The organism is Kluyvera genomosp. 2 (genome assembly GCF_036759865.1).
In the GTDB taxonomy this organism is placed as follows: Bacteria; Pseudomonadota; Gammaproteobacteria; order Enterobacterales; family Enterobacteriaceae; genus Kluyvera; species Kluyvera ascorbata_B.
Window position 1 is genome coordinate 169972 of the sequence record NZ_JAPKIA010000007.1, and the last position, 56732, is coordinate 226703.

The 56732-nt window shown below is 56.3% G+C and carries 53 protein-coding genes, 1 pseudogene and 1 riboswitch (1 of these 55 running past the window's edge); of the genes and pseudogenes, 31 read left to right on the plus strand and 23 right to left on the minus strand.

The annotated features are described in order from the left end of the window. Together V6942_RS09600 and V6942_RS09605 are read right to left on the minus strand one after the other, a co-directional pair. A protein-coding gene (locus V6942_RS09600) for a virulence factor SrfB (protein WP_182967755.1) crosses the window boundary here: on the minus strand, positions 1 to 863 show its start. The gene continues 2119 nt to the left of window position 1, outside the view; only the first 863 of its 2982 coding nucleotides appear in the window; the start codon lies at positions 861 to 863; the stop codon falls past the left edge of the window. Positions 864 to 866: 3 nt separating this feature from the next. Continuing rightward, complete coding sequence (locus V6942_RS09605; protein ID WP_333501164.1) at positions 867 to 2210, minus strand: SrfA family protein; 1344 nt, start codon at positions 2208 to 2210, stop codon at positions 867 to 869. Between the two features lie 258 nt (positions 2211 to 2468). Between V6942_RS09605 and V6942_RS09610 the strand changes: the two are divergent. Further along, positions 2469 to 4056, plus strand: a pseudogene (locus tag V6942_RS09610) (ABC transporter substrate-binding protein). 9 nt (positions 4057 to 4065) lie between these two features. After that, on the plus strand, positions 4066 to 4299 hold the full coding sequence (locus V6942_RS09615; RefSeq protein ID WP_106926912.1) for a DUF2526 family protein: 234 nt from the start codon (positions 4066 to 4068) through the stop codon (positions 4297 to 4299). Between the two features lie 50 nt (positions 4300 to 4349). On the opposite strand, the gene V6942_RS09620 is transcribed toward V6942_RS09615, so the two are convergent. Then, the gene (locus V6942_RS09620) at positions 4350 to 4799 is read right to left on the minus strand and encodes a DMT family transporter (protein WP_333501165.1); all 450 of its coding nucleotides are present in this window, start codon (positions 4797 to 4799) and stop codon (positions 4350 to 4352) included. Next, the gene (locus tag V6942_RS09625) at positions 4796 to 5314 is read right to left on the minus strand and encodes an N-acetyltransferase family protein (RefSeq protein ID WP_333501166.1); all 519 of its coding nucleotides are present in this window, start codon (positions 5312 to 5314) and stop codon (positions 4796 to 4798) included. Before V6942_RS09625 ends, V6942_RS09620 begins: the two co-directional genes overlap by 4 nt. A gap of 38 nt (positions 5315 to 5352) precedes the next feature. On the opposite strand from V6942_RS09625, the gene V6942_RS09630 reads away from it, so the two are divergent. Beyond that, positions 5353 to 5928 (plus strand): helix-turn-helix domain-containing protein, encoded by a 576-nt coding sequence (locus V6942_RS09630; RefSeq protein WP_106926918.1) that lies wholly within the window; start codon positions 5353 to 5355, stop codon positions 5926 to 5928. A gap of 174 nt (positions 5929 to 6102) precedes the next feature. After that, entirely contained in the window at positions 6103 to 6762 is a 660-nt protein-coding gene (locus V6942_RS09635) for a GntR family transcriptional regulator (protein WP_106926920.1), read from the plus strand. Positions 6763 to 6813: 51 nt separating this feature from the next. Here the strand turns inward: V6942_RS09635 and pqqU are convergent, their stop codons facing one another. After that, positions 6814 to 8925 (minus strand): TonB-dependent receptor PqqU, encoded by a 2112-nt coding sequence (pqqU, locus tag V6942_RS09640; protein ID WP_333501167.1) that lies wholly within the window; start codon positions 8923 to 8925, stop codon positions 6814 to 6816. Positions 8926 to 9181: 256 nt separating this feature from the next. Between pqqU and V6942_RS09645 the strand changes: the two genes are divergently transcribed. Together V6942_RS09645 and V6942_RS09650 are read left to right on the plus strand one after the other, a co-directional pair. Then, positions 9182 to 10246, plus strand: a complete 1065-nt coding sequence (locus V6942_RS09645; protein ID WP_333501168.1) for a YncE family protein — start codon at positions 9182 to 9184, stop codon at positions 10244 to 10246. Positions 10247 to 10389: 143 nt separating this feature from the next. Further along, positions 10390 to 10611, plus strand: a complete 222-nt coding sequence (locus V6942_RS09650; protein ID WP_106926926.1) for a YgdI/YgdR family lipoprotein — start codon at positions 10390 to 10392, stop codon at positions 10609 to 10611. A gap of 10 nt (positions 10612 to 10621) precedes the next feature. On the opposite strand, the gene feaR is transcribed toward V6942_RS09650, so the two are convergent. Further along, a complete protein-coding gene (feaR, locus tag V6942_RS09655; protein ID WP_106926928.1) occupies positions 10622 to 11530 on the minus strand; it encodes a transcriptional regulator FeaR in 909 nt (302 codons plus the stop codon). A 233-nt stretch (positions 11531 to 11763) separates the two neighbouring features. Here feaR and V6942_RS09660 point away from each other — a divergent pair, with 233 nt between their 5' ends. Both V6942_RS09660 and V6942_RS09665 read left to right on the plus strand, forming a co-directional pair. Beyond that, entirely contained in the window at positions 11764 to 13263 is a 1500-nt protein-coding gene (locus V6942_RS09660) for an aldehyde dehydrogenase family protein (protein WP_333501169.1), read from the plus strand. Positions 13264 to 13469: 206 nt separating this feature from the next. Continuing rightward, complete coding sequence (locus V6942_RS09665; RefSeq protein ID WP_182967765.1) at positions 13470 to 13886, plus strand: hypothetical protein; 417 nt, start codon at positions 13470 to 13472, stop codon at positions 13884 to 13886. 66 nt (positions 13887 to 13952) lie between these two features. Here the strand turns inward: V6942_RS09665 and V6942_RS09670 are convergent, their stop codons facing one another. The 3 genes from V6942_RS09670 to V6942_RS09680 all read right to left on the minus strand — a co-directional run bounded on the left by V6942_RS09670 (position 13953) and on the right by V6942_RS09680 (position 16246). Continuing rightward, a complete protein-coding gene (locus tag V6942_RS09670; RefSeq protein ID WP_333501170.1) occupies positions 13953 to 14705 on the minus strand; it encodes a hypothetical protein in 753 nt (250 codons plus the stop codon). Positions 14706 to 14824: 119 nt separating this feature from the next. Beyond that, on the minus strand, positions 14825 to 15307 hold the full coding sequence (locus V6942_RS09675; RefSeq protein ID WP_333501171.1) for a glutathione peroxidase: 483 nt from the start codon (positions 15305 to 15307) through the stop codon (positions 14825 to 14827). A gap of 27 nt (positions 15308 to 15334) precedes the next feature. After that, a complete protein-coding gene (locus V6942_RS09680; RefSeq protein ID WP_106926935.1) occupies positions 15335 to 16246 on the minus strand; it encodes a LysR family transcriptional regulator in 912 nt (303 codons plus the stop codon). A gap of 139 nt (positions 16247 to 16385) precedes the next feature. On the opposite strand from V6942_RS09680, the gene V6942_RS09685 reads away from it, so the two are divergent. The 3 genes from V6942_RS09685 (at position 16386) to V6942_RS09695 (ending at position 18210) form a co-directional block, all read left to right on the plus strand. Continuing rightward, positions 16386 to 16694, plus strand: coding sequence for a superoxide dismutase (locus V6942_RS09685; protein WP_333501172.1), 309 nt, complete (start codon positions 16386 to 16388; stop codon positions 16692 to 16694). A 193-nt stretch (positions 16695 to 16887) separates the two neighbouring features. After that, positions 16888 to 17478 (plus strand): NAD(P)H-dependent oxidoreductase, encoded by a 591-nt coding sequence (locus V6942_RS09690; protein WP_333501173.1) that lies wholly within the window; start codon positions 16888 to 16890, stop codon positions 17476 to 17478. A gap of 69 nt (positions 17479 to 17547) precedes the next feature. Continuing rightward, complete coding sequence (locus V6942_RS09695; protein ID WP_333501174.1) at positions 17548 to 18210, plus strand: putative quinol monooxygenase; 663 nt, start codon at positions 17548 to 17550, stop codon at positions 18208 to 18210. A gap of 53 nt (positions 18211 to 18263) precedes the next feature. Here the strand turns inward: V6942_RS09695 and V6942_RS09700 are convergent, their stop codons facing one another. The 5 genes from V6942_RS09700 to paaZ form a co-directional block, all read right to left on the minus strand. Then, the gene (locus tag V6942_RS09700) at positions 18264 to 20210 is read right to left on the minus strand and encodes a putative bifunctional diguanylate cyclase/phosphodiesterase (protein WP_333501175.1); all 1947 of its coding nucleotides are present in this window, start codon (positions 20208 to 20210) and stop codon (positions 18264 to 18266) included. A 17-nt stretch (positions 20211 to 20227) separates the two neighbouring features. Next, entirely contained in the window at positions 20228 to 20722 is a 495-nt protein-coding gene (locus V6942_RS09705; RefSeq protein ID WP_106926944.1) for a molybdopterin-dependent oxidoreductase, read from the minus strand. Positions 20723 to 21211: 489 nt separating this feature from the next. After that, positions 21212 to 21787: a hypothetical protein gene (locus V6942_RS09710; RefSeq protein WP_182967773.1), complete on the minus strand. Its 576-nt coding sequence runs from the start codon at positions 21785 to 21787 to the stop codon at positions 21212 to 21214. Positions 21788 to 22250: 463 nt separating this feature from the next. Beyond that, positions 22251 to 24518: a primary-amine oxidase gene (gene tynA / locus V6942_RS09715; protein ID WP_333501176.1), complete on the minus strand. Its 2268-nt coding sequence runs from the start codon at positions 24516 to 24518 to the stop codon at positions 22251 to 22253. 218 nt (positions 24519 to 24736) lie between these two features. Beyond that, the gene (gene paaZ / locus V6942_RS09720) at positions 24737 to 26782 is read right to left on the minus strand and encodes a phenylacetic acid degradation bifunctional protein PaaZ (RefSeq protein WP_182930552.1); all 2046 of its coding nucleotides are present in this window, start codon (positions 26780 to 26782) and stop codon (positions 24737 to 24739) included. Between the two features lie 286 nt (positions 26783 to 27068). Here paaZ and paaA point away from each other — a divergent pair, with 286 nt between their 5' ends. The 13 genes from paaA to paaY all read left to right on the plus strand — a co-directional run bounded on the left by paaA (position 27069) and on the right by paaY (position 38285). Further along, positions 27069 to 27998 carry a 1,2-phenylacetyl-CoA epoxidase subunit PaaA gene (gene paaA, locus V6942_RS09725; RefSeq protein ID WP_236645166.1) on the plus strand — a complete coding sequence of 310 codons (930 nt, stop codon included), beginning with the start codon at positions 27069 to 27071 and terminating at the stop codon, positions 27996 to 27998. Between the two features lie 10 nt (positions 27999 to 28008). Beyond that, complete coding sequence (gene paaB / locus V6942_RS09730) at positions 28009 to 28296, plus strand: 1,2-phenylacetyl-CoA epoxidase subunit PaaB (protein WP_003030843.1); 288 nt, start codon at positions 28009 to 28011, stop codon at positions 28294 to 28296. Positions 28297 to 28303: 7 nt separating this feature from the next. After that, the gene (gene paaC / locus V6942_RS09735; protein ID WP_049016306.1) at positions 28304 to 29059 is read left to right on the plus strand and encodes a 1,2-phenylacetyl-CoA epoxidase subunit PaaC; all 756 of its coding nucleotides are present in this window, start codon (positions 28304 to 28306) and stop codon (positions 29057 to 29059) included. 12 nt (positions 29060 to 29071) lie between these two features. Next, entirely contained in the window at positions 29072 to 29572 is a 501-nt protein-coding gene (gene paaD / locus V6942_RS09740; protein ID WP_071696741.1) for a 1,2-phenylacetyl-CoA epoxidase subunit PaaD, read from the plus strand. A 7-nt stretch (positions 29573 to 29579) separates the two neighbouring features. Then, the gene (gene paaE / locus V6942_RS09745; protein ID WP_333501177.1) at positions 29580 to 30650 is read left to right on the plus strand and encodes a 1,2-phenylacetyl-CoA epoxidase subunit PaaE; all 1071 of its coding nucleotides are present in this window, start codon (positions 29580 to 29582) and stop codon (positions 30648 to 30650) included. Next, positions 30647 to 31414, plus strand: coding sequence for a 2,3-dehydroadipyl-CoA hydratase PaaF (paaF, locus tag V6942_RS09750; protein ID WP_137347954.1), 768 nt, complete (start codon positions 30647 to 30649; stop codon positions 31412 to 31414). The genes paaE and paaF overlap by 4 nt, the downstream gene beginning before the upstream one ends. A 2-nt stretch (positions 31415 to 31416) precedes the next feature. Further along, complete coding sequence (gene paaG / locus V6942_RS09755) at positions 31417 to 32205, plus strand: 2-(1,2-epoxy-1,2-dihydrophenyl)acetyl-CoA isomerase PaaG (protein WP_333501178.1); 789 nt, start codon at positions 31417 to 31419, stop codon at positions 32203 to 32205. A gap of 3 nt (positions 32206 to 32208) precedes the next feature. Then, complete coding sequence (locus V6942_RS09760; RefSeq protein WP_333501179.1) at positions 32209 to 33627, plus strand: 3-hydroxyacyl-CoA dehydrogenase; 1419 nt, start codon at positions 32209 to 32211, stop codon at positions 33625 to 33627. Beyond that, entirely contained in the window at positions 33620 to 34042 is a 423-nt protein-coding gene (gene paaI / locus V6942_RS09765; RefSeq protein ID WP_071696746.1) for a hydroxyphenylacetyl-CoA thioesterase PaaI, read from the plus strand. The genes V6942_RS09760 and paaI overlap by 8 nt, the downstream gene beginning before the upstream one ends. Then, complete coding sequence (pcaF, locus tag V6942_RS09770; protein ID WP_333501180.1) at positions 34042 to 35247, plus strand: 3-oxoadipyl-CoA thiolase; 1206 nt, start codon at positions 34042 to 34044, stop codon at positions 35245 to 35247. Before paaI ends, pcaF begins: the two co-directional genes overlap by 1 nt. Before the next feature lie 28 nt (positions 35248 to 35275). Further along, positions 35276 to 36592 (plus strand): phenylacetate--CoA ligase PaaK, encoded by a 1317-nt coding sequence (gene paaK / locus V6942_RS09775; protein ID WP_182967785.1) that lies wholly within the window; start codon positions 35276 to 35278, stop codon positions 36590 to 36592. A gap of 158 nt (positions 36593 to 36750) precedes the next feature. After that, on the plus strand, positions 36751 to 37677 hold the full coding sequence (gene paaX / locus V6942_RS09780; protein WP_333501181.1) for a phenylacetic acid degradation operon negative regulatory protein PaaX: 927 nt from the start codon (positions 36751 to 36753) through the stop codon (positions 37675 to 37677). A gap of 11 nt (positions 37678 to 37688) precedes the next feature. Continuing rightward, positions 37689 to 38285, plus strand: a complete 597-nt coding sequence (paaY, locus tag V6942_RS09785) for a phenylacetic acid degradation protein PaaY (protein ID WP_333501182.1) — start codon at positions 37689 to 37691, stop codon at positions 38283 to 38285. A gap of 57 nt (positions 38286 to 38342) precedes the next feature. Here paaY and V6942_RS09790 read toward each other — a convergent pair whose 3' ends face one another. Beyond that, on the minus strand, positions 38343 to 39233 hold the full coding sequence (locus V6942_RS09790) for a LysR family transcriptional regulator (protein WP_333501183.1): 891 nt from the start codon (positions 39231 to 39233) through the stop codon (positions 38343 to 38345). Positions 39234 to 39335: 102 nt separating this feature from the next. On the opposite strand from V6942_RS09790, the gene V6942_RS09795 reads away from it, so the two are divergent. After that, on the plus strand, positions 39336 to 39890 hold the full coding sequence (locus V6942_RS09795) for an AAA family ATPase (protein WP_333501184.1): 555 nt from the start codon (positions 39336 to 39338) through the stop codon (positions 39888 to 39890). Positions 39891 to 39961: 71 nt separating this feature from the next. After that, complete coding sequence (pptA, locus tag V6942_RS09800; protein ID WP_035897392.1) at positions 39962 to 40189, plus strand: tautomerase PptA; 228 nt, start codon at positions 39962 to 39964, stop codon at positions 40187 to 40189. A 71-nt stretch (positions 40190 to 40260) separates the two neighbouring features. Here the strand turns inward: pptA and V6942_RS09805 are convergent, their stop codons facing one another. Then, positions 40261 to 40842, minus strand: coding sequence for a flavin reductase family protein (locus V6942_RS09805; protein ID WP_106926971.1), 582 nt, complete (start codon positions 40840 to 40842; stop codon positions 40261 to 40263). Positions 40843 to 41054: 212 nt separating this feature from the next. Here V6942_RS09805 and V6942_RS09810 point away from each other — a divergent pair, with 212 nt between their 5' ends. The 5 genes from V6942_RS09810 to V6942_RS09830 all read left to right on the plus strand — a co-directional run bounded on the left by V6942_RS09810 (position 41055) and on the right by V6942_RS09830 (position 46216). Continuing rightward, on the plus strand, positions 41055 to 41756 hold the full coding sequence (locus tag V6942_RS09810) for an ABC transporter ATP-binding protein (RefSeq protein ID WP_106926973.1): 702 nt from the start codon (positions 41055 to 41057) through the stop codon (positions 41754 to 41756). Beyond that, positions 41753 to 42712, plus strand: coding sequence for an ABC transporter substrate-binding protein (locus V6942_RS09815; RefSeq protein WP_182930561.1), 960 nt, complete (start codon positions 41753 to 41755; stop codon positions 42710 to 42712). Before V6942_RS09810 ends, V6942_RS09815 begins: the two co-directional genes overlap by 4 nt. Positions 42713 to 42810: 98 nt before the next feature. Continuing rightward, positions 42811 to 44463 carry an iron ABC transporter permease gene (locus V6942_RS09820; protein ID WP_333501185.1) on the plus strand — a complete coding sequence of 551 codons (1653 nt, stop codon included), beginning with the start codon at positions 42811 to 42813 and terminating at the stop codon, positions 44461 to 44463. 78 nt (positions 44464 to 44541) lie between these two features. Continuing rightward, positions 44542 to 45387 (plus strand): N-hydroxyarylamine O-acetyltransferase, encoded by an 846-nt coding sequence (nhoA, locus tag V6942_RS09825; protein ID WP_333501186.1) that lies wholly within the window; start codon positions 44542 to 44544, stop codon positions 45385 to 45387. Between the two features lie 40 nt (positions 45388 to 45427). Further along, positions 45428 to 46216, plus strand: a complete 789-nt coding sequence (locus tag V6942_RS09830; protein ID WP_333501196.1) for an MBL fold metallo-hydrolase — start codon at positions 45428 to 45430, stop codon at positions 46214 to 46216. 91 nt (positions 46217 to 46307) lie between these two features. On the opposite strand, the gene V6942_RS09835 is transcribed toward V6942_RS09830, so the two are convergent. The 7 genes from V6942_RS09835 to V6942_RS09865 all read right to left on the minus strand — a co-directional run bounded on the left by V6942_RS09835 (position 46308) and on the right by V6942_RS09865 (position 56673). Further along, positions 46308 to 47321, minus strand: coding sequence for a magnesium transporter (locus V6942_RS09835; protein WP_106926981.1), 1014 nt, complete (start codon positions 47319 to 47321; stop codon positions 46308 to 46310). 54 nt (positions 47322 to 47375) lie between these two features. Next, positions 47376 to 47559: riboswitch (M-box (ykoK) riboswitch) on the minus strand. 194 nt (positions 47560 to 47753) lie between these two features. After that, entirely contained in the window at positions 47754 to 48434 is a 681-nt protein-coding gene (narI, locus tag V6942_RS09840; protein WP_064545526.1) for a respiratory nitrate reductase subunit gamma, read from the minus strand. Further along, entirely contained in the window at positions 48431 to 49126 is a 696-nt protein-coding gene (gene narW / locus V6942_RS09845; protein ID WP_106926983.1) for a nitrate reductase molybdenum cofactor assembly chaperone, read from the minus strand. The genes narI and narW overlap by 4 nt, the downstream gene beginning before the upstream one ends. Continuing rightward, positions 49126 to 50652: a nitrate reductase subunit beta gene (narH, locus tag V6942_RS09850; protein WP_106926985.1), complete on the minus strand. Its 1527-nt coding sequence runs from the start codon at positions 50650 to 50652 to the stop codon at positions 49126 to 49128. Before narH ends, narW begins: the two co-directional genes overlap by 1 nt. Then, complete coding sequence (locus V6942_RS09855; RefSeq protein ID WP_106926987.1) at positions 50649 to 54389, minus strand: nitrate reductase subunit alpha; 3741 nt, start codon at positions 54387 to 54389, stop codon at positions 50649 to 50651. The genes narH and V6942_RS09855 overlap by 4 nt, the downstream gene beginning before the upstream one ends. Before the next feature lie 136 nt (positions 54390 to 54525). Continuing rightward, positions 54526 to 55914 carry a NarK family nitrate/nitrite MFS transporter gene (locus V6942_RS09860; protein ID WP_106926989.1) on the minus strand — a complete coding sequence of 463 codons (1389 nt, stop codon included), beginning with the start codon at positions 55912 to 55914 and terminating at the stop codon, positions 54526 to 54528. 177 nt (positions 55915 to 56091) lie between these two features. Continuing rightward, positions 56092 to 56673 (minus strand): TetR family transcriptional regulator, encoded by a 582-nt coding sequence (locus V6942_RS09865; protein WP_333501187.1) that lies wholly within the window; start codon positions 56671 to 56673, stop codon positions 56092 to 56094. Positions 56674 to 56732: the final 59 nt, after the last annotated feature.

Here is a 56732-nt window from a genome sequence, read left to right on the forward strand (position 1 = left end):
AGATACTGCGGCTCGCTTAACGAGCGGACCTGTAGCTCGGCGGTCTGGCGCAGGCCGTCATTCGCGTCGCCGTGGTCTTCGATAATAACGCCACAGGTATGGGTGTTGCCGACATCGAGGATCAAATCAACCGGAATCGCCGGGGTGCTCAGCGTGGCGGTCACCATTTTAATTTCCGGTACCGTGAGCTGCTCGCCGAGCAGGGCCAGAATATTGAGCCAGTGGCCCTGATACTCAAAGCTGCGCAGCGCCTGCGCTACGTCGCGCTCGCTGCGGGTTTCATGCGTCGTTACGCTCTGCTGGAAGGCTTCGCGCAGCCAGCCGTCAATCCACGTCTGGTCGAGAAAATCGCTGATTTCGTCATCGCGCCAGGCCAGCGCGAAGCGGGTGCCGTTCAGCAGGTCGCTGGCGACCGGCGAGAGTGCATTAAGGTCATCGTGGCCAATCTGGCTATCAAATGCCAGGGTTACGCGGTGGCTATTGCCCGCGCTGTCCGGCTCATTGAGGCGGCGAATTTGCACGCGCGCCCAGTTATCCGGGCCTTCCACGAAGGTGCGCGGCGGGTTAAAGCGCAGGAACGGCAGGGGCAGCCACACGCCGTCCAATAGCGTCAACGAATGGTGCAGCGCGAGCGTAGATTCCGGCTTGACCACCTCAGGCGGGCGTCCCGCTTCACCCGGCAGGGTGTAGCGCTGGTTCACCACGTCATAGTCGAGACGCAGCAGCGGGCCGTTGGCGGTTTTTCGCACGAAGCGGCCGTTTTGCAGCGATTCCTGCGGGCTGAGGCCAAAATCAAGGAACTGCACGCCGCTGTTGGCAATCAGCGTCACGCTCTGTTTGTAATCGCAAAGTGTCACCAGCATGGCTTACGCTCCCGTCTTCTTAAAGGTCAGCGCCACCACCGTTTTGGCATCGAAACGCGCGGAGCATACGGCAACGTTGCTGTTGCCCGGTTTGCAGCTGATTTCCGGCAGCGGATAGCGCGCGCCGTCGCTGCACTGCGCGTTGCCGCGGCTTTTGATCATCAGCTCGCCGTTCTGGTGCAGCCCGGAGAACACCGCCGCTTTGCAGACAATATTGCCGTCGCGCAGCAGGCGTGCGGTGCCTTTATTGTTCTGAATCTGGTAGCGCAGATTGGGCGCTTTACCGGTATGGGCGTCGCTGATGTCCATCTGCGCACGCCAGCTGCCGTTGAGAAAGCGGGTCGTTCCCGCGCGCATTTGATCGGCATCCATCACCAGCGCATCTTTTGGGATAGCGGCAATCACCAGCGGTTTTTCCTTTTCGTCTTCTTTCACGTCCGGCGTCGTTTTGACGCTTGCCTGATGCAGCGGCAGCCCGTCCGTCAGGGTGGGCATGGCGGGTGCCGCCGCCCGCAGCGGCGGTGCAATATCTTTTGCTACCGGCTCAGGCTCTGCTTCCGCCTGCGTTGAGGGGATCATCAACGGCAGCGCAATGGCAACGGCGGCGATAGCGGCCGCCAGCGGCAGCGCCCAGAGCCAGCGCGGACGACGCGGGGGCGTCATGACCATCGCCACCGGCTCCGCGGGTTCTGCCGGGCGGGTTTGTTCTTCCGGCTCGTCCTCCGGCAGAGTGTAAGCATCCAGGCGCGGTTCATTTGGCGAAATCAACGGGGCGTCGGCCTCGCTGAACGTGGCGATAACCGGTTCGGGTTCTTCTATTATTTCGGGCAGCTCGACAATCAGCGGCGCTTCGGGCGGCTCGGGTTCCACATAACGCAGGCAGTCAAAAACGTCTTCGCGCGCGCCTTCGTTAAGGTTTACAAAGCCCCAGAAGCTGATGACGGGCTTGCCGTCGACGAGAAAGAGGTGGTTTTCACCGGGAAACTGCAGCGTTTTTTCCAGCAGCGCGCCGAACAGCTGCTGTGCCGTTTTTTCAGATTGCAGGCATTTCTTGCTGAGCGTCCGCGCGCTATCCTGCAATCCTTCTAAGTAGTGCAGCGCTCGCGTGCGCTGAGATTCATTCGCCGCTTTCCAGCCGATTGGCGTACCGTCAACCGGCGAATACCAGTCTACCCGGTCACCTTCATCGTTCAGCTGCGGTATCGCCAGGCAGTCGACCAGCGCGTTTTGCTTGCGTAGGCGCAGCGTTTCGCGCACCTGGAGCGCAGAGTGAAATACCGTTTGCCCGCCGCCGCCTACGGCCTGAAAGTCATCAAGACTTCCGCTGCGTAAAAGAGTTTTTGCCACGTTCCTGTCCCATAGACTTCTTCACGGCATTACTTTACGCAAAGCAAGATGCAACAAACGGTGAAAGAGAGGGGTAAATAGGGTAATTCTCCTGGCATTGAATATCTGGACTTAAGTAAAACCTGATGGGTAAGCGATGAAGAAACCAGCAAAAAACGGATATTCAGCATAACCTGAGACAAATTGGTTATTTGCCAGTTACCTGGCGCTGTGCTGTTATTAAGCCGTTCATATAATAAAATCGAAAGGCTTATAACCATGATGACAGGGAAAACGCTCCTCGCGCTGGCGCTCAGCGCGCTGTTGCCGGCAGGTGCCATTGCGGCCAATCATGACACGCTGGTTTATTGCTCCGAAGCTTCGCCGGAGTCCTTTAACCCGCAAATTGCCAGCTCTGGCCCGACGTTTGTCGCCAGCTCGCAAACGCTGTACAACCGCCTGATCAACTTTGACCCGGTAAAAAATACGCCCATCCCGTCGCTGGCGACCGACTGGACTATCTCGGAAGACGGCCTGACCTATACGTTTACGCTGCGTCAGGGAGTGAAGTTCAACAGCAACAAGTTCTTTACCCCAACCCGTGACTTCAACGCTGATGACGTGATCTTCTCCGTGTTGCGCCAGAAGGACAACGATCATCCGTATCATAAGGTTTCGCAGGGTAACTACGAATATTTCAACGACGTGGGTCTCGATAAGCTGATTAAGTCGGTGAAAAAAGTCGATGATTACCACGTGCAGTTTGTCCTGAACGAACCCAATGCCGCGTTTCTTGCCGATTGGGGGATGGATTTCGCTTCTATTCTTTCCGCCGAATATGCAGACGCGATGATGAAAAAAGGCACGCCGGAGAACGTCGATACCTGGCCTATCGGTACCGGCCCGTACGTGCTGCAACAGTACAAAGTCGATTCGCAGATTCGCTATCTTGCCAACCCGAACTATTGGGATGGCCCGGTGCCAACGAAACACCTGATTTTCGCCATCACGCCGAACGTTGAAACGCGGCTGGCAAAACTGCAAACCAACGAATGCCAGATTATTCCGGCACCGTCGCCGGTCCAGTTTGAGGCGATCAAAAGCAATCACGATCTGACGCTGCATGCGGTTGAAGCGCTGAACGTTGGCTATCTGGCGTTTAACACGGAGAAAAAACCGTTTGATAACGTTCTGGTGCGTCAGGCGCTGAACTACGCGACCGATAAACAAGCGATCGTTAACGCGGTGTTTATGGGGTCAGGTACGGTTGCAAAATCACCGATCCCGCCAAACATGATGGGCTATAAGAAGGATCTGAAGGATTACAGCTACGATCCCGAGAAGGCTAAAGCGCTGCTGAAGCAGGCGGGACTGGAGAAGGGCGTTGATGTGACCCTGTGGTCAATGCCGGTGCAGCGCCCGTATAACCCGAATTCACGCCGCATTGCGGAAATGATTCAGAACGATTGGGCGAAAGTCTGCGTGAAGGCTAAAATCGTCACCTATGAGTGGGGCGAGTACCTTTCCGGGATCCGTAAAGGGGAACACGACAGCGCGCTGTACGGCTGGATGTCGGACAACGGCGATCCGGATAACTTTGCCAACACGCTGCTGGGCTGCGACAGCATTAAGACCGGCTCTAATGCCGCACGCTGGTGCAATAAAGAGTATGATGGTCTGGTGAAAAAAGCGCTGGTGGTGAGCGAAACGCGCCGCGCTGTACGGCCAGGCGCAGGAGATCTTCGCTCAGCAGGCACCGTGGATTGCCCTTGCCAATGGCAAAACGTTCTACGCCACGCGCAGCAACGTGAGCGGCTACAGCGTCAGCCTGATGGGCAGCGATTTCTCGAAAGTGAAAATCAATTAAGGAGCAGATATGTCACATTTGGATGAGGTCATCGCCCGCGTTGATGCGGCGATTGCAGAAAGCGTGATTACGCATATGAACGAGCTGCTGGTCGCGCTGAGCGATGATACGCAACTGAGCCGTGAAGAGCGTTTCACCCAGCAGCAGCGCCTGCGCGTGACCATTTCCCATCACGGCCAGCATCAGCGTGAACAGGAAGAGGCACGCAGGGAGCATCTCACTGAAGGTGGCAAGATTTTGTAAGCCCTCTTGTAGGCCGGATGGCGCTGCGCTTATCCGGCCTACGCAAGCGATTAAAACTGGCGTTTTGCAATCAGCCACGCGCCGACAATCAACATCACTGCACCACAAACCGGTCCTACCAGCGCTCGCCAGGGTACGCCGTGGCTTCTCACCACATCCATCACCAGCCCGCCAATCAGCTGACTGGCGACCAGTACCGCAATCGTCGTTGCCGCCCCCACGTACTGATAGCCGCTAATGCTGGCAAAGACGAAGAATGATCCCAACAAGCCGGGGATCAGCGTCCACCATTTAATGGTTGAAACCAGTTCGCTCACGCCCGCCAGACCGTGCTTAATCAGCAGAATGCTGACAAACAGCACGATGCCGACTAATGAGTTCAGCAGCATCGCTACCAGGATGGTCGAGGCCGACTGGGTGATGCGCACCATCAGCGTGTTCTGGATAACCAGGCCGATACCGGCGGCAACCAGAAACGTCAGCGTGAGGGATTGATTCATGCATGACCGTCCGGATCGCGACGATTATCCAGCTGGAGCTGCATAAAAGTGAGGTCCAGCCAGCGGCCGAACTTGGTGCCAACCTGCGGCATTTGCCCGGTGGTGACGAAGCCGTGTTTGGCGTGCAGATGCAGGGACGCGTGATTTTGCGACTCAATCCCTGCCACCATGACGTGTTTGCCGCGACGTTTGGCTTCTTCAATCAGCCGGGTAAGCAGAATATGGCCCAGACCTTTGCCTTGATGCTCGGGGTGGACGTAGACGGAGTGTTCGACGGTATGGCGGAAACCATCAAACGCGCGCCAGTCGCCGTAGGAGGCATAGCCCGTCACCACGCCGTCTTCTTCGCTGACCAGCACCGGAAAATGGCCGAGCTGCCGCGCCTCAAACCAGGCAATACGGTTATCGGTATCGACGGTTTTATCGTTCCAGATGGCGGCCGTATGCAGTACGGCGTGGTTATAAATGGCCGCGATCGCGGCGCAGTCTTCTTTTGTCGCAAAACGAATAGACATAGTTGCACCCTGTATGTTGTTCACTATATTATTACGCCATGAATACTATTGAAGACAACCTAAATCAACGCATCGGCGCACGAATTCGCATTGAGCGTGAGTCTCGCAGCTGGTCGCTGAGCGAGCTGGCCGAGCGCGCGGGCGTGTCGCGGGCGATGATCCACAAAATTGAGCGTGGCGAAAGCAGCCCCACGGCAGCGCTGCTGGCGAGGCTGTCCGGCGCATTTGGCATCAGCATGTCAACGCTGATTGCCCGTGCGGAAATTCAGGAAGGCAAACTGCTGCGTTTTGCCGATCAGCCGGTGTGGCACGATCCACAGAGCCATTATCTCCGCCGTCACGTTTCACCGCGCGGCGAGCTGCCGGTCGATTTGGTGCAGATTGAACTGCCGTCGGGTAGCGATATTCCCATGCCCGCATCGGCCTACGCGATGGCGCGCCAGCTTATCTGGGTGCAGCAGGGCGAGCTGCTGTTTATGGAGGGCGAAACCGCGCATCGCATGCGGGGCGGTGACTGCCTGGAACTGGGGCCGCCAAACGACTGTCGCTTTATTAACGATAGCGGTCACATTTGTATTTATTTAGTGGTGCGTTTGAATATTCCTCTGACGTGATTTTATATCTTCTGAGGTTTTAACTGTGATAAACGGTGAAGCGCTCTCAGGGGCATAAATTTCACTAAAGGTTCGTTTCTGAAATATATGTTGTATTTTTCGCGCAAAATAACCAACTCCAGCTATTAATTATATTAGGGCTCTGAGCCGATTCTATGTGGAGTTATAATAAAAATGCTGGATTTTGCTAAAGCACAACGTATCAGTTTGACACAGCAGGTAGAGAATAATATCAAAAGCGCGCTGATCATTGGCGCACTGAAGCCGGGTGCACGATTAGTGACTCGAGAAATTGCCGTCAATCAGGGCATTAGTATTACGCCAGTACGAGAAGCGCTGCTGCGGCTGGTTTCTTCTGGCGCCTTGCAGGCCGCGCCAGCACAGGCATTTATGGTCCCGGTATTAAACCATTCTGGCTATCAGGAAATAAACCATATTCGTAAAAATCTTGAAGGAATGGCGACCGCAGCGGCGTCTAAACATATAACCATGGAAAGATTAAGGGAACTTCATCATCTCTCAGGATTATTTCATGAGGCAAAAGCTGTGGGCGATATCACACGGATGCTGCAGTGTAATTACCGGTTTCGTTTTCGAATATATGAATACGCGGAAATGCCCACGTTAATGACCATTATCGAACAATTATGGGTACGCGTGGGACCCAGTTGTCATTATTTATATTTAAATTCTATGGAACCGTTTCAGCAAATAAACGTATACCAGCCGTTGCTGTCGGCGCTGGAGAAAAAAGAATCTAACGCCAGCTATAGTGCTATATGTCAGGTTATTGATGAGTCCGCAAGTTTCCTGCAAAAACAATACAGCCATTGATGATTTCGTGAGTAAACCGTTTCCGGGGCTCCCCGGAAACGTTCAGGTTATTTATTCAAAACGCCACGCGACGTTGACCCCGACGCCATAGTTACGGCCCGGTGCCGGTTCGTAATAGCGGCCGTTGGATTCGTTAACGATCACCGAGCCAACGTACTGGCGGTCGAACAGATTGTCGACGCGGCCAAAGACGTCCAGATTCCAGTTACCGATATCGAATTTATAGCCGGTGTTCAGTCCGACAACGGTCCACGACGGCGCGCGAGCGGTGTTTTCGTCGTTCGCCATGATGTCGCTCAGATAGCGCACGTCCGCGCCCGCGTACCAGCCGCTTTCCGGCTCATAGCCCAGCGAGGCGAAGCCCATATTGCGCGCGATGCCCGGTATACGATTGCCGTTACAGTTTGCGTCATCGCACACGTTGCTGCGGTAGGTGGCGTCGAGCCATGTCCAGGCCGCTTTGGCACGCCAGTTTTCAGCAAACTGCTGATCCAGCGACAGTTCCGCGCCCTGTCGGCGGGTTTTTCCCGCGTTTTTGTAGCTGGTACGTCCGCCGCTGCTGGCGTCGGTGACAATCTCGTTATCAGTATCGGTCTGGAACAGTGCGGCGGTCAGCAGGCCATTGCCAATACGCGTTTTACTGCCTATCTCCACGGTCTCATTGGTTGAGGGTTGCAGGGCGAAGTTCAGCCCGCTGCGGTTGTCCGAGCGGTACGACAGTTCGTTGATGGTCGGGGTTTCAAAACCGCGACCGGCGGAGAGATACAGGTTCCACGCATCGGTCAGCGCGTACTTTAACGATCCTGCTGGCAGCCATTTGTGGTAGCTGGCGTCGCCGCTGTCGTCGCCATTTTTGGCGGTAATGTAATGGTCATTGGAGTCAAACCAGACGGAGCTGTAGCGTACGCCCGCGTCGAGGCTCAGCTTATCGGTCAACTGCCACTGGGTTTGCAGATAGGGGTCGAGGTTCCACATCAGGTTGCGCTCGTTGCGGCGCAGATTGCCTTTCTCGCCGTAGACCGGCGTACTGCCGTCCATGACGAAGTTTTCATAGCCGCGGCGCTTCTCGCTCATATTCTCGTAGTTAAGCCCCGTGGTGAGGGTCACCGGGACGAGCAGTTCGCCGCGGTGCGTCCAGCGGGTATCGATGCCCTGATAGTGGCGATCGAGATCGATCACGCCGCCGGCATGAGTCGGGTTAAGCTGCGGTCCGCGCGGAATCGACTGGTACTGTGTCGTCTGTCGTTCACCGGCGTACATCATCACGCTCAAATCATCCTGCTCGCTCAGTTGGCGCTCGTAGCGCAGGCCTGCCTGCGTCTGCTTAACGCTTTTACGCGTATTGTACTGATCGCCACGCGGCGACTGTTCGCGGTTCTGCTGCAGCTCGTTCTCATCCAGCCCGCCGGGATCGTTGGCTTTAATATCGACGCTGTTAAACAGCAGCGTCAGCTTGCTGGCATCATTGATGCGCACGCCGAGCTTGGCATTGGCCAGATTCTTGCGCGCGGCGCTGTGATCGCGATAACCGCGAGTGGTGAATCGATTCGTCGACACAGTGTAATCAACATCGCCCGCGTGGCTGCCATCGCCAACCGCGCCGCTGGCCTTCATCCCGTAGTGCCAGGTGCCATAGCTGCCGTAGTAGCTGCTGGCTTCAAGCGTGGTGGGCTGTTTGCCGCTTTCTGTGGTCACGTTCACCACGCCGCCGGAAGCGTTACCGTACAGCGCAGAGAAGGGGCCGCGCAGCACATCGATATGATCGATGCTGCCGATATCAATATTTGAGGTTTGCCCCTGGCCGTCCGGCATGGTGGAGGGGATACCATCAACGTACATCCGAATGCCGCGTACCCCGAAGGTGGAGCGCGAACCAAAACCACGAATCGAGAGCTGCAAATCCTGCGCATAGTTCTGACGGTTCTGAATTTGCAGGCCCGGTACCGCGCCCAACGATTCTGATAGATTCACGCGCGGCGTCGCATGGCGCATGTCCTCACCGTCGACCACGCTGACCGCTGCCGGGGTATCCAGTTCGGACACGGTCTGAGGGGCGGCGGTCACAATCAACGTTTGTTCGTCACTGGCCCAGGAAAACGGAGCAAAAACAAGTGGTAACAGCAGCGCAGGCAGCGCTGCTGAGCGTACGGTGATTATTTTCATGAAAAACTCGCAAAATGTACCAAATGGAACAGACTCGACTAGAGTAATGTTTTGTAAACACATTGAAAACTTTAGCAGCATAAATAGTTAATTTCAGGTAATTAAATAGAGGCATTTCGGTTGCGGATGCAAAGAAAAGCTCCACATTCCATGAATTAATGATTACTATTCGCATCTACAAAACGCAGCGCCATGACGCTGCGAAGGCTGAAGCCATGTGAAGCAGTAATCATTCAGTTCATCAAAGGGAGTCGTCATGTCATTACGTCAATTATCCGCACCGCGCCTGCGCCGTTCTCTGTTGTTGAGTGCTTTACTGCTGGCCGGGAGCTTTAGCGCACACGCCGCAGATGAAATGCTGCGTAAAGCGGTCGGTAAAGGGGCATATGAAATGGCCTACAGCCAGCAGGAGAACGCGCTGTGGCTGGCCACCTCACAGAGCCGTAAAACCGATAAGGGCGGGGTGGTGTATCGCCTGGACCCGGTCACGCTGGAAGTGACCCAGACAATTCATAACGACCTTAAACCGTTTGGCGCCACGCTGAACGCGCAAACCCAGACCCTGTGGTTCGGCAACACGATCAACGGCGCGGTAACGGCGATTGACGCTAAAACCGGCGATGTGAAAGGGCGACTGGTTCTGGATGGACGTCAGCGTAGCGAAACCGTGAAACCGTTGCAGCCGCGCCAACTTGCGGTAAATGAGAAAACCAATACCGTGTACATCACCGGCATTGGTAAAGAAGGCAGCTCGGTATGGGTGGTAGATGGCGATAAAATTGCTCTGAAAACCACCATTGAAGGTACCGGTAGCTTCGGCACCGGGCTGGCGGTTGATGCGGATAAAGAACGTCTGTACGTGACCAACGCCGACGGTGAGCTGGTGACCATTGATACCGCCAGCAACAAAATCGTCAAGCGCCAGAACCTGCAGGATGACGGCAAAGAGCATTTCTACATCAACATCAGCCTGGACAAAGCCGGACAGCGTGCGTTCATCACCGATTCCAAACAGCCTGAGCTGCTGGTGGTTAACCTGAAAGATGGCAAGGTGCTGTCGAAAGTCGATACCCAGGAAGGGCTGGCAGTGCTGTTTAACCCGACGCGCAACGAAGTGTATGTGACCCAGCGTAAAGCCGGTACCGTGACGGTGATCGACGCCAAAGATTATAAAGTGACAAAAACCATCAAGACGCCAACCTTCCCGAACAGCCTGGCGCTGTCCGCCGACGGTAACACGCTGTTTGTGAGCGTGAAGCAGGAGTCTACCCGCCAGAAAGAGGCCACTGCGCCTGACGATGTCATCCGCATCGCGCTGTAATCACCCCGACGGGGGGCGCGTTGCGCCTCCCGCTCGCTCCCGATATAACTTCTGTTACATCCGTCTGGTTTCATTTTTTGCGCTCGGGCCTACAATACAGACACTTAAACCCACTGTGGGTAGGGTTAAATAAGGGAGATACCATGAATAAGCCGTTATCTATTCTGTGCGCGAGCGTCATGCTACTGGCGCTGGCAGGCTGTAGCAGCAATTACGTGATGACCACCAAAAGCGGGCAGACGATTGTGACGCAGGGAAAACCGAAGCTTGATAAAGACACCGGTATGACCAGCTATACCGATCAGGACGGCAACGCACGTCAAATCAACAGTAACGACGTGGCCCAACTGGTCGAAGATAACTGATTCTCGCTATTTAGCGGCCGCGCTTGCGATATTCTCCCGGCGACATGCCGAATCGCTGCTTAAACGCGGTGGAGAAGTGACTGTGGTCGCTGAACCCCCAGCGGTAGCCGATTCCGGCGAGTTTTTCATCGCCGTGCGCGCACAACAGTGCCTGTGCGCATAAATCGAGTCGGCGGTTTTTAATATACTGCGCCACCACCAGACCTTTATCGGCAAACAGCCGGTAGAGGCTGCGTACTGACATTCCCGTTTCGCTGGCCAGCCATTCCGGGCGCAGGTGCTCTTCCTGAATCGCATCGTCAATTAATGCCATGATTTTCTGATACTGCTTCTCACGCCGTGACGGTCGGACGTCCTGCTGATGTAACATCGGGCGCAGCAGGCAGACCATGGCATCAAGCGCGGCTTCGCTTTCACTGGCTGATAACTGCGGGCTGCTCATGCTCTCGTGCAGCAGGCGCTGGCTGAGCTGTACCATCGGTAGCGATTTATCCAGCCGGGTCGCCACGCTAATTCCACTCCCGCGCAGCTGGTTTTCCAGCAACTGTCGCGGCAGCAATAACGAGACCTGACGCGACGTTTGCTGCCAGAGGATGGAGCAGGGCCGCGAGGCGTCGATCAGCGTCATATCGCCGGTTTCCAGCTGCACCTGACGATCATCCTGCTCAATGCTCGCCTGGCCGGAGAGCTGAAACACGGTATAGAACCAGGCATCGTTGCCGCTGCGGATCTCCTGACGAGTGCGGAACAGATTGACGTTGCGGGTGGTGACCGTGCTGAGCTTGAGGCTGCCCGCATAGCTGGTGTCTATCTCACCATGAAAGTCGCCATCCAACGGACGCGCGGCGAAATGCCCGCACACCTGATTGATTTTTGCCAGCCACGACTGATAGGTCTCACCGCTATTTACCGCTGCCATACGCCATCTCTGCAATGAAAATGTTTTGGCATTGTTGCATTTATGTTGCCTTTAACAAGGGGCAGGCGGGGAATATATGAAAGAACTATTACCTGTTGCACATTTCTGCCAGAGCAATCTGTTTAATTGCGGTCTCTGTCACAGCCGCACAAGCGAATGTCACACAGATAAAAGCGCCTTCGCCAGACCCGCCGTAGACTGAAATGACTAACCGCGAAGAATAAGGAGACGATATGTCCGCAGCACAGGTAGCGCTGCTCGCCAGCGTGCAGCAGTTTTTAGACCGTCAGCATGGCCTGTTTATTGATGGCGCACAGCAGGCGGCGCAGAGCGAAAAACGTCTCACCGTCTGGGATCCGGCCACGGGTCAGGCGATTGCCACAACCGCCGATGCCAACGCGGCGGACGTTGACCGCGCGGTGATGTCGGCCTGGCGTGCGTTTGTCTCCCGCAGCTGGGCTGGCCGCACGCCTGCCGAGCGTGAACGCATTCTGCTGCGCTTTGCCGATCTGGTGGAGCAGCATGGTGAAGAGCTGGCCCAGTTAGAAACCCTGGAGCAGGGTAAATCGATCAACATTTCTCGCGCCTTCGAAGTGGGCTGTACGCTGAACTGGATGCGCTACACCGCCGGGCTGACGACCAAGATCAGCGGCCGCACCCTGGACGTATCGATTCCTTTCCCGCAAGGCGCGCGCTACCAGGCATGGACCAAAAAAGAGCCGGTAGGCGTTGTGGCGGGTATCGTTCCGTGGAACTTCCCGCTGATGATTGGCATGTGGAAAGTGATGCCCGCGCTGGCGGCGGGCTGCTCGATCGTCATCAAACCGTCTGAAACCACGCCGCTGACGCTGCTGCGCGTGGCTGAACTGGCCATCGAAGCGGGGGTGCCGGAAGGCGTGTTCAACGTGGTCACCGGCAGCGGCGCCGAGTGCGGAGCTGCGTTAACATCGCACCCGCACGTAGCAAAAGTCAGCTTTACCGGCTCCACCGCCACGGGTAAACAGATTGCGCGCGTTGCCGCCGACCGACTGACCCGCGTCACGCTGGAACTGGGGGGAAAAAACCCGGCGATCGTGCTGAAAGACGCCGATCCGGCGTGGGTGATTGAGGGCCTGATGACCGGCAGCTTCCTTAACCAGGGGCAGGTGTGCGCCGCCAGTTCGCGTATCTATATTGAAGCGCCGCTGTTCGATACGCTGGTCAGCGGCTTTGAGCAGGCGGTGAAATCGCTGCAGGTGGGGCCAGGTATGCTGGAGACCACGCAGATTAACCCGGTGGTTTCTCAGGCGCACTGCGCGAAAGTGGCGGCCTATCTGGACGACGCCCGCAAGCACAACGCGGAGTTGATTACCGGCAACGTCGGCCCGGATGCGCAGGGTTTCTACATTCCGCCAACGCTGGTCATTAACCCGGATGCCAACCTGCGCCTGACCCGCGAAGAGGTATTTGGCCCGGTGGTGAACCTGGTGCGGGTGGCCGACGGTGAAGAAGCGCTGCGCCTTGCCAACGACAGCGACTTTGGCCTGACCGCCAGCGTCTGGACTCGCGATCTGACCCAGGCGCTGAACTACACTGACCGTCTGCAGGCCGGCACGGTATGGGTCAACAGCCATACGCTGATTGACGCCAACCTGCCGTTTGGCGGCATGAAGCAGTCGGGGACGGGGCGTGATTTTGGTCCGGACTGGCTGAATGACTGGTGTGAAACGAAATCGGTGTGCGTGCGGTACTAATTTTTACCATCAGCACTCTCTCCCTTTCCGGGAGAGAGTGGGTCTAACGATGGAGCGGCAAACTCTGTTCGAATTCTCGCATTCAGACTTCTGCATGTCCTCAAAGTGATTCTTCTTCGAGAAGCGTTTCGAAAATCAATTGAATTCCAAAAAATCGAGGCAGAAGATAGAAGGCATCAAAAACCGAATTGATGCTGAGGATGACTATGTTTATTCAGTTCGAACCGTCAAATATAAAAATTATCACATCAAGTGATGCTGGGGTTTTCATCACAATGACAATTGCGCTTGAGCGTGACGAGCGAATTTATTTTTCTACTGAGGATGGGCTCCAGTTAGCCTCAGCCCCGTGGACTCTCCGTATCTTCCGCATGGGCAGCGAGAATGAAAATGTCGGAACGATGTACTATCTGCAAACACCGCCTGCTGCGCAATTAGACACGTGTCTTAAAAGCCAGGAGTTTGATTTTTTACTGTCATCTTTGATGACGGGAAATAAACCCCAGAATGTTTCGATCAATACCGATGGCATTGAGTTTTCTCGCGATAAAAAAGTGTGGGAGGTAGCGACTCAACCCACCATTTCCGCGCTTTCCGTTTATACACCGATGACTTTTTCTTAATATATCGATAATTTGTGTCAGAAACCGGGCGCTGTCTCTGACACAATAAACGATTTGCCAGTGCGGTTAAGGCGTAGCTTGTCCCACGCCGACTTTAACGAACGGGCTACCGTGGCTGCGTGCTTTTTTGATTAACTTCCCAACATACAACTCTCTGATTTCTTTAGCGGCAATTCGGCCAACAAACTCCCTTCGTTGAGTGTCAGGGGCAATATTCAATTCACGCGTAAAGTATTCTTGCGAACCCGCTTTTACCCAGCACCGTATTTCGTAGACTTCCATAACCAGCCCACCATAAGTCGCATAAGCAAATTTTAAAGAGTCATCTTTTGGCACGTTTTTCCAGATTCCGCGCGTGGCCTCATAGAGTTCCAATGCACTCATACCGGATTTGTAGGTACTGTTAAGCAGAAATGCGAGGCCAGCGTGCTCCGGTGCAATCTCGGTTTCTTCTTGCAGCAGTAAATGTTGAAGAGAATCAAGGGTGATGCGCCCCATCAGCGAGCTGCTTCCACGCACTTTGTTCGTCAATTCACCCACGCCAAGGAGGTCGATACACGTGGCTTCAACCAGTTTGGCCGTGGGCTCGTCCATGCCATGTCGAAGAATATCGATGCCCAGGCTCTTCTTTGCCAGCAGCGCTTTAATACGCGCAGATTTTGGCGAGTCGTCGGGGTTTCTTATATGGTCAAAACAGCGTCCTGATTTACCTTTACCGATGTAAAAAGGCTTTTTGAAGGGATCCTCTCGATCATAAAAGGCATAAACATAGTACTTTGCTAAATCCAAAGATTTTGTATATTTCGCAATATCCTTCATTAAAAATGCTACCTTAGTCTGGTATTTTCATTGTTAATGATAATCGGCATAATCAGACAGAACTTAAATCGTCAGGTAAGCATTTTCTAAAAGTGCGAGGCTTTGATGGTTAAGCCAGGTTAACTTTTGAGCGCGTCAAGAATAGCCGCTTCCATTTTCTCCGGGGTAGTAAATGGCGCAAAACGTTTGAATGGTTTACCGTCACGGCCGATCAGAAACTTGGTGAAGTTCCACTTTATTCGCCCACCCAGCACGCCGGGCAGTTCGCGCTTCAGGTAACGAAACAGCGGGTGCGCGCCAGCACCATTAACCTCGACTTTCTCGAACATCGGGAAACTCACCCCATAGTTGATGTGGCAGGTACGGGAAATGTCGTCGCTGCCGCCGGGCTCCTGTTTACCGAACTGGTTACAGGGGAAACCCAGTATCACCAGCCCCCGACCGGCATATTTCTGGTAGAGCACTTCAAGACCCGCGTATTGCGGCGTGAAGCCACAATGGCTGGCGGTATTGACCACCAGAACCAGCTTGCCTGCGAAATCAGCCATGGCGACGGGCTGGCCATTCAGCGCGGTGGCGGAAAGTTGATAAAAGGTGGGCATAGTGAAATCCTCAGCGGTGAGATGGGGTTAAGATGACGCCTGTTTTTCCATATGGCTCAGCAGAAAATCAATCAACGCCTTCACTCTTTTCGTTTTCCCGGCGCTTTTCGGGTAATAAAGATAGACCGACGGATAGGTTCGCCAGTAGCGCTCCATGACGGGGATAAATTTCTCCCGGTCGGGCTGTAACTGATAAACCGGTTCAAACAGACGACCAATCCCCAGATTATGCCGAATACCGTCGGCCATCACCTCAATATCGTTGCTGATGAGCTGGCTGGGCATCTCAACGGTCAGCGGTTCGCCGTTGTCGTTCAGAATAAGCGGCAGGATACGATTGTTGGTGATAAAGCGGTAGCCAATTAACCGGTGACGGTTGAGATCGTCCGGCACTTCAGGCACGCCATATTCGGCGAGATAGGCCGCAGAAGCATACAACCCTTCACGGAACGATTTCATTAGCGGACGGGCAACGACGCCGCCGTCGAGAATATCGCCGAAACGAATGCCGAGGTCAAAACGGTCGTCGATAATATTCACGGTACCGTCATAGACCGATATCTCCAGCTGGATACCCGGGTATTGCTGGCAGAAGCCGGCCATTGCGGGTTTCAGAATCAACAGATAGGCGAAGCGTGAAAGCGTAATCCGCACCAGGCCAGAAGGTTCCCGATTCTGGTCGCGCAGGCTTTCCAGCGATTTCTCCAGCGAGTCCACCGCTGCGGTAGTTTGCTCAAGCAGCTGTTGGCCTGCTTCCGTCAGCTCAATACGCCGAGTGGTACGGACAAAAAGAGGGTGGCCGAGATGCTGTTCCAGCAGCTTGAGGGCATGGCTGACCGAGGGCGGCGTAATTTCCAGCTTTCGCGCGGCCGCGGAAATACTGCCTTCGCGAGCAATGCTCTGAAATATGCGTATCTGGTTATAAATCGCATTATTCATGCTGTCATCCTGAGTAAATCCCCGACTTATTCTTAACTATAGGCTAAATATGCTTAAGCCCATCGGCACCTAATCTTCCTGAATACAAGCAATTATACTTCAGCCACTTCCCACTGGTAACTGTGTTCAGGAGACCGTTATGAGAATTTTATGTTTGGATGTTCCCGCCGCCGGCGCCACGCTTGAGCAGTATGCGCCGCATCTGACCGCTGAAGCGCTGCACGCCTGGGGGCTTTATAAAGCCGGGTTTATCCGCGATATCTATTTCCGCCAGGACCGGCCCGGCGTTGCCATTTTTCTGGAATGCGACTCGGTAGATGAGGCGATGGAAACGATGGCTGAGTTCCCGCTGGCAAAGGCAAATCTGCTGTCGTTCGAATGCATCCCGCTGGGTTCATTTGTGAACTGGGAAGACTTGTTTAGTGCGGAATTTAAAGATCAAAAGTAGGCGGGCACGATGGCTCCAGGCGCGACGGGCGGTCTGTTGGTCAGCACCAACGTGCCCCCGCACCTTTGCCAGACCGGGCGGTGATTATTCGTTTTTAGCTAAAAGAGATTAAGTTATTACTCGTCTAAAAATAATAATAGGCCAGGTCTATACTGACTTTACGATACACATACAGCTAACTAACGCATTGAATATGAAAAATATTACCATTATTTCCGGGCATCCTGACCTGAACCATTCCATCGCGAATGCCACTATTATGGGCGAAATCGCCGCGGCGCTGCCTGATGCTGAAATTCGTCGCCTGGACAGCCTGTATCCTGACGGGAAAATCAATATTCTCGCTGAGCAGGAAAGCCTGTTGAAGGCAGATATTATCGTCTGGCAGTTTCCATTTTCCTGGTACGGCCTGCCGGGGCTGATGAAGCGCTGGCTGGATGAGGTTTTTGTACATGGCTTTGCCCATGGTTCAAGGGCAAAACTGGGCGGTAAAAAGCTGCTACTTTCGTTTACCACGGGCGCGCCAGCGTCGCTGTATGACGCGCAGGGGCTCTTCGGCCACGCGGTTGAGGACTATTTAATCCCCTTTGAGACCACGGCAAGGCTGTGTAATCTTGAATTATTAGACCCGGTTTACACCTGCGGAATCAGCTATGCCGACAGGGATGCAGATAAAATTGCGCAGCAAAAAACGCAGGCCAGAGAACATGCCGCCAGGCTGGTGGCTGTTTTGCAGGGGCTCTCGGCGAAGGGGCAGACATCCCGCAGCCAACCGGCAGCGTAGGGCGATCGGGCATTTTTTGCCAGCCGCTGACGGCCGACTTTACCGTGTGACGTTGACAAAGGGGTCAATATGCAGAATATCGCGATCAATCTTTATGAACTTATCGTTAAAGCCAATCAGAGCGCTCGCTATGATGAGATCGCGGAGCAAACCATTTCAGCCTCTATCAGTAGCGAAGTTGGCACGCTGGCAATGTATGCCCTGAAACACAAGGATGATCTGCGACGAGCTTATATGGTCGAACTCTATAATGACGATGACGCTTATTACCAGCATCTGAATGGCGCAGCTTATAAGACATTCGCCGCCAATGCCGCGGAGATTATCGAGCAGAAACAGAAAATCACGCTGGTACCTCAATTTGTCGGTGATAAGCACGTTATTCAGGATGAACGAACCATCAATAATCTGGTGATTGTGGAGGTGAAGCCGGAATTCCAGATCGCATTCAAAAATAGCGTGTTGCCGGAAATGGCGACTTCGCTCGACGTGGAGCACGGCGTGCTTGCCATGTATGCCGCAACGGACGTCACGAATGCCTGTCGCTGGTATTTTTATGAGGTTTATGCGAGCGAAGAAGATTATCAGCAGCACCGGCAAATGCCGCACTTCCGCGATTATATTACGCAGACCGCGGCAATAACGACCCGCAAACAGGCCATTCCGGTTAACCCTGTATTTCTGCGTAATAAAGGCGGAATGAAATCAACAATGGCATGCCGCCCTGGCTAATGACGCACGATGGCCTGTTCGGTCCATCCATCAATAGCAGGGCAGCAGCGCTTTTACGATGACAGGGGGAATTTTCGATATTTAACCGCGTCATCGATATAGGGCTGAGGTTTACTGAACAGATAACCCTGGGCGAAATCACAGCCCAGCGCCTGCAGGCTTTCCAGCTGTTCCAGCGTTTCCACCCCTTCTGCAACCGCCTTCATGTTGAGCGATTTAGCCATGCCGGTGATGAGCTTGATAATATTCAGGGCGTCTTCCTGGGTGGATATCGAGTGCACAAAAGATTTGTCTATTTTGATTTTGTCGAAGGACAGCCTGCTCAGTCGTGACAAAGAAGAGTAGCCGGTGCCAAAGTCATCGATGGCGATGGTTACGCCCAGGGATCTGAGCTTGTTGAGCGTATTCATCGGCGTATTGCTCTCGGTAAACAGCGCGGTTTCCGTGACCTCTAGCTCAAGGCGGTCCGCCGGTAGCCCGGTTTCTTTCAAAATAGACAGCACGATGCCGGCAAAGCCTTTGCTGCTGAGCTGCACCGGAGAGACGTTGACGGATATTTTGGCCGGAATCGCCCACGAAGCTGCCTCCCGGCAGGCCATCTCCAGCACCGATCTTCCCATTTCGTTGATCATGCCGGTTTTTTCCGCAACGGGAATAAAACTGTCCGGTGACATCAGCCCTTTTGACGGATGCACCCAGCGAATCAGGGCTTCATAGCTGTAAATCTCGCGACTGAATGAATCCACAATGGGTTGATAATAAACCACAAATTCTTTATTCACGAGCGCAAGCGCCATATCATGCTCAAGGGTCCGGCGTTCCTGCAGCTTGTCCAACATGCGCTGACGGAAGACTTTAATCTTGCCTGCGCCTTCATTTTTGGCTTCATAAAGGGCCAAATCGGCGAACTTGTACAGATAGTCCGGGCGACGTTCCGTTTCTGAGATAACAATCCCGACGCAGGTGGTGATATTGATAATCGAGTTATAGATGGTGTAGGGCTGGTTGACGGATTCACTGATTTTTTGCGCCAGCAACACGGCACGATTTTCGGTCAGACCGCTCGAGAGAAACGCAAATTCGTCGCCACCTAAGCGATACAGCGCGTCGGAGGTAAAGTTTATCGCGCTCAGCCGATGGGAGATCTGGCGTAATAAGATGTCACCGACATCATGACCATAGGTGTCATTAACTTCCTTGAAGCAGTCCAGATCGAACAACATCACGGTGACCGAGGTGTTGTTTTCTTTGGCGATGTCGATAGTCCTATTCAAATTTCCCCAGAAGAAATGACGGTTATTCATCTGAGTCAGAGAGTCATGGAATACGTCATATTCCAGTTTCGCATTCTGGATTTGCAGCTTTTCTTTCGATTTTTGCAACTCTTCAGCCAGGCTTTTCACCTGAAGGTGCGCCTTCAGGATGTTCCTGTTCTGATAAAATATCAGAACGCCCAGTATCGCACTCAGTATTATCAGCAGGACCGATGTCGCTGAGTAAATATAATACAGCGTTTGAATTTTGAGGTTGGCGTTATTAATTGAGTTAACATCTTTATTCAAGGCACCGGACGACAGGCGGCCCAGTGGGGTATCAAGCGCATGCATTTTTTTCAGGTATGCCTGGAGCTCCGGGCGGTCCATCTTCTCAAGATTCGCGTCCAGATAGTCAAGAATCTCCTCCAGCTTCACCGCCAGTAAATGATGCGGTTTATTGCTATCAATGTAGTGCCCCAGGTCGCCTTCTTTCAGTAAAGCACTCTGGCTGAGCATTATATCGAGGCGTAGACGCACCGCATCGAGGGGCATGGTGTCATCGATGGTGTACAGGCCTAACGACGATTCGAAGCGGTAATATTCTGACACCAGCTGTGCAGCAGACCATGAATCGGTGTAGTGGGTCAGCTTTTGTAACTCTTGTTGCCTTTCATGCACAAGGAAAGAAATATATCCCGTAGAAATAAAAAGAGAAAAAATGATGGCCGCCAGTATTCTGTTCATAATGCGCTTCTGAACCCTTACTCAATATTCATTCTGCTGACTTGCCATGCGGATCTGGAATAATAAATCTGATTATTCAGTTCCGGCAGACTGTCATAGGGATACACAATGAATAACGGCCCCTTGTCACGGATGCGCATATACTCGCCGTTGATTTTTAAAGCGAGGATCACGTTGTACTTCTTGAAATCGCTGAGCGGGATAACGGTGGTGTAGTCATTAAGCGCGGTGACCTTAACAACGGAACCTTTCGCGCCGACATAATCCATTAATTTCTGTACGGGAATACCCGTAAAGGTCGTGCGCCCATTATACCAGGGAGAGGTTGTCTGGAAACTGACCATGCCCAGTTTCTCCAGACCCGCGATATCCAGAGCCGCTTTACCGCTACCATTTGTATTTTCGATATTGCCGGACAGTGTTAGCAGGACTTTCCCTGTAGGTTTGGGAAGTTCGCCCGCCCAGACCTGCGCGCAGACCACAATGCTTAACAACATGACAATGAATCGCATACTAACCTTACCTATCTATCAGATGTGAAAGAATTATAATTTAGTTAGCATTCTATTTACATATGCTGTCTGGCTATTATGAGTTTAATATTTCTGTTTTATTTTTAACCTCATTTAAATCAGTGAGTTAGTTGTATCCCTCTGGGCCTGTGCGTTGAAAACGATCGCGTCCATTATTTGAGTTGAGCTAAATTTTATTGTAGCTGAACAAAAAAAAGTCGCCCATTTGTGGGTGAAAAAAACGCATATAAATAAAGGGGATTATCTGATTGCGCAGCACGGTATTGCCGCTATCCTGCGGCAGGCTTTACTGAATAAATCGTACTTTGGCTTAATGGCAGGATAAGATTTTACATCAACCTGATAACACAGGCATTCTCATGGTATCGCAATGCGCTGAATCACCAACGCGCAGTGGCAGCGTTGAAGCGGAGGCGCAAAATTGACGCACTCCGCAGGATGGCGGTTTTTTATTCTGGGATTAACGGCTTAAAACCAGCCGGAGACCCAGCTGCCAACGCTTGAGAAGAACGTGTTGATGCTTTTCCATGCGGTGTTTAGCCACGCTACGACGGATTTCACGATGCCCGCCACAAAGTCGACAATTTTACTCACCAGCTCATGGAATAACTGGCTAACCGTGTCCATGAGACCGGCAATTAAACCCTGCAACTTCGGATGCTCTTTGCCGATACTGATCGCTTCGTCATAAATCTTATCAATCGTTTTACTGGCGTTCTGTTTAGCATCTTCCCTTTGCTTGTTCATTTTACTGATAAAATCATCGACAGCAGACGATGTCGCTCCGTGGTCCTTGAGGACGCCGGTGGCGTCAGTAATGCCATTTTGGATTGCGGTAGCGGTTGCCGTGGCGCCTGCCTTGGCGGTGATTTTAAGCTGTGCCAGTACTTCTTCGCCAGATACGGCAACGTCATCCGTTACTGCGGCAAACAAAATATCGTCGTGCACTTCCTCTACCGGTCGGAACCGGGTGACGCTTTTCTTGCCTAAATTCTTCTTATAGTGATCGCGCATATCATTCAGGACCAGAGCAAAATCAGACATAATAACTCTCCTTCGATAATGGCTTAGTCACACGGGCTGTGTGCAATTTATTTATCGGCGATTGCTTTTAATATTTTAGATTGACAGGGAATTATTTTTTATTGATATATTATGCATGATGTTGATATGCGTTTAATTGAATTTATTTAAACGTTTCGGACTGGTTTTAATATATCATGTGTCATATTTTGTATTGCGTATAATATCAGCGTTAAATACATTTTCTTGATATTCTCGCATTTAAATTGAAATTATTCGCCCATACGGGGCGAAGATGCGTCTGACGTCAGCGCCTGCGGTGACATTTCAGCAGCGCTATGGGGCATTTGATGGCTGGGATGTTTTGACCAATACTGATGAGATTGTGCGTCGCTGTGTCGATAAACAGATAGCCAATCTGCGATCGCGGCGGGAATGACCACAAAAAGCGCCGCCAGGCAATCTGGCGGCGCGTTATCACAAATTACTTCTTCTTCTCGCCTAAGGTCGGCGTCTCGTCAAAGAAGTTCCACGGCTTCAGCAGCGCATGAGCCCACTCGGTCGGCATAATCGGCCACTCTTCGGCGCGCGCCACGTGGGTAGTGCCGGTGGTGATCCAGACCACGTCGTCCTGGTTGCTCAAGGATTCGTCATCTTTCGCATATTGCCCCAGCCCGGTGTCGTGTACGGAACGGTTCGGGTACTTGCCTTCCGGATAGCGTTCATCCTGATGATAGCGGGTCACCCACAGCTGCTTATCCATAAAGCTCAGACGATGGTAAATCCACTCATCAGGGGCAAACTTGGCGCCGGTCGCTGCCGGGTGAGTGCCGCCCGCGTAAGGGATAATCTGATACGAAATCGGATTCCCCATCCGGTTCTCTTTGGTGGTGTTGCTCAGCAGACGAATGGTGCCCGGGTCGAATTTCTGCGCCGCTTTTTGCTCAGACTCGATGGTGTACTGATTCACCTGCATCGTGCTGGTACGCGGGCCGCCGCTGGTGTTCGGCTTCACTTCCGGGTCCATCGCCACCAGGCTGTTGTTTTCACCGTCCACGTCGAGATCGAGGCGGAAGTTGTAAATATGCTGGTGAGTGGTGCCGACGATATTATGGTCGATCAGCGTCCCGTAACGGGTGTCATCTTTGGCGCTTGGGTCGTGCATGGTTTTCGCCTTCACGCCTTTTACCGCTTCAATACCGGTTGCGCCAGCATCGATGCCGATGGTGCCGTTTTCGTGGAATACCCAGTCGAAGATGTAGTCGTAGTTACCTACGGTACTGATCCAACGCACTACCAGCTCACGGCGTTCGGTGCTGACGTTCGGCTGGCCCATCTCCTGGTGCTTATACTCTGGCCCGGCATAGCGTTCGAAAATCGCCACCGCACGAGGGATCGTCGTTGGCGTGCCGGTGTAATCAGCAATGGTTTCATCCAGCAGGACGGCGTTGTTTGGCGCGTCTTTGCCGCGAGCGATAGGCGAGGTCAGGGTGCCCATGCCGTAATCGCCGGAATCCAGGTAGGCTTTGAAGTACCAGCCAACGTCCGGGTCACCGTATGGGACAATCATCCCGCCGAGCGACCCTTCGTACATCACCTGGCGTTTTTTGCCGTTGTCGTTATAGGTCACGGTGGAGAGAATCGGGCCGACGCGGGAATTCAACCGCAGGTGGAAGTCCCAGTTCTGCCAGTGGACCATATCGCCGGTGATGGTGTAGTTTTTGCCTTCCGGCTCGATAATTTCCAGCGGTTTCACCGTTTTTGCCACCCGATCGCGGCCATCAAACGGGCGAGATTCCATCGGCACCGGGATCACCGGGCCTTCTTCAATCTTGATGATTTTCTTCTGCTCAAGGTCAACCACCGCCACCAGGTTTTCAATCGGGTGCGCCCAGTAGTTGCCGTCGCCGGTATCGAGATAGCTCACCACTTTCAGCAGTCGCGCGTCCTGCTTAAGGCCGTCTTTCCCGTCGAAATAACCGACGGTCAGCGGCGTGGTGATGACTTTGGTGGTGTCTTTAATACCGTGTTTTTTCAGTACGTCAGCAAACTCGGTGCTGGCGTTTATGATGTTCTGCACGCTGACGAAATCGTCAATCAGCACCATCCCGTGGGCATCTTTGATAGGCGTCCAGGAGAGGATCTTTTTATTTTGCAGATCGACCACCGCTTCAATCACGTGCTTACCGTCAAGCATCACCACATCGGCGGTGCGCGGTGCATTTACCGGCGTGCCTTTCAGGGCAAATTCCCATACGGCTTTTTTATCCGGTTCATGCAGAGAAATTTCGGTGAAGCGGGTATTCGGCTGGAATTCCGGCGCGGCTTTGACGATAGTGACCGCTTCGCCAATCTCAGCGGATGACAGCGAGTTCAGCGGGTGTGGGACTTTTTCGACCTGGAAGGTTTGATCGAGGCCAGACTGGAAAACGTCGTTGATAAAGGTCTCTGACACCCAGGCTTTGCCTTTTTTCATCACCACCGGTACCTGCAAGGTCAGCGTTTTCCCGTTGACGATGGCAGTTTTGGCGCCCGGTTTGACCTTCACGAACGCCCCGTCTTTAATCAGGGTATACATCTGCGCATAGTCGTCCCACTGCACGTCGGCGCCAAATTCCTGCAGCGTTTTGTCCATTGGCATCATGTGCGCTTCGCCGCCGTGGGCGAAAGCCGTGGCGGGCCCGACGCAACACAGGGCGATAGCCAGCGCGAGCGCTGTTTTTCGGTTAGATCGAATCAAAGCTTTAGACATTGTGACCTCATCTTATCGTTATGTTGTGCCGTGCCAGGCTTTTCAGTTCCAGTGTCTTAACCTAACAGCCGATGGTCATCCGGTGTTTGCCTGCGCTTGCCAGGTTATTTGTCAGTTTTGCCAGATACAAAAAATGCCTCCGCAGAGGCATAGGTGTTTGTGTTGCCGGATGGCTTTGTCGGCCTGATAAGCGAAGCGCCATCAGGCAATAGGCCAACTTACGCCGGGAAATCCCCGTGCTGACGCGCAACCAGCGTCAGAATGGAATACAGCGCCACCGCCTGCTGGTGCTGGTTGAAAATTTCTACCGCCCATTCGACCACGCCGGTCGCTTTCTCTTCGGCGCTGCGCTGGCGTTTGACCGTTTTACGCTTGCAGGTCAGGCGCACCTGGATGGTATCGCCCGGTTTGACCGGCTCGATAAAGCGCAGGTTTTCCATTCCGTAGTTGGCGATAACCGGGCCAACGCCCGCGTCTACAAACAGACCGGCAGCGGCGGAAATCAGGAAATAGCCGTGCACCACGCGTTCGCCGAAAATAGACTCGGCAGCGGCGATTTTGTCCATATGGGCGTAGAAGTGATCGCCGCTCAGACAGGCAAAATTGACGATATCCGCTTCGGTCAGCGTGCGGCGTGGAGTCAGCAGGCTATCGCCGGGTTGGATCTCTTCGAAATATTTGCGGAACGGGTGAATACGATCTTCCGTGACCTGCGCGCCGCGCACCCACTGCTGGCTAACGGCGGCCAGCATGGTTGGGCTGCCCTGAATGGCGGTACGCTGCATGTAGTGCTTCACCGCGCGCAGGCCGCCAAGCTCTTCGCCGCCTCCCGCACGTCCCGGGCCGCCGTGGACCAGCTGTGGCAGCGGTGAGCCGTGGCCGGTGGACTCAGCGGAAGATTCTTCGTTCAGCACCTGAATACGCCCGTGGGCGCGGGCTGCACCGAGGATAAACTCTCGCGCCAGTTCGCTGCTCGCCGTCACCAACGTGCCGGCCAGGCTACCTTCACCGGCGCGCGCCAGCGTCAGGGCGTGTTCGCTGTTCTGATACGGCATCAGCGTTGCCACCGGGCCAAAGGCTTCAATCGCATGCACGGCGCTGATTTCATCCGGCTGCGGGCAGAACAGCAGCGTAGGGGGGAAGAACGCGCCAGCGGCGTGGAGATCCGCCTTACCGCCAAGCAGCACTTCACATCCGGCTTCCACCAGGCGATTCACGTTGTCCTGCACATCCTGACGTTGCTCTGCGTTGACCAGCGAGCCCATCTTCACGCCTTCCTGCGCCGGATCGCCGACCACCACCTTTTGCAGGCGGGCAATCAGCGCTTCACTGACGGCTTTCACCTGCGCCTGCGGCACGATAATGCGGCGAATGGCGGTACATTTCTGCCCGGCTTTGGTGGTCATTTCGCGCACCACTTCGCGAATAAACAGCGCAAACTCCGGCTGCTCCGGGGTGATATCGTCGCCCAGTACGCAGCAGTTCAGCGAATCCGCTTCCATGGTAAAGGGCACAGATTTCGCCACCAGATTCGGATGTACGCGCAATTGCTGCCCGGTATGCGCAGAGCCGGTAAAGGTCACTACGTCCTGGCTATCCAGATTATCCAGCAGATCGCCCGCGCCGCCGCAGATCAGGCTTATTGCGCCGTCCGGCACCAGCCCGCTGTCGACAATGGCTTTGACCATCGCCTGCGTCAGCTGCGCGGTGGCGGTCGCCGGTTTAACGATCGCGGGCATGCCGGCAAGCCAGGTCGGCGCCAGCTTTTCTAACATCCCCCAGCAGGGGAAGTTAAAGGCGTTGATATGTACCGCAACGCCGGATTTGGAGGTCAGCACGTGGCGCGCGGCAAAGCCGCCCTGTTTGGACAACGGAATCAGCTCATCTTCCGGCCACAGCACATCATCCGGCAGCTCACGCCCGCCGAGGCTGGCATAGGTGAAAAGCGTGCCGATGCCGCCTTCAATATCCACCCAGCTGTCGCCGCGCGTGGCGCCGGTTTCGGTGGAGATGGCATAGAAGTCGGCCTTCAGTTCCATCAGATGCTTTGCTACCGCTTTTAGCATCGCGCTGCGTTCAATAAAGGTCATTGCCTGTAACGCTTTGCCGCCGTGTTCAATGGCAAAGCGGCGCGCCTGCGCCATATCCAGCCCTTCGCTCGTCACTTCCCAAAGCGGCTCGCCGGTAATGGCGTGATGGATGGTGCGGGTGCGGCCCCGGCCGGTCTGCCAGGCGCCGGATAAATAGCTGGCTAACTGCTGCATCGTAAATCTCCAGATATGTTACGTAATCTCGCCATAAATAGTTCTTTTATGAATCACAAAATGCAAGCGTGATTTTAATAATTTATTAACAATGCGATCGCGAACACTTTACCTTTATTGATTATGGTTCTGAATTTGCTGAATAAACTAAAAGGCTTTGCGGTGCGCATCACAAAATCCACAAACAAAATTTGTGGTTTTATTTAACCAGAGTGTAACTTTTACAAAAAAACATGATTCACAAAAAATGAATTGTTTGATTTATCGGAATCATAAAGGTGATGACGTGACAGAAGAACAACGCTTTGACCAGCGCATCGCGCAGGACACCGCCATCGAGGCGCAGGACTGGATGCCGGATGCGTACCGCAAGACGCTGATCCGCCAGATTGGTCAGCATGCGCACTCGGAAATTGTTGGCATGCTGCCGGAAGGTAACTGGATCACCCGTGCGCCAACGCTGCGCCGCAAGGCGATTCTGCTGGCGAAAGTGCAGGATGAGGCTGGCCATGGTTTGTACCTCTACAGTGCTGCAGAAACCCTCGGCTGCGCCCGCGAAGACCTGTATCAGAAAATGCTCGATGGGCAGATGAAGTACTCCTCCATCTTTAACTACCCCACGCTCAGCTGGGCGGATATTGGCGTGATCGGCTGGCTGGTCGACGGCGCAGCCATCGTCAACCAGGTGGCGCTGTGCCGTACCTCTTACGGTCCGTATGCCCGGGCGATGGTCAAAATCTGCAAAGAAGAGAGCTTCCACCAGCGTCAGGGCTTTGAAGCCTGTATGGCGCTGGCGGCGGGCAGCGAAGAACAGCGGCAGATGCTCCAGGATGCGATCAACCGTTTCTGGTGGCCCGCGCTGATGATGTTCGGGCCGAGCGACGACAACTCGCCGAACAGCGCCCGCAGTATGGCGTGGAAAATCAAACTGCATTCCAACGACGAACTGCGCCAGCGCTTTGTGGATAACACCGTTCCGCAGGTTGAAATCCTCGGGATGACCGTGCCGGATGCCGATCTGCGCTACGACGAAGAAACCGGTCACTACCGTTTCGGCGAGATTGACTGGCAGGAATTGAATGAGGTCATCAGCGGCCGTGGTATTTGCAACCACGAACGTCTGGGCGCCAAGCGCAAGGCCTGGGAAGAGGGGGCATGGGTGCGCGAAGCTGCGCTGGCGCATGCCCAAAAACAACAGGCCCGCGATGCGGCGTAAGGAGAGAACCATGAGCAAAACATACTGGCCGTTATACGAAGTGTTTGTCCGCAGCAAGCAGGGTCTGTCGCATCGTCACGTGGGCAGCCTGCATGCCGCCGATGACCAGATGGCGCTGGAGAACGCCCGCGATGCGTACACCCGCCGCAGCGAAGGCTGCTCTATTTGGGTCGTGAAGGCGAGTGAAATTGTTGCCTCGCAGCCGGAGGATCGCGGTGAATTCTTCGATCCGGCAGAAAGCAAAGTCTACCGCCACCCGACGTTCTACACCGTGCCGGACGGCATGGAACATATGTGAGGCAACGATGACGACTCTCAATCCCGTTGCAACCTATGCCCTGCGTCTGGGCGATAACGGCCTGATCCTGGCACAGCGTTTAGGCGCATGGTGCGGCCACGCACCGGAGCTGGAAATCGACCTGGCGCTGGCCAATATCGGTCTCGATCTGTTGGGACAGGCGCGCAATTTTCTCAGCTACGCCGCCGAACTGAACGGTAACGGCGACGAAGACACGCTGGCCTTCGGCCGCGATGAACGCCAGTTCAGCAATCTGCTGCTGGTTGAACAGCCGAACGGCAACTTTGCCGACACCATTGCCCGCCAGTTCTTTATCGACGTCTGGCACGTGGCGCTGTTCAGCCGTCTGGTCTATAGCCGCGACGCGCAGCTCGCCGCCATTGCGGCCAAAGGGTTGAAAGAGGTGCGTTATCACCAGCGCTTCAGCCGCGGCTGGCTGGAACGTCTGGGCAACGGCACCGCGCTCTCGACGCAGCGTATGCAGCAGGCGGTCGATAACCTGTGGCGCTATACCGGTGAACTGTTCGTTGCCGATGCGCTGGAAATTGACCTGAGCGAGCAGGGGATCGCCGTCGATCCGCGCACGCTCCAGGCGGAATGGCAGGCAACGGTCCACACCGCGCTGCTTGATTCCGGCCTGCAAATTCCCCAGGAGGCGGCGTTCCGCAGCGGCGGTAAGCAGGGGCTGCACAGTGAGCATCTCGGTCCGATGCTGGCAGAGATGCAGTATTTACAGCGTTCGTACCCTGGACAGCAGTGGTAACAGGAGGTGGCTATGCAACGTCTTGCCGATATCGCACCCGCCGAAGTGCGCACCGTGTGGGGACTGTTAAGCGCGATCCCCGACCCGGAAGTGCCGGTGCTGACCATTACCGATTTGGGGATGGTACGCCGGGTTGAACGCCTCGGCGACGGCTGGGTGATTGGCTTTACGCCAACCTACTCGGGCTGCCCGGCTACCGAGCACCTGTTGGGTGAGATTCGTACGGTGATGACCACGCATGGCTACACGCCGGTACATATTGTGCTACAGCTCGATCCGCCATGGACCACCGACTGGATGAGCCCGGATGCCCGCGAACGCCTGCGCCAGTACGGTATCAGCCCGCCGCAGGCCCATGCCTGCCACGCCGGCGAGATGCCGAAAGACGTGGTTTGCCCGCGCTGCGGCAGCACCCACAGCTCGCTGATTAGTGAATTCGGTTCCACGGCCTGTAAAGCGCTGTATCGCTGCGACAGCTGCCGTGAACCCTTTGATTACTTTAAATGTATTTGAGGCTGCGATGACAACATTTCATTCGCTTACCGTGGCAAACGTTGAGCCGGAAACCCGTGATGCGGTGACCATCACTTTTGCTATTCCTGAGGCGCTGCGCAACGATTACGCCTTCCGCCCGGGCCAGCATCTGACGCTGAAAGCCCGCCTCGGCGGTGAAGAGCTGCGGCGCTGCTACTCCATCTGCCGTAGCCGCTCGCCGTCTGAAATCAGCGTGGCGGTGAAAGCCATCGACGGCGGCCGTTTTTCCCGCTATGCCCAGCGCGATATCCAGCAGGGTATGGCGCTGGAGGTGATGGTGCCGCAGGGCCATTTTGGCTATCAGCCACAGGCCGAACGCCAGGCCGAGTATCTGGCGATTGCCGCCGGGTCCGGCATTACGCCGATGATGGCGATTATCGAAGCCACGCTGACGACCGAAGCGGACAGCCGGTTTACGCTTATCTACGGTAACCGCAGCAGCCACAGCATGATGTTCCGCCAGGCGCTGGCTGACCTGAAAGATCGCTACCCGCAGCGTTTGCAGGTGGTGCATCTGTTCAGCCAGGAGTCGATGGACAGCGACCTGCTGCAAGGGCGCATTGACGGCGACAAGCTGCGTGCGCTGGGTAAAACCCTGCTCGATTTTAGCCGTTTTGACGACGCGTTTATCTGCGGCCCGTCGGCGATGATGGACGAAGCCGAAGTGGCGCTGCGCGAACTGGGCGTGCCGGAGAAATCCATTCATCTTGAGCGTTTCAACACGCCTGGCACCAGCGTTAAGCGGGCCACCGGCGTACAGGCAGAAGGCCGCACAGTGACCATTCGCCAGGACGGTCGCGACCGCCTGATTGCCCTCTCTGCCGAAGATGACAGCATTCTTGACGCCGCGCTGCGTCAGGGCGCAGACCTGCCGTTTGCCTGTAAAGGCGGCGTGTGCGCCACCTGTAAATGCAAAGTGGTGCAGGGCGAAGTGGCAATGGCCGCTAACTATAGTCTGGAAGCCGATGAAGTGGCGGCGGGCTATGTGCTGAGCTGCCAGGCGCTGCCCAAAAGCGCGGATGTGGTGGTCGACTTTGACGCACGGGGGACGGCATGAGCGAACTGCTGATTACCCGTCATGACCGCGTGCTGCAGCTGACGCTGAACCGCCCGCAGGCGCGTAATGCCCTGAACAATACGCTGCTATTGCTGCTTGCCGAAGCGCTGGAAAGCGCGGCGGCCGATCCGACGGTGAGCGTCTGCGTGATTAGCGGCAACCCGCGCTATTTCGCGGCCGGTGCCGATCTCAACGAAATGGCCGAAAAAGACCTGCCCGCCACCTTCGACGATATTCGTCCCCGTTTGTGGGCGCGCATCGACGCCTTCAACAAGCCGCTGATTGCGGTGGTGAACGGCTACGCGCTGGGCGCGGGCTGCGAGCTGGCGCTGCTGTGTGACCTGGTGATTGCCGGCGATAACGCCCGTTTTGGCCTGCCGGAAATTACCCTCGGTACCATGCCGGGCGCAGGCGGCACGCAACGTCTTATTCGCAGTGTTGGCAAAGCGCTGGCGAGTCGGATGGTGCTGAGCGGCGAAGGCATTGACGCCGAACGCGCACAGCAGGCTGGGCTGGTGAGCGACATTCATCCGGCGAACCTCTCCGATGAATACGCCTTGAAGCTGGCTGCAAACATCGCTCGCCACTCGCCGCTGGCGCTGCGGGCGGCGAAACAGTCGCTGCGTCTGGCGCATGAAGTGGGCTTACAGGCCGGTCTGGTGCAGGAACGTCAGTTATTTACGCTGCTCAGCGGTACCGAAGATCGTCGTGAAGGCGTGAGCGCCTTTTTAGAAAAACGTACCCCGGAATTTAAAGGACGCTAATCGTGGACGCATTCATTCTCAGCGAAGTGGAACAGGGTGTAATGACCCTCACCCTGAACCGCCCAGACCGACTCAACAGCTTTAATGACGTGATGCACCAGCAGCTCGCCAACTGCCTGAAACAGGCCGAGCGCGACGACACCATTCGCTGCCTGCTGATTACCGGTGCCGGGCGCGGTTTTTGCGCCGGACAGGATCTGAACGACCGTAACGTTGACCCAAGCGGCCCTGCGCCGGATCTGGGCATGTCGGTGGAGCGTTTTTATAACCCGCTGGTGCGTCGTTTAGCCGCGTTGCCAAAACCGGTTATCTGCGCCGTTAACGGCGTGGCCGCCGGGGCGGGTGCAACGTTAGCGCTGGGCTGCGATATCGTGCTGGCCGCGCGTTCGGCGAAGTTTGTGATGGCCTTCAGCAAGCTTGGCCTGGTGCCGGACTGCGGCGGTAGCTGGCTGCTGCCCCGTGTGACCACCCGCGCTCGCGCCGTCGGCCTGCTGATGCTGGGCGATAACCTCAGCGCCGAACAGGCTGCGCAGTGGGGGATGATCTGGCAGGTGGTGGACGACGCTGAACTGAAAGACACTGCGTTAGCCATGGCGCGTCATTTTGCTACGCAGCCGACCTATGGGCTGGGGTTAATTAAGAAAGCTTTGCAGCTTTCCGAAACCAATACGCTGGATCAGCAGCTTGAGCTTGAGCGCGACTACCAGCGCATGGCCGGTCGCAGCGACGACTATCGCGAAGGCGTCAGCGCCTTCCTCGCCAAACGTCAGCCACAGTTCAGCGGGAAATAAGCCATGAGCCAGACTCTTCACACCGTCGCCGTGATTGGCGGCGGCACCATGGGGGCCGGGATCGTCGAAGTGGCGGCCAGTGCCGGACACGCGGTGCGGCTGTATGACATTTCGCCTGAGGCGATTACCCGCGCTATCGACGGCATTGCCGAGCGCCTCAACGCCCGCGTCAGCCGGGGGAAAATCAGCGCTGAGCTGGCGCAGTCCCTGCTCGCGCGGATTACACCGGCGACGGAATTACACCAGCTTGCCGACGCGCAGCTGGTGATTGAAGCCGCTTCGGAACGCCTGGAGATTAAACAGGCGCTGTTCAGCCAACTGGCGGAGATTTGTTCACCGTCAACGCTGCTGACCAGTAATACCTCGTCGATTTCCATTACCGCCATTGCGGCGGGCATCAAACATCCCGAACGCGTGGCGGGGCTGCACTTCTTTAACCCGGCACCGGTCATGAAACTGGTGGAAGTGGTGAGCGGCCTTGCCACCTCCACGGAAGTGGTCGAGCAGCTTTGCCAGTGCGTCAGCGCCTGGGGCAAACAGCCGGTGCGCTGCCGCTCCACGCCGGGCTTTATTGTCAACCGCGTGGCGCGCCCGTATTACGCCGAAGCCTGGCGGGCGCTGGAGGAACAGGTCGCCGCGCCGGAAGTGATTGACGCGGCGCTGCGCGACGGCGGCGGTTTCCCGATGGGGCCGCTGGCGCTGACCGATCTGATTGGTCAGGACGTCAACTTTGCCGTCACCTGTTCGGTATTTAACGCCTTCTGGCAGGACCGCCGTTTTCTGCCGTCGCTGCTTCAGCAGGAGCTGGCGCTGGCCGGGCGTCTGGGCAAGAAGAGCGGCCACGGCGTCTATCGCTGGCCTGTTGAAGTATCGCCTGATCTGGCTGTTGCAGCGGTAGTGCCTGAAAATGCAGCAAAAAACATTCAGTGTGACGTTGTCACTGAACTGGATGATGTGCTGCTCCTTGAAACCACCGGTGAAACCGCGCAGGCCTTAAGCGTGCAGCATCAGCGTCCGGTGGTGGTTTATGACCATGCGGCGGGCAACACGATCGTACTGGCGAGCGCGCAAACCAACCCACAGTCGGCAACCGACAAAGCGGTGTACTACCTCCAGCAGCAGGGCAAAAAGGTTCTGCACATTGCTGATTATCCCGGCCTGCTGGTATGGCGTACGGTAGCGATGCTGGCGAACGAAGCGCTGGATGCGGTGCAAAAAGGCGTCGCCAGCGCGGATGATATCGATACCGCTATGCGTCTGGGGGTGAACTACCCACGCGGCCCGATTGCCTGGGGTGAATCGCTTGGCTGGGGGCGCGTGCTGCGCCTGCTGGAAAACCTACAACAGCACTACGGCGAAGAACGCTACCGCCCAAGTGCGCGACTGCGTCAGATGGCGCTGCTGGAGATGCGTCATGAGTAACCAGGCCTGGCGCAACGCCCGCGCCATGTACGAGAAAGATACCTGCGCCCGCGCGCTGGGCATCGAGATTATCGAAATGGATGAAGGCTATGCGCAGATGACGATGGCGGTGCTGCCATCGATGCTCAACGGCCACCAGACCTGTCACGGTGGGCAGCTGTTTTCGCTCGCGGACACCGCCTTTGCCTACGCCTGTAACAGCCAGGGGCTGGCGGCGGTGGCGTCGGCGGCGAGCATCGATTTCCTGCGCCCGGCCTTCACTGGCGATCTGCTGACCGCCACCGCGCGGGTGAAACAGCAGGGCAAGCTGACCGGCGTTTACGACATTGAGATTGTTAATCAACAGCAAAAAACCGTTGCCCTGTTTCGCGGAAAATCGCACCGCATCGGCGGCACAATCACAGGAGAAGCCTAATGCGTGACGCCTTTATTTGTGACGGAATTCGTACCCCGATTGGCCGCTACGGCGGCGCGCTGGCGGGGGTTCGCGCTGACGATCTGGCGGCGATCCCGCTGCGTGAATTGCTCCGTCGCAACCCGCGCCTGGATGCCAGCGCCATCGACGATGTGATTTTCGGCTGCGCCAACCAGGCCGGTGAAGACAACCGTAACGTGGCGCATATGGCAACGTTGCTGGCGGGTTATCCGCACAGCGTGGCGGGCACCACCATCAACCGTCTGTGCGGTTCCGGGCTGGACGCCATCGGCTTTGCCGCACGAGCCATTAAGGCGGGCGATGCGGATCTGTTGATTGCCGGCGGCGTCGAGTCGATGTCTCGCGCGCCGTTCGTCATGGGCAAGGCCACCGCGCCGTTCCAGCGTCAGGCGGAAATGTTCGATACCACCATCGGCTGGCGTTTTGTGAACCCGCTCATGCAGCAACAATTTGGTACTGACAGCATGCCGGAAACGGCGGAGAATGTAGCCGAATTGTTAAATATAAGCCGTGAAGATCAGGACGCCTTCGCCTACCGCAGCCAGCAGCGCACGTCAAAAGCGCAGCGTGACGGCATTCTGGCGCAGGAAATCGTACCGGTACAGATTATCGGTAAGAAGGGCGCGGTCAGCGCGGTGCGCGACGATGAGCACCCGCGTGCGGAAACCACAATGGAACAGCTTGCTCAGTTGAAAACCCCGTTCCGCAAGGGCGGCGTGGTGACGGCAGGCAACGCCTCGGGCGTGAACGACGGCGCGGCGGCGATGATTATCGCCAGTGAACAGCAGGTAAAAGAACAGGGACTGACGCCGCGGGCGTGCATCGTGGCGATGGCGACGGCGGGCGTTGAGCCGAAGTACATGGGGCTGGGGCCGGTTCCGGCGGTGCGTAAAGTGCTGGAGCGTGCCGGGCTGAATATTAACGATATGGACGTGATTGAGCTGAACGAAGCCTTTGCCGCCCAGGCGCTGGGCGTGATGCGGCAGCTGGGGCTGGCGGATGATGCGCCGCACGTGAATCCAAACGGTGGCGCCATCGCTTTAGGCCACCCGCTGGGGATGAGCGGCGTGCGTCTGGCGCTGGCGGCAACGCTGGAGCTGGAACGACGCAATGGACGTTATGCGCTGTGTACGATGTGTATTGGCGTGGGCCAGGGCATTGCCCTGATCCTCGAGCGTGTGTGAGCGAATTGACCTGCGAGTACCCTACAAAATGACAACGATAACAACATTAGATCCGATTGAAACCGCATCGCGTGACGAATTAGTCGCTCTGCAGACCGAGCGCCTGAAGTGGACGCTCAAACACGCCTATGAAAACGTGCCGATGTACCGCCGCAAATTTGATGCGGCGGGGGTTCACCCGGCTGATTTCCGTGAGCTGAGCGACCTGAGCAAATTCCCGTGCACCACCAAGCAGGACCTGCGCGATAACTATCCGTTCGATACCTTCGCGGTACCGATGGAACAGATTGTGCGTATTCATGCGTCATCCGGTACGACGGGTAAACCGACCGTCGTTGGCTACACGCAGAACGATATCGATACCTGGGCGAACATCGTCGCCCGTTCGCTGCGCGCCGCTGGCGGCTCGGCAAAGGATAAAATTCATGTGGCCTACGGCTACGGCCTGTTCACCGGCGGCCTGGGCGCGCACTACGGTGCCGAGCGTTTAGGGGCGACGGTGATCCCGATGTCCGGCGGCCAGACCGAGAAACAGGCGCAGCTGATCCGCGATTTCAAACCTGACATGATCATGGTGACGCCATCTTACTGCCTGAACCTGATTGAAGAGCTGGAACGCCAGATGGGCGGCGACGCGCGCGGCTGTTCGCTGCGTACCGGCGTCTTCGGCGCCGAGCCGTGGACCACCGGCATGAAGGCGGAAATTGAACGCCGTCTGGGCATTACCGCGCTGGATATCTATGGCCTGTCTGAGGTGATGGGGCCGGGCGTGGCGATGGAGTGTATTGAAACCGCCGACGGCCCAACCATCTGGGAAGACCATTTCTTCCCGGAAGTGGTCAACCCGGACGACGGTACGCCGCTGGCTGACGGCGAGCACGGCGAACTGCTGTTCACCACGCTCACCAAAGAAGCGCTGCCGGTAATTCGTTACCGCACCCGCGACCTGACGCGCCTGCTGCCGGGCACCGCCCGCACTATGCGCCGGATGGATCGCATCAGCGGGCGCAGCGACGACATGCTGATTATTCGCGGCGTGAACGTTTTCCCGTCGCAGGTGGAAGAAGAGATCCTCAAGATTGAACATCTGGCGCCGCACTACCAGCTGGAAGTCGATCGCCGTGGGCATCTTGATTCACTTTCGATTCGCGTTGAGCTGAAAGAGAGTAGCCTCGTACTGAGCCACGAGCAGCGCTGCCAGATTTGCCACCACCTGCGTCATCGCATTAAGTCGATGGTCGGCATTTCAACGGACGTGAGCATCGTTAACTGCGGCAGCATTCCACGCTCCGAAGGCAAGGCCTGCCGCGTATTTGACCTGCGTAAAGCCGCTGCCAACGGCTAACTCTCGTAGGCCTGATAAGCGTAGCGCCATCAGGCACAATAGCGCAACGCTGCCGGATGGCGGCGTTGCCTTATCCGGTCTACAAACGCCTGACGTTTCGCTGTTTTATTCCTGTGCTATGATTCAAAAAGGACAAAAATAACAACAGTATGAATCATATGGAAAAACTCGATAGCTTTATTCAACAGGCGGTGACCGCGATGCCCATCAGCGGCACCTCGCTGATTGCGTCGCTATACGGAGACTGCCTATCCCAGCGCGGCGGGGAAGTCTGGCTGGGCAGCGTCGCTGCGCTGCTGGAAGGGCTGGGATTCGGTGAACGCTTCGTGCGTACCGCGCTGTTTCGCCTCAACAAAGAAGAGTGGCTGGACGTGGTGCGTATCGGCCGCCGCAGCTTCTACCGCCTCAGCGACAAAGGATTGCGCTTAACCCGCCGTGCCGAGAGCAAAATTTACCGCGCCAGCGCGCCGGAATGGGACGGCACCTGGCTGCTCCTGCTTTCCGAAGGGCTGGAAAAACAGACCCTCGCCGAAGTGAAAAAACAGCTTATCTGGCAGGGGTTTGGCGTCCTTGCGCCCAGCCTGCTGGCCTCACCGTCGCAAAAACTCGCCGACGTGCAGTCGTTGCTGCATGAAGCCGGCGTGGCGGAAAACGTGATCTTCTTTGAGGCGCACTCACCGCTGGCGCTTTCCCGCGCTGCGCTGCGTGAGCGCGTGGAAGAGTGCTGGCATCTGACTGAACAGAACGCCATGTATGAGGCTTTTATCACGCTGTTTCGCCCGCTGCTGGCGCTACTGCGCGACGCCGAACCGGCGGAGCTGACACTGGAACGCTGCTTCCAGATCCGCCTGCTGCTGATTCACTTCTATCGTCGGGTGGTGCTGAAAGATCCGCTGCTGCCGGAAGAGCTGCTGCCTGCGCACTGGCTGGGGCAGACGGCGCGTCAGCTGTGCATCAACATTTATCAACGCGTTGCCCCAGGCGCGCAGGCTTTTGTCAGTGAAAAAGGCGAAAGTTCGGTGGGCGAACTGCCCGCGCCGGGGCCGCTCTATTACCAGCGTTTTGGGGGATTACCCGAAGCGTAACAGGAGAAGCCATGCCGATTTACCAGATTGACGGGATGACCCCGGTTGTTCCAGTGGAAAGCTACGTTCATCCGACCGCCGTACTGATTGGCGATGTGATCCTTGGCAAAGGGGTTTACGTGGGGCCGAACGCCAGCCTGCGCGGCGATTTTGGGCGTATCGTCGTCAAAGATGGCGCGAACATTCAGGATAACTGCGTCATGCACGGTTTCCCCGGGCAGGACACGGTGGTGGAAGAAGACGGGCACATCGGCCACGGCGCCATTCTGCACGGCTGCGTGATTGGCCGTAACGCGCTGGTTGGCATGAGTGCGGTGATTATTGACGGCGCGACCATCGGTGAAAACAGTATCGTTGGCGCGTGTGCTTTCGTGAAGGCGCGGGCGGAAATGCCAGCTAACCACCTGATTATCGGCAGCCCGGCGAAGGCGATTCGCGCCTTAACCGAGCAGGAGCGCGAGTGGAAAAAGCAGGGCACCCGCGAGTATCAGGTGCTGGTCGACCGCTGTCAGAAGACGCTGGTTGCCGTCGAACCGTTAACCGAAGAAGAGCCGGACCGTAAGCGTCTGGCGTTTGACGAAAACCTGCAGCCTAAATCTGCTATTTAGCGCAAGAGGAATGTAGGCCTGATAAGGCTTCGCCTTATCAGGCCTACAAAATCGTCGCTACGGGTAGCGTAGCGCATCGACCAGCAGTGCAAAGGCGGCGGTGTGCTGACGGCGGCTGGGGTAGTAGAGATAGTAGCCGGCAAACGGCGCACACCAGTCTTCAAGCACCGACTGCAAACGTCCGGCGGCCACGGCATCGGCGATGGTGTCTTCCGGCACATAGGCTAACCCCAGGCCCGCTTCAGCGGCTTCCAGACGCTGCGGCAGACAGTTAAGAATCAGCTGGCCCTCAACCCGGACGCGCAGCGGTTCGCCATCCTTTTCGAATTCCCATGCGTACAACCCGCCGCGGGTAGGCAGGCGCATATTAATACAGCGGTGATGCTGTAAATCATGCGGCGTTTGCGGCACTCCGCAGCGTGCCAGATAGTCCGGTGAGCCAACGACGGCCATGCGCATATCCGGGCCGATTCGCACGGCTATCATATCGCGCGCCACCTGTTCACCCAGCCGGATACCGGCGTCGTAGCGCGCATCAACAATATCGGTCAGACCGTTGTCGACGGTCACTTCAATATTGATTTCCGGGTATTGCTGCATAAATGGCTTGATTTGCGGCCAGATCAGCGTATTCATCGAATGTTCGCCCACCGTCAGGCGAATATTTCCCGCCGGACGATCGCGGGTGTCACGCAGCGCGGAAATCTCCTGCTCAATTTCCAGCAGATGTGGGCTAAGACGCTGATACAGTTTTTCGCCCGCCTCGGTTGGTGCCACGTTGCGGGTGGTGCGGGTCAGCAGACGTACGTCGAGACGGCTTTCCAGATTGCGCATCGCGTGGCTCAGCGCCGACTGCGACACGCCAAGCTGCGCCGCCGCACGGGTAAAGCTGCGCTCGCGCGCCACGACCATAAACGAAATGAGGTCGTTGATGTTGTCTTTAAGCATGGGATGTGGCCATTAATGAATCTGGTTCATAGCTCCAGAGGGATTTTTTTAGTTTAATGTTCGTCGCGCGATATGCAACCCGGGAACGTGAGTGAGAGGCCAATGAAAATCAATGTGGTAGGCACCAGCGGCGTGGGGAAATCGACGCTGGCAAAGCGTCTGGCGACGCTGTTTTCCGTGCCCTATATCGAAATGGATACGCTTTACTGGCGACCAGACTGGCAGGGCGTAACCGATGAGGAACTCTTTGCCGCGCTGACGCAGGCAACCGCTGCACCGGCCTGGGTGCTGGACGGTAATTACAATCGCAGTCGCCCGGTAAAATGGCGCGACGTGGATCTGGTGGTGTGGGTCGATTACAGCTTCTGGCGCACCTTCTGCCAGGCTGTCGGGCGTGCCGCAAGCCGGGCGTGGCGACAACAGGAATTGTGGCCGGGCACCGGTAACCGGGAGAGCTTCCGGCGTTCCTTCTTCAGCCGTGACTCCATCATCCTCTGGACGCTGAAAACCTGGCGGCCAAACCGCGCGCGCTATCTGCGGGATATGGCCGACCCCGCGTGGCAGCATATCCGCTTTGTGCGGCTGCGTAATCAGCGTGAAACCGAAGCGTTTATCAGGCAATTGATGGCCGAAAAAGCGCGGCAATCTGTCGCTTAAGCGCACGAAAAGGCAGTGGTTTACGCCAGGCTATGGTAGCTTTATGGCTCTAACCATAAGGAGCCCTGCAGATGCCACACGTTGATATCAAATGTTTTCCCCGCGACCTGAACGACGAGCAAAAAACCGCGCTGGCAGCGGACATCACCGAAGTATTAATTCGCCATCTGAATAGCAAAGAGGGCGCCGTTAGCGTTGCCCTGAATCAGGTGCAGCAGAGCGACTGGCAGCAGGTGTGGGATACCGAGATTGCCCCACATATGGATGAGCTGATTAAAAAACCCGGCTACAGCATGTAAGACTCCGCAGCCTGGCCAAGCGAAGCGCCGCCGGGAATGGCACCGAACCCTCCCCGGCGGCGCTTGCTGAGTTACTCTGACGGTGTATTGGCGCGGACTTGTTTTCCGCTTGCTACGAACGTTCCTGCGCCAAGATGATGCAGCGTATTGCGCTTATCGTCGTCGAAATGCCAGCGTCCGGCGACAAACGCCTGTTCATCCGCCGCGGCGGAAACCACTTCGCCAAACAGCGTATCGTACTGCCCGGCGGCGGCCGTGGCGGGCAGCAGTCGGCACTCCATCCACGCCAGACATTTCTCTTCAATTACCGGCAGCCCCAGCACCGGGCCTTTTACCACCGGAATACCGTAGGCGTTGAATTTATCCTCTTCGCGTCCGCTGACGCTGCCAACGGCATACGTCCAACTGGCGGCGGCGACGCCTGGCACCACGATGCCGAACGTGCCGTTGCGCTCAATAATTTCCCGCGACCAGGCACTCTTATCGACCACGATAGCGATGCGCGGCGGCTCGAACTCCACCGGCATTGACCAGGCCGCGGCCATCACGTTGCGTCGTTTGGACTCGACGTCAAAGCTGGTAATGAGGATGGTCGGGCCGTGATTGAGCAGGCGGCTGGCGTGGTGAAGTTCAACGGGGCGAAAACGACTCATAAGGATTTCCTGAATAATGGGATGCGGTTAACCACACACTAAATCGCAATAAAAGCGTAATCAATACGTCATATCACCTGCCTATAGTCGCCAGCACTAAGTCCCAAAGAGGATAACAATATGTTGGCTCCCCTGATCTTCATGCAGGTGAGCGCGGCCCGTCGGATTTCGACCACGGGTGAAGCATCGCTTTCCCATCGGGGAGGGCGAAAATGCGCGCGCTAACTGGCATTCGGCTCGATGGCGTTTCTTTCGCTTTCGGTGCCACCACCGTTCTTAATCACATCAACCTGCAGATCGATGCGGGCAGCATCGTGGCATTGCTTGGGCCTTCCGGCTGCGGCAAAAGCACGTTACTGCGCCTGCTGGCAGGGCTCACCGTTCCCGCTGAAGGTGAAATTCATTTTGGCGACCGTCTGATTGCCAGACCCGGCTGGGGGCTGCCGCCCGAACAGCGCGATATTGGCATGGTTTTCCAGGACTATGCGCTGTGGCCGCATATGACTGCCGCTGAAAACGTCGCTTTTTCACTGCGAATGCGCGGCGTGGCCCGCGATGAGCGGACGCGCCGTGTTAATGACGCGCTGGCGATGGTCGGGCTTTCCGGTTTTGGCGAACGTAAGCCTTCCGGGCTCTCCGGCGGGCAGCAGCAGCGCGTGGCGCTGGCAAGGGCGATCGTCGCCGAACCACGGGTACTGCTGTTTGATGAACCGCTTTCCAACCTCGATAGCGAACTGCGTGAATCGTTATGTCTGGAGATGAGCCGACTGCTGCGCCAGCTCGGCATCACCGCCGTGTACGTCACCCACGACCGCCGCGAGGCCGAACTGCTGGCCGACCGAATTGTGCACCTTTCTGCGGGCAGCATTGCTGCTGTTCGCACTGTTGCTTCTACCTCAGGGGAATTGGTATGAAATCCGTTAAAAAAGGCGTTGCGCTCGCGATGATGTTATCTGCTTCGATGATTTCCAGCGCCCATGCGCTGACCGTATACACCGCAGGCCCAGGCTCGCTGGCAAAAAATCTGGCCAGCGGCTATGAAAAGAAAACCGGTGTGAAGGTGAATATTTTCCAGGCCACCACCGGCAAGGTGATGGCCCGTCTGGAAGCCGAGCAGGCTAACCCGCAGGCGGATGTGCTGATTTCCGCCTCGTGGGACACCGCTGAAGACTTGCACGGCCGCGGCTGGTTGCTGCCATATCAGAGCGGGAATGCCGATAAGGTTCCGGCGGCGTTGAAATCTACCGACTATGTGGCGCAGGGTATTTCGGCGCTGGGGATTGTCTGGAACACCAAAAGCGGTACTCCGGAGCCGAAAGAGTGGCGCGATCTGACCGAAGCGGCGTTTAAAGACAACGTCACCACGCCGGACCCGGCGCTCTCCGGTGCCTCGCTCGATTTGCTGATCGGGTTACAAAACGGTATGGGCGAGAAAGCCTGGGCGCTGTTTGATGAACTGAAAAAGAACGGCATGGTGGTGAGCGGGCCGAACGCGCAGGCGGTGACGCCGGTGATGCAGGGGGCGAAAGCGGCGGTATTTGGCGCGGTGGACTATGTCTCCTACGGTAATATCGCCCAGGGCGAATCGCTGAAGGTGATTTTCCCGGCAAGCGGTACGGTGATTGCGCCGCGCCCGATGATGATCCTCAAATCCACACAACATGCGGATGAGGCGAAAGCCTTTGTCGACTACGTGCTGTCGCCGGAAGGTCAGGCAATGGTGGCCGAAGCGTGGCTGATGCCGGCTCGCAGCGATGTGTCGGCGAAACGCCCGTTGCTGAACGACCTGAAAGTACTGCCAGCCGCCAGCGATGGTAGCAGCGAGCGCAGCGCCGTTCTGGCTCGGTTTAATACGTTGTTCGGGCAGTAAATTTCCATCGCCCGGCCGAGCGAAGCGACGCCGGGATTTAGCATTGTCTACAGCCCCGGCGGCGCTTCGCTTGGCCGGGCTACAATCTGGAACCTCGGGTGAAACAAAAATCCCTCTCTCTCGTCACCCTCATCGCTTTGGTGGTGCTGGTGGCATTGCCGCTCTTTTTTATCCTGTTACAGGCTATTTTCCCGCAGTTCAGCGCCGGTTCGCTGCATCAGCCGTTTAGTGGGATTACGGCTTTACTGAGCGATCCGCAAGTGATGCCGATGCTCGGCGGAACCTTATGGATTGCCTGCGGCGTGGCATTGATGAGCGTGATTGTCGGCCTGCCGCTCGGCGTGCTGCGCGGGCTGTTTAACCTGCCGCTGCCGAAACTGTGGGATCTGCTGTTCTTAATTCCGTTCCTCACGCCACCGTATATCGCTGCGCTGTCATGGATGCTGGTGCTCCAGCATAACGGTTACCTGCAGCAGTTGACCGGTTGGGATCTGAACGATCTGCTGTTTAGCCGCACCGGGATCGTGCTGGTGATGACCCTGAATATCTTCCCGGTGGTCTATTTTGCCGTCTCCCGCAGCCTGCTGGCGAGCGGGCAGCGGCTGGCAATTGTTGCACGGGTTCACGGGGCGAGCGCCTGGCGGGCATTCTGGCACGTCACGCTGCCGATGCTTTCCCCGGCGCTGGCGGCGGGGATGCTGCTGGCCTTTACTCTGGCGATTGAAGAGTACGGTGTGCCCGCGGCGCTTGGCTCGCGGGCGGGCGTGGTGATGCTCACCGTGGGCATTGAGAAAAAGCTCGCGGACTGGCCTATCGATCTCACCGGTGCGTCGCTGCTGTCGGTGCTGCTGATTACCGTGGCGCTGCTCGCCTGGTGGTTACAAAAACGGCTGACGGGAACGACGGAGGTCACCAGCGTCACCGGAAAACCCGGGGAGAACAGCGGGGCGTCGCTTGGTGTGATGACGCTACCTGCGCTGCTGGTGATGGGCGGCGTTGGTGGCCTGGCGGTACTGCTTCCCGGCGCGTCGATGGTCGCAACCAGCCTGATGGGGACGCTTTCCGGCGGATTGAACATGGGCAACTTTACGTTGAAGCACTTTAGCGCACTGTTCGCGCAGCAGGGCGATGCGCTGTCGGCGCTGGGCACTAGTTTATCGCTGGCGCTGGCGTCGGCGCTGATTGTCGGCCTGCTCGGGCTGGTGGCGGCCTGGCTGGTGCTGGTACAAAAAATCAAAGGCAGCGCACTGATTGATGCGCTGTCGCTGATGCCAGCGGCGTTGCCGGGAGTGGTGGTGGGCGTTGGGCTGATTCTACTGTGGAATCAGCCGTTCTGGCCGGTCTCACCTTACAATACGTGGTTTATGCTGCTGCTCTCTTATTGCTGTCTGTTACTGCCGTGGCCTGTACGCTATGTCGGCAGCGCGCTGCGTCAGTTGGGGAATAATCTGGAGCCCGCGGCGCGGGTGCACGGTGCATCGCCGTGGCTGGCGCTACGGTTGATTGTCCTGCCGCTGGTGTTTCCGGCGCTGCTGGCGGCGATGCTGATGGTGTTTGCCGTTGCTTCCCGTGAACTGGTGACCTCGCTGCTGCTGGCACCGGCGGGGACGCAGACCGTAGCGGTGTTTATCTGGCGGCAGTTCGAGCAGGGTTCGGTCGGCCAGGGGATGGCGATGGCGAGCCTGACGCTGTTCGTCGGGTTGGGGTTAATGCTGACCGCGCTGGGGTTAATGCAGCGAAGTACACGGTAGGTTAACCGATCGCACAAATCGGTCAGTGGAGCGGGCAAAATAGGTTATAAAGAACGGACACCAACGCTGGAGGCATTGATGACCCCTTTCTTAAGCGCCTATTTTGCTCGTCTCGGTTGGACGGGAACCCCTGACGTATCCATTGAGACGCTGCGCAGTCTGCATATCCACCATAACAGCGCCATTCCCTTCGAGAACCTTGACGTGCTGCTGCCGCGCGAGATGCACCTCGACGATCAATCGCTGGAAGATAAGCTGGTTCACGCACGCCGTGGCGGCTACTGTTTTGAACAAAACGGTCTGTTCGAGCGCGTGCTGCGCGAACTGGGTTTCCACGTGCGCAGCCTGCTGGGCCGCGTGGTGCTATCGCATCCGCCGCAGATGCCGCCGAGAACCCACCGCCTGCTGCTGGTGGACGTTGACGGCGAGCGCTGGATTGCTGACGTCGGCTTTGGCGGACAGACGCTGACCGCGCCAATCAAGCTGCTGGCGGATATCACCCAGACAACGCCGCACGGCGACTATCGTCTGCTGTATGAAAATCAGGAATGGATTTTACAGTTCAGCCACCACGAGCACTGGCAGTCGATGTATCACTTCGATTTAGGTCGTCAGTACGCGTCAGATTACGTGATGGGCAACTTCTGGTCGGCGCACTGGCCGCAGTCGCATTTCCGTCACCATTTGCTGATGTGTCGTCACCTGCCGGACGGTGGCAAAATGACGCTAACCAACTTCCACTTTACCCACTGGGATAACAATCACGTGGTTGAGAAGATGGATTTCCCGGACGTGCCCGCGCTGTACGAAGCGTTGCAAACTCGCTTCGGGCTTGGCGTGACCGATCCGAAATACGGCTTTAGCGTCAGCGAACTGGCGGCCATTATGGCGGCATTCGATACCCATCCCGAAGCCGGGAAATAATATACGTTTACGTCATAACGTAACCTTCAGGGATGAGATGATGGCCTTAACGCTTCGCGTATTGCTTGAAAACCAGCTGGCTCGCGGTGCCGATAGCGGACTCCGAGCCAAAGCGGGATTAAGTCTGCTGCTTGAGGATGAAACCACCTCGATTCTTTTTGACACCGGCCCCGATGACAGCTTCCAGTACAATGCCGAACGCATGGGGATTTCGCTGGATAACCTCACGGCGACGGTGCTTTCACACGGTCATTACGACCATTGCGGCGGCGTGCCCTGGCTGCCGGATAACAGCCGCATTATTTGCCACCCGACCATTGGCAACGAGCGCTATGCCGCGCTGAACGTGGCGGGGCGCAGCCATAAAATCAAAAAGCTGTCGCTGGAGATTGATTACGCTCGCCATCGTATGGAGTACACCCGCGCGCCGCTGCACATTAGCGACCGTTTTATCTGGTCAGGCGAAATAGCCGTTGATAGCCCCAAAGCCTACGGCGTGACCGGCGATCAAACGGATTACGTGATAGATGAGGGGGTGTTGATTTATCTGTCCGAACGCGGGCTGGTCATTATTACCGGCTGTGGGCACCGCGGGATTATCAACATTGTGCGGCACTGCCAGCAGATAACCGGCATCGACAAGGTCCACGCGATTATCGGCGGTTTTCATCTGCGCAGTGCTTCTCCGCGCACGCTCTGGCAGGTCAGGCAATTTTTACAGCAGCTTAAGCCCGATAAAGTCATGGGCTGCCACTGCACCGGCGCGTGGGGAAAACTGTGGCTGCCGGAGGTTATCTCCCCGGCAACCGGCGACACCTTCACCCTGTAGCCCGGCCAAGCGAAGCGCCGGCGGGAATGAGTACCGAGCCAAACCCCGGCGGCGCTTCGCTTGGCTGGGCTACGGAATGAGAGGCTTCGCGCTAGTTTAACCCTAAGAAATGCTGGGCGATTTTGAAGTAGATAATCAGCCCGGTGCCGTCAATCAGCGTGGCGATAAACGGCGCGGAAACCACCGCCGGGTCGATGCCGACGCGTTTAATGACCAGCGGGATCACCGAGGAGACGATCGCACTCCAGATGGTAACGCACACCAGCGTCAGGCTGACGATAAAGGTGATTTCCGGGCCAATGCCCATGATCCATGCTCGCAGGCAGCCTGCCGCGCCGAGCGTGATGGCGACCAGCATCGCCGTCGACATCTCTTTACGCAGAATTCGCCCCAGATCCCTTAAGCCCACTTCGCCTAGCGCCATGGCGCGCACCAGCGTCGAGGTGATTTGCGTACCGCTGTTGCCCCCGGTGCCAATCAGCAACGGGATAAAGAAGGCTAGCGCAATGGCGGACTCCAGCGCCTCTTCAAAGTGCTGAATCACGGTGCTGGTGTACGCTTCCGCGATAAACAGCAGCAGCAGCCAGACGGCGCGTTTTTTCCACAGCGTAACCGGGCTAATCTCCAGATACGGTTTTTCCAGCGGCAACGTCGCCCCCTGAAGCTGCGCATCTTCGGTGATTTCATCGGCTAACAGCTTATCAATTTCTTTTTCATTGAGGCAGCCGATAAGCTTGCCGTTTTCAATCACCGGTAGCAGCGTCAGGCGGTGCTTTTCGATAAGCTCCGCGGCCACGTCGCGGGTATCGTCCGGGCCGACGTGGAATAGGGTGGTGGTCATCAGCTGCGCGACCGGCTGATGATCGTCGGACGCTTGTAACAGCGCGCGAGTCGATAATATTCCACGCAGGTTGTCGCCGGAAACCACGAATACGGCGCAGGGGAAATGATCGTCATTTAATTGTCGCAGGAACATCTCGCGCGCTTCTTTTACGCTGAGTGGTTCCGGCAACGAAATAAACGTTTTCGACATGTAGCTTGAGATAATATCGCCCGTAGCCGGGGCAGTTGGGTAGTGCGGCGCAGTGGCATGAATATAAGACATCAAAATGTTCCCTATAGAAATTCTATATAGGGCGAACAAAACTGGAAATGCTGAGAAAAATCCCTACGTCCCGGTTTTAGCACTGAACAACGTATCTGTACGGCCTTGAGCCGTCAGAAGTTATCTTGGCAACACCTTGATTCGATGGATGCCTGTATTTCCCTGTGATGGTCTCTCTCGATACCACCAGGGCGATAACTTATGTTTATTCAGGAGCCTCGCCATAACAAGATTATTAATTACGATGCTGAGTGAGTTTATATTTCCCACGTGCTTTCAGGCACGCTGGTAAATTCAACGAGCGTAATATAGCGCGTTATTATTCATTGTGGTGGTGAAAGATCAAGTGGTTGAGATTAGGTTTAGTATTTTGTTTGTGGCGTAAAAAACCCGGCGTCGCGATGCTCGGCCGGGCTACAGGGATTAAAACGGTTATCGGCGTGAGCGCACGACCTGATAACGGCGAGTCAGGTATTCCACCGGCGCGCTCCAGACGTGCACCAGGCGGGTGAACGGGAACAGCAGGAAGATGGTCATGCCGAGCACCAGATGCACGCGGTAAACCCAGGCTACGCCGTCCAGGTGCGCCGATGCGCCGCCGTGGAAGGTGACCACCGCCTGCGCCCAGTCCACCAGCTTCAGCATCTCGCTGCCGTCAGGGTGCTGCGCGGAGAACGGAATGGTGGTCAGGCCGAGGCAGCACTGGATCAGCAAAATACTGAGGATCAGAATATCCGCCGTCGATGAGGTTGCGCGAATGCGCGGGTTGAACAGACGACGAATCAGCAGACCAGCGCCGCCGACCAGCGTCATTACCCCACAGGCACCGCCGAGAATCATCGCCATCAGCTGTTTCTGCGACAGCGGCAGCCAGGATTCATAGACCCAGTGCGGCGTGAGCATGCCGAAGAAGTGGCCGAAGAAGATCCCCAGAATACCGACGTGGAACAGGTTGGACCAAATCACCATTCCGCGCTTGTCGAGCATCTGGCTGGAGGAGGCGCGCCACGTGTACTGACCGTAGTCGTAGCGCAGCCAGCTGCCCAGCAGGAACACCGTGCCGCAGAGGTAAGGGTAGATATCGTAAAAAAAGACGTTGAGGTACTGTATCATTTCGGGCCTCCCGCACGGACGTCGACATACTGTGGCGCCACGTCCTGGCTAAAGCGTCGTTGATAACTTTGCAGCGGGGAACTGTCACAGGCGGTGGCGTTATCTTCGATAAACTTCACCTGTTCTTCTTCCCAGACTGCGTCCAGCGCCTGACGGGTATCATCTCGCGCTTCACCCGCCACCTGTTTTGTGACACTGTCACTTGATAATGATGTTTTCGCCAATGACAGCAGGGTGTCGAACAGCTGATACCACGGTGCCTGACGCTGTTTCAGCCGCCCGCCAATCAGCGCCAGAATCGGCGCCACGTTTTGCAGGCCTTCCTGCGCCTGAGCCTGTGGCAGAATGCTGAGATACTCAAGATAGAGCGGCAGATGGTCAGGCAGTTCGCGGCAGTCGAGCTGCAAACCGGCCTGTTCATACTGCGACATGAGCTCAACCATCGCCTGACCACGGTCGCGGGATTCCGCATGCACGTGCTCAAACAGCATGAGTGACGTCGCGCGCCCGCGCTCGAAAATCTCGCACCATTCAGCCTGCTTATCAAGCAGCGAGGCCGCCAGATGTTGTTCAAGGAAGGGACGCAGCGCCGGGGCGTCGCTGTCAATCAGCGCAAACAGCTCCGCCTTGTTGTCCCAGCTTAGCTCATCGGGGTACTCCAGCAGCAGCCCGATGATTTTCAGGACTCGCATTAGTCTTTCTCCCCGATGTTGATGGCATCAATACGGTGGCTGTTAAACAGGTTGAACTTGGTGTCCGACCCGTGACAACCGTCGCCGAAGGTGAAGCCGCAGCCCTTGCTTTCCGGGAAGGCATCTTCCGCCATTTCACGATGGCTGGTGGGGATCACGAAACGATCTTCGTAGTTGGCAATCGCCAGGTAGCGGTACATTTCTTCAACCTGTTCGACGCTTAAGCCCACTTCTTCCAGCGCGCGCGTGTCGGTGACCCCTTCAACGGTCTGCGAGCGTTTGTAGTGACGCATGGCCATCATGCGTTTCAGCGCGCGCAGCACCGGGCCGGTGTCGCCCGCACTTAGCATATTTGCCAGGTACTGTACCGGAATACGCAGGCTTTCGACCGCTGGCAGAATGCTGTCGGTTTTCGGCAGGCCGCCTGCGTCCGCAACGGACTGAATCGGCGACAGCGGCGGCACGTACCAGACCATTGGCAGGGTACGGTATTCTGGATGCAGCGGCAGCGCCAGCTTCCAGTCCATCGCCATTTTGTATACCGGCGAACGCTGGGCGGCGTCGAGGGTGTTCTGGGTGATGCCTTGTTTTAGCGCTTCTTCAATCACCGCCGGGTCGTGTGGGTCGAGGAACACATCGCACTGGCGTTCATAAAGATCGGTTTCTTTCTCGGTGCTGGCGGCCTCTTCAATGCGGTCAGCATCGTACAGCAGCACGCCCAGGTAGCGGATGCGGCCAACGCAGGTTTCCGAGCACACGGTCGGCTGGCCGGACTCGATGCGCGGGTAGCAGAAGATGCATTTTTCCGACTTGCCGCTCTTCCAGTTGAAGTAGATTTTTTTGTACGGACAGCCGCTGATGCACATACGCCAGCCGCGGCATTTGTCCTGATCGATCAGCACAATGCCGTCTTCTTCACGCTTGTAGATAGCACCGCTTGGACAGGTGGCAACGCAGCTTGGGTTCAGGCAGTGTTCGCACAGACGCGGCAGGTACATCATGAAGGTGTTTTCAAACTGACCGTACATTTCCTTTTGCATTTCCTGGAAGTTATGGTCGTGGGCGCGCTTTTCAAATTCGCCGCCGAGCAGTTCTTCCCAGTTCGGGCCCCATTCAATTTTGTTCATCCGCTGCCCGCTGATCAGCGAGCGCGGGCGGGCGGTTGGCAGATGTTTGCCTTCCGGCGCGTTGTGCAGATGCTGGTAATCGTAGGTGAACGGCTCGTAATAGTCGTCAATCCCCGGGATCAGCGGGTTGGCGAATATTTTCGACAGCACGCCAATGCGCCCGCCGAGGCGCGGCGTCAGCTTACCGGATATACCGCGTACCCAACCACCTTGCCACTTTTCCTGGTTTTCCCAATCCTTCGGGAAACCGATGCCCGGTTTGGTTTCCACGTTGTTGAACCACGCATATTCCATGCCTTCGCGGCTGCTCCAGACGTTTTTACAGGTCACGGAGCAGGTATGGCAGCCAATGCATTTATCAAGATTTAACACCATCCCAACCTGCGAGCGAATCTTCATTTTGCCGCCTCCTGTACCTGGTCATGGCCTTCATCGTCCAGCCAATTAATATTTTTCATTTTGCGGATCATAATGAACTCATCGCGGTTCGAACCGACCGTGCCGTAGTAGTTAAAGCTGTAGGCAAGCTGCGCATAGCCGCCAATCATATGGGTAGGTTTCGGGCAAATACGCGTGACCGAGTTGTGGATACCGCCGCGTCGACCGGTGACCTCCGAGCCTGGAATATTCATCAGACGCTCCTGGGCGTGATACATCATGGTCATGCCCGGCGGCACGCGCTGGCTGACCACCGCGCGGGCGGTCAGCGCACCGTTAGCGTTGAAGGCTTCAATCCAGTCGTTATCGGCAATGCCCAGTTCTTTGGCGTCGGTTTCACTCAGCCAGACGATCGGCCCGCCGCGCGACAGCGTCAGCATCAGCAGGTTCTCGCTGTAGGTGGAGTGAATACCCCATTTCTGGTGCGGCGTCAGGAAGTTGAGCGCTTTTTCCGGGAACCCGTTTGGCGGTATTGCGTTCATCTGACTGACGCTGCGGGTATCGATAGGCGGACGGTAGGCCACCAGGCTTTCGCCGAAGTCGCGCATCCACGGGTGATCCTGGTACAGCGACTGACGGCCGGAAACGGTACGCCATGGGATCAGCTCGTGTACGTTGGTGTAGCCCGCGTTGTACGAGACATGTTCATCTTCCAGACCCGACCAGGTGGGGCTGGAGATAATTTTACGCGGCTGCGCCTGAATGTCGCGGAAGCGGATCTTTTCATCTTCCTTGTTGAGCGCCAGGTGCGCGTGTTCGCGGCCGGTAAATTCCGCCAGCGCTTCCCAGGCCTTCACGGCTACCTGACCGTTGGTTTCCGGGGCGAGGGCGAGGATCACTTCTGCGGCATCTATCGCGGTCTCAATACACGGGCGGCCTTTGGCCGGGCCGTCGAGCTTGACGTAGTTGAGCTTGCCGAGGAAATCGACTTCGGTCTGGGTTTTCCAGCCAATGCCTTTACCGCCGTTGCCGAGTTTATCCATCAGCGGCCCCAGCGAGGTAAAGCGCTCGTAGGTGGCCGGATAGTCGCGCTCGACGGCGATGATATTCGGTGCGGTTTTGCCCGGGATCAGGTCACATTCGCCTTTGCGCCAGTCCTGGATCGCAAACGGCTGGGCCAGTTCTGCCGGCGAGTCGTGCTGTAACGGTTGCAGCACGACGTCGGTTTCGGTCCCCAGATGGCCCTGGCAGATGCTCGAAAATGCTTTGGCGATGCCTTTGTAGATCTCCCAGTCACTTTTCGATTCCCACGCCGGGTCGACGGCGGCGGAAAGCGGGTGGATAAACGGGTGCATGTCTGACGTGTTCATGTCGTCTTTTTCGTACCAGGTGGCGGTCGGCAGGACGATATCGGAGAACAGGCAGGTGCTGGACATGCGGAAATCGAGCGTCACCAGCAGATCCAGCTTGCCTTCAAGGGCTGCAGTCTGCCACTCGACCTCTTCCGGTTTAACGTCATCGGTCGAACCCAATTCTTCCCCCTGAATACCGCTGTCCGCACCCAGCAGGTACTTCAGCATGTATTCATGTCCTTTGCCGGAAGATCCCAGCAGGTTAGAGCGCCAGATGAACATGTTGCGCGGATGGTTCTGCCCGCTATCCGGCTGTTCACTGGCAAAACGGATGTCGCCGGACTTCAGCGCCTGCACGGTGTACGCCTGCGGCGTCATGCCGGCGGCTTCGGCTTTGGCTTTCAGACTCAGCGGGTTGAGGTTGAGCTGCGGTGCAGATGGCAGCCAGCCCATACGTTCGGCGCGAACGTTAAAGTCGATCAGATGGCCGGTATATTTCGCCGGATCGGCCAGCGGGGAAAGCAGTTCCTGCGCGGTCAGCTTCTCGTAGCGCCACTGACTGGCGTGATTGTAGAAGTAGGAGGTACTGTTCATCTGACGCGGCGGGCGGTTCCAGTCCAGCGCAAATGCCAGCGGCAGCCAGCCGGTTTGCGGGCGCAGCTTTTCCTGGCCCACGTAGTGCGCCCAGCCGCCGCCGCTCTTACCAATACAGCCGCAGAACACCAGCATGTTGATCATGCCACGGTAGTTCATGTCCATGTGGTACCAGTGGTTAACCCCGGCACCGAGGATGATCATCGAACGACCATGGGTTTTGTGCGCAGTGTCGGCAAATTCGAGGGCGATTTTCTCGATGTTTTTCCGCGAGACGCCGGTGATATGCTCGGCCCAGGCCGGAGTATAGGCTTTGACATCGTCGAAACTGGTGGCCGCCAGCGCATCGTCCAGCCCGCGATCGAGGCCGTAATTCGCCAGGGTCAGGTCATAAATACTGACGACCAGGCGTTGGCTGCCGTCGGCCAGCGTCAGCGCCTTTGCCGGAAGCTTGCGTACCAGAATCGGGTCCTGCTTCACGCTACGGAAGTGCGGATTTTCATTGCCGCCAAAGTAGGGGAACGCCACTCCGGCCACGGTATCGCGGCTGTCGAGCAGGGAGAGCGTCAGTTCAACCTCCTGACCGGCGGCCTGTGATTCGAGGTTCCATTTCCCTTTTTCACCCCAACGGAAGCCGATAGAGCCGTTAGGGGCGACCAGCTCACCGTCGCTGCTGTAGGCCACGGTTTTCCATTCCGGGTTGTTACTTTCGCCCAGACCATCGACCAGATCGGCGGCGCGCAGCATACGGCCTGCGGTATAGGTACCGTCTTCACGGCTATCGAGCATCACCAGCATCGGCATGTCGGTATAGCGGCGGCAGTAGTTGATAAAGTAATCGCTGGGGTTGTCGAGATGGAACGCTTTGAGAATCACGTGCCCCATCGCCATGGCCAGCGCGCTGTCGGTACCCTGTTTCGGTGCCAGCCACTGGTCGCTCAGCTTGGCGACTTCGGAGAAGTCCGGCGTAATGGCAATGGTTTTGGTGCCTTTATAGCGCACTTCCGTGAAGAAGTGGGCGTCCGGCGTACGCGTTTGCGGCACGTTCGAGCCCCAGGCGATGATATAGCTGGAGTTATACCAGTCGGCGGACTCGGGCACGTCGGTCTGCTCGCCCCAGGTCATCGGCGAAGCCGGCGGCAGGTCACAGTACCAGTCGTAGAAGCTCAGACAGGTGCCGCCAATCAACGACAGATAGCGCGTGCCGGCGGCGTAAGAGACCATCGACATTGCCGGGATCGGCGAGAAGCCAGCGACGCGGTCCGGGCCGTAGGTTTTGATGGTCCAGACGTTAGCGGCGGCAATCAGCTGGTTGAGCTCTTTCCATGATGAACGGACAAAACCGCCTTTCCCACGCGCTTCTTTGTAGCGACGGGTCTTCTCAGCGCTTTGCATAATGCTGTCCCAGGCGATGACCGGGTCCGGATTTTGTGCCAGCGCTTCGCGCCACAGCTCAATGAGCTTTTTACGCGCCAGTGGATATTTCAGCCGGTTGGCGCTGTAGAGATACCAGGAATAACTTGCGCCGCGCGGGCAGCCGCGGGGTTCGTGGTTAGGCAGGTCAGGGCGGGTGCGCGGGTAGTCGGTTTGCTGTGTCTCCCAGGTCACCAGTCCGTTCTTCACGTAAATCTTCCAACTGCATGAGCCGGTACAGTTCACCCCGTGCGTCGAGCGTACGATTTTGTCGAACTGCCAGCGCTGACGGTAGCTATCTTCCCAGTCACGGTTATTGTCATAGACCTGCCCGTGACCATTGGCAAAGGTTTCGCCTTTCTGCTTAAAGTAGCGAAAGCGATCCAGTAGTTTACTCATGACATTCCTCCTGCTCCGATAATGTCCGGCATCGTGCCGTTCCGGATGGCGACGCTCGCGCGCCTTATCCGGCCTACAAGCCCGCTCGACCCCGTAGACCGGATAAGGCGTGAGCCGCTATCCGGCAAATTTCTCGTTATTGTTTTGCCGGTGCGCGGCGGCCATAGACCAGCCATGTCACCAGCACGCAGACGACGTAAAAAACAAAGAACACTTTCATGGCGCCGACCGGTGAACCGGTCATGGCTAAAGAGGTACCGAACGCTTTCGGGATAAAGAAGCCGCCGATAGCGCCGATGGCGGAGATAAATCCAAGCGCGGCAGCCGTATCGGTCACCGCTTCGTGCTGCGCCTGCTCATCGGTGCCACCGCGTTTTTTCACGCTCTCAATGGTTATCTGGCGGAAGATCACGGCAATCATCTGGAAGGTGGAGCCGCTGCCGAGGCCGGCGGTGAGGAACAGCCCCATAAACACCACGTAGAAAGCGAGGAAGCTGCCGGAGCCGCTGCCGGGCAAGGTCAGGAACAGCAGACCGGTAAAGACCGCCATCAGGACGAAGTTCACCAGCGTCACCTTCACGCCGCCCAGACGATCGGAAATGACGCCGCCAAACGAACGCGCCAGCGCGCCGATAAAGGGCCCGAAGAAGGCCAGCTTGAGGATGTTAACGTCAGGGAACTGGGTTTTCGCCAGCATGGCAAAACCGGCCGAGAAACCGATAAATGAGCCAAAGGTAGCGAGGTACAGCAGACTGAGCAGCCACATATGAGGGCGTTTCAGTACCGGGAGCTGATCGCGTACCGAGGCTTTTGAGCTGGCGATGTCGTTCATGCCAAACCATGCGGCGATCGTGGCAATGACCAGCAGCGGTACCCAGATGATGGCGGCGTTGCTCAGTGCCAGCGTCGAGCCATCTTCCTGAGTGACGCCATGGACGCCGATAAAGGTGAACATCGGCAGAAAGATCACCACAGGCGCCACCATCTGCATCACGCTCACGCCCAGGTTACCTAAGCCGCCGTTCACGCCAAGCGCGCTGCCCTGTTTGGCTTTTGGGAAGAAGAAGCTGATGTTACCCATGCTGGAGGCAAAGTTAGCACCGGCGAAACCGCACAGTAACGCGATGGTGATAAATACCCAGAATGGAGTAGCGGTGTTTTGGATGGCAATGCCTAACCAGATGCAGGGGATAACCAGGATCACCGTGCTTAATACGGTCCAGTAACGCCCGCCAAATATAGGTACCATAAAGGAGTAGGGTACGCGCAAAATAGCGCCGGAGAGAGAAGGTAGTGCGGTTAATAAAAATAGCTGGTCGGTAGTGAAATTAAATCCTACTTTGTTGAGATTTACCGCAACGGCGCTAAATAACATCCAGACGCAGAAGGCGAGTAATAAGCAGGCTACGGAAATCCACAGATTTCTCCTGGCAATTGATTTGCCTTTATTTTCCCAGAAGGCGGGATTTTCAGGTCTCCAGTCTTTTAAAAGATAATGATTCTCTTTCTCATTTTTTGTCGCCATATTACCCTCGGAAGCCACGTCATAAAAAAGAAACAAAGGAAAAACAGCGAAGTAGGTAGGGAGGAGTTATTATCGCCAGGCCGTTTTATCTCTTTATCGTTGAAGAATAGATAAAAAAAACGCGTTGTAAGAAAACGCGTCGTGAATAAAACGTTGTGAATTGTTACTAAATGTAAATTAAACGGGGTTAAGCTCTATCGAAATATAATGCTTTATATAGCGAGTGAAAATTTCATCGCTTATTTCTGCCATGCCCAGGGCATAAATACCATCCAGCCCGCAAACCAGCGCAATCAGGCGCCAGGCAATATCGTCTGCGTTATCAATTGGCCGAAATTCATTTGCTTGCGTGCCCAGTAAAATGAGATTGACGGTTTCCTGATGCCACATGTCCATCGTCAGCAGATACGCCCCTTTGATGTCGCTGTCGCTGTCTGCCAGCAGCTGAGCTTCCCGCCATAGGCGGATATACGGCTCCAGCCGTCGATCGTCGCTGCCCACCATGGAAAACAGGCGTTCGTACCAGCTGGCGTCATCGCTGACCAGCGGCATATCCAGCATTTCGCGTATCAGCCTGACAAAAGCCAGCGCCTTGAGTTCGCCTATGGAGGCGAAGTGGTGATGGACCTGGCCGCTGGCGACGCCGGCCACGGTGGCGATATGGCGTACGGTCATCGCACTGAGCCCACCGTTCAGCGCAACCTGCATCGCCGCTTTGAGGATCACTTCCCGTCGTTCTTCACGCGTTAAATAGTTCATTTTTAATTGTTTAAGGAGTGTTTAGCTGAGAATAACAAAAAATTGGACATGCGTTCAAC

Excerpts from the sequence above, each read along its gene's own strand:
- V6942_RS09615 (WP_106926912.1), top strand. The coding sequence starts at position 4,066 with ATGTCACATTTGGATGAGGTCATCGCCCGCGTTGATGCGGCGATTGCA.
- V6942_RS09620 (WP_333501165.1), bottom strand. The coding sequence starts at position 4,799 with ATGAATCAATCCCTCACGCTGACGTTTCTGGTTGCCGCCGGTATCGGC.
- V6942_RS09625 (WP_333501166.1), bottom strand. The coding sequence starts at position 5,314 with ATGTCTATTCGTTTTGCGACAAAAGAAGACTGCGCCGCGATCGCGGCC.
- V6942_RS09630 (WP_106926918.1), top strand. The coding sequence starts at position 5,353 with ATGAATACTATTGAAGACAACCTAAATCAACGCATCGGCGCACGAATT.
- V6942_RS09635 (WP_106926920.1), top strand. The coding sequence starts at position 6,103 with ATGCTGGATTTTGCTAAAGCACAACGTATCAGTTTGACACAGCAGGTA.
- pqqU (WP_333501167.1), bottom strand. The coding sequence starts at position 8,925 with ATGAAAATAATCACCGTACGCTCAGCAGCGCTGCCTGCGCTGCTGTTA.
- V6942_RS09645 (WP_333501168.1), top strand. The coding sequence starts at position 9,182 with ATGTCATTACGTCAATTATCCGCACCGCGCCTGCGCCGTTCTCTGTTG.
- V6942_RS09650 (WP_106926926.1), top strand. The coding sequence starts at position 10,390 with ATGAATAAGCCGTTATCTATTCTGTGCGCGAGCGTCATGCTACTGGCG.
- feaR (WP_106926928.1), bottom strand. The coding sequence starts at position 11,530 with ATGGCAGCGGTAAATAGCGGTGAGACCTATCAGTCGTGGCTGGCAAAA.
- V6942_RS09660 (WP_333501169.1), top strand. The coding sequence starts at position 11,764 with ATGTCCGCAGCACAGGTAGCGCTGCTCGCCAGCGTGCAGCAGTTTTTA.
- V6942_RS09665 (WP_182967765.1), top strand. The coding sequence starts at position 13,470 with ATGTTTATTCAGTTCGAACCGTCAAATATAAAAATTATCACATCAAGT.
- V6942_RS09670 (WP_333501170.1), bottom strand. The coding sequence starts at position 14,705 with ATGAAGGATATTGCGAAATATACAAAATCTTTGGATTTAGCAAAGTAC.
- V6942_RS09675 (WP_333501171.1), bottom strand. The coding sequence starts at position 15,307 with ATGCCCACCTTTTATCAACTTTCCGCCACCGCGCTGAATGGCCAGCCC.
- V6942_RS09680 (WP_106926935.1), bottom strand. The coding sequence starts at position 16,246 with ATGAATAATGCGATTTATAACCAGATACGCATATTTCAGAGCATTGCT.
- V6942_RS09685 (WP_333501172.1), top strand. The coding sequence starts at position 16,386 with ATGAGAATTTTATGTTTGGATGTTCCCGCCGCCGGCGCCACGCTTGAG.
- V6942_RS09690 (WP_333501173.1), top strand. The coding sequence starts at position 16,888 with ATGAAAAATATTACCATTATTTCCGGGCATCCTGACCTGAACCATTCC.
- V6942_RS09695 (WP_333501174.1), top strand. The coding sequence starts at position 17,548 with ATGCAGAATATCGCGATCAATCTTTATGAACTTATCGTTAAAGCCAAT.
- V6942_RS09700 (WP_333501175.1), bottom strand. The coding sequence starts at position 20,210 with ATGAACAGAATACTGGCGGCCATCATTTTTTCTCTTTTTATTTCTACG.
- V6942_RS09705 (WP_106926944.1), bottom strand. The coding sequence starts at position 20,722 with ATGCGATTCATTGTCATGTTGTTAAGCATTGTGGTCTGCGCGCAGGTC.
- V6942_RS09710 (WP_182967773.1), bottom strand. The coding sequence starts at position 21,787 with ATGTCTGATTTTGCTCTGGTCCTGAATGATATGCGCGATCACTATAAG.
- tynA (WP_333501176.1), bottom strand. The coding sequence starts at position 24,518 with ATGTCTAAAGCTTTGATTCGATCTAACCGAAAAACAGCGCTCGCGCTG.
- paaZ (WP_182930552.1), bottom strand. The coding sequence starts at position 26,782 with ATGCAGCAGTTAGCCAGCTATTTATCCGGCGCCTGGCAGACCGGCCGG.
- paaB (WP_003030843.1), top strand. The coding sequence starts at position 28,009 with ATGAGCAAAACATACTGGCCGTTATACGAAGTGTTTGTCCGCAGCAAG.
- paaC (WP_049016306.1), top strand. The coding sequence starts at position 28,304 with ATGACGACTCTCAATCCCGTTGCAACCTATGCCCTGCGTCTGGGCGAT.
- paaD (WP_071696741.1), top strand. The coding sequence starts at position 29,072 with ATGCAACGTCTTGCCGATATCGCACCCGCCGAAGTGCGCACCGTGTGG.
- paaE (WP_333501177.1), top strand. The coding sequence starts at position 29,580 with ATGACAACATTTCATTCGCTTACCGTGGCAAACGTTGAGCCGGAAACC.
- paaF (WP_137347954.1), top strand. The coding sequence starts at position 30,647 with ATGAGCGAACTGCTGATTACCCGTCATGACCGCGTGCTGCAGCTGACG.
- V6942_RS09760 (WP_333501179.1), top strand. The coding sequence starts at position 32,209 with ATGAGCCAGACTCTTCACACCGTCGCCGTGATTGGCGGCGGCACCATG.
- paaI (WP_071696746.1), top strand. The coding sequence starts at position 33,620 with ATGAGTAACCAGGCCTGGCGCAACGCCCGCGCCATGTACGAGAAAGAT.
- pcaF (WP_333501180.1), top strand. The coding sequence starts at position 34,042 with ATGCGTGACGCCTTTATTTGTGACGGAATTCGTACCCCGATTGGCCGC.
- paaK (WP_182967785.1), top strand. The coding sequence starts at position 35,276 with ATGACAACGATAACAACATTAGATCCGATTGAAACCGCATCGCGTGAC.
- paaX (WP_333501181.1), top strand. The coding sequence starts at position 36,751 with ATGGAAAAACTCGATAGCTTTATTCAACAGGCGGTGACCGCGATGCCC.
- paaY (WP_333501182.1), top strand. The coding sequence starts at position 37,689 with ATGCCGATTTACCAGATTGACGGGATGACCCCGGTTGTTCCAGTGGAA.
- V6942_RS09790 (WP_333501183.1), bottom strand. The coding sequence starts at position 39,233 with ATGCTTAAAGACAACATCAACGACCTCATTTCGTTTATGGTCGTGGCG.
- V6942_RS09795 (WP_333501184.1), top strand. The coding sequence starts at position 39,336 with ATGAAAATCAATGTGGTAGGCACCAGCGGCGTGGGGAAATCGACGCTG.
- pptA (WP_035897392.1), top strand. The coding sequence starts at position 39,962 with ATGCCACACGTTGATATCAAATGTTTTCCCCGCGACCTGAACGACGAG.
- V6942_RS09805 (WP_106926971.1), bottom strand. The coding sequence starts at position 40,842 with ATGAGTCGTTTTCGCCCCGTTGAACTTCACCACGCCAGCCGCCTGCTC.
- V6942_RS09810 (WP_106926973.1), top strand. The coding sequence starts at position 41,055 with ATGCGCGCGCTAACTGGCATTCGGCTCGATGGCGTTTCTTTCGCTTTC.
- V6942_RS09815 (WP_182930561.1), top strand. The coding sequence starts at position 41,753 with ATGAAATCCGTTAAAAAAGGCGTTGCGCTCGCGATGATGTTATCTGCT.
- nhoA (WP_333501186.1), top strand. The coding sequence starts at position 44,542 with ATGACCCCTTTCTTAAGCGCCTATTTTGCTCGTCTCGGTTGGACGGGA.
- V6942_RS09830 (WP_333501196.1), top strand. The coding sequence starts at position 45,428 with ATGGCCTTAACGCTTCGCGTATTGCTTGAAAACCAGCTGGCTCGCGGT.
- V6942_RS09835 (WP_106926981.1), bottom strand. The coding sequence starts at position 47,321 with ATGTCTTATATTCATGCCACTGCGCCGCACTACCCAACTGCCCCGGCT.
- narI (WP_064545526.1), bottom strand. The coding sequence starts at position 48,434 with ATGATACAGTACCTCAACGTCTTTTTTTACGATATCTACCCTTACCTC.
- narW (WP_106926983.1), bottom strand. The coding sequence starts at position 49,126 with ATGCGAGTCCTGAAAATCATCGGGCTGCTGCTGGAGTACCCCGATGAG.
- narH (WP_106926985.1), bottom strand. The coding sequence starts at position 50,652 with ATGAAGATTCGCTCGCAGGTTGGGATGGTGTTAAATCTTGATAAATGC.
- V6942_RS09855 (WP_106926987.1), bottom strand. The coding sequence starts at position 54,389 with ATGAGTAAACTACTGGATCGCTTTCGCTACTTTAAGCAGAAAGGCGAA.
- V6942_RS09860 (WP_106926989.1), bottom strand. The coding sequence starts at position 55,914 with ATGGCGACAAAAAATGAGAAAGAGAATCATTATCTTTTAAAAGACTGG.
- V6942_RS09865 (WP_333501187.1), bottom strand. The coding sequence starts at position 56,673 with ATGAACTATTTAACGCGTGAAGAACGACGGGAAGTGATCCTCAAAGCG.